We start from the raw sequence: 57,671 nt of genomic DNA, 5'->3' as shown, positions 1-57,671 counted from the left end.
ACGAGCTTTTCAAAGGGTAGGTCTTGGTGGGCATAGGCTCCTAAAGCGACCTCCCGCACTCGACCTAGCAGTTCTTGGAAACTTGGGTTGCCAGTGAGGTAGGTACGCAGGGCTAGGGTATTAACAAAAAATCCAATCAGACCCTCGGCTTCCACTTGGTTGCGACCGGCGATGGGAGTGCCTACGATAATGTCTTCTTGCCCGGTATAGCGGTAGAGTAATGTCTGGAAGGCTGCTAACAGGGTCATGAACAGAGTGCCCCGCTCCTGCTGGCTCAGGTCTTTGAGTGCCTGGGTTAGGTTTTTCGGTAGCTCCAGAGATTGGTACCCACCCTGATAGGTCTGAACTGGTGAGCGCGGGTAGTCGGTGGGCAGTTGTAGTATGGGCAGGCTGCCATTTAGCTGCTGTTTCCAGTAGTCCCGCTGAGACTCTAGGACTTCACCCTGTAGCCACTCGCGCTGCCAGTGGGCAAAATCAGCATATTGGATGGGCAGTTCGGGGAGGGGTGAGGGCTTGCCACTGGAGAAGGCTTCGTAGAGTGCTGCCAGTTCCCGTAAGAAAATATCGTAGGACCAGCCATCATAAACAATGTGGTGCATGGTCACGAGCAGCATATGTTCCGCTTCTTCCAGGCGCAGAAGTTGGACGCGAAATAATGGCCCAGTCGCTAGGTCGAAGAATTGTTGAGCCTCCTCGGTGGCAAGGCGTCGAGCTTCAGAAAGCCCTTGGTCTGGAGGAAGTTCCCTCAGGTCTATTACTGGCAGTTTTAAAGCTGTATGTAGGGAGATGACTTGCTTGGGTTGCCCATCCACAGAGGGGAAAGTGGTTCTGAGGACTTCATGGCGTCGGACAATTTCACTCAGGCTCTGCGAGAGTGCGGTTACGTTGAGTAGACCGGTTAAGCGAAAGGCAGCAGGTATGTTATAAGCAGGACTGTCTGGTTCCAATTGAGCGAGTAACCAGAGTCTAGCTTGAGCAAATGAGAGGGGGAGGTTTTCGTCCCTTGGGACAGGCGATATGGGCGAAAGATTGGAATTGCTGGCAGCATTAGCCTTGTGCAGAAATGCGAGGATTTCTGCTTTGCGCTCTTTTAGCTCTTGCAGCAGGGCGGGTGTCAGTGTTTCTTTGGGAGCTTTATAACGCAAGCGATCGCCTTCGTTCCATAGCTTCACATCTAGACAGCGAAGCTCAGACAAAAACTCATCAATCGTTTTCATAGTTCTCCCTCTTCATAATCGCCCATTGAGTCGCTCTCATCAGCCTGTAACTCTTGCACTGCCCAACGAACTGTCTCAAGGCGAGCGCCTAAGTCAGCCACAGTAGGTGCCTCAAATAAAGTACGCACGGGCAGTTCCACTCCGAAGGCTTGGCGCAAGCGAGAAATAACTTGGGTAGCCAGCAGGGAATGTCCTCCGAATTCAAAAAAGTTGTCATGGACGCCGACCTGCTCTAGTCTTAGGACTTCAGCCCAGATATCAGCTAGCTGCTGCTCGATCGGAGTGCGAGGAGCCACAAACGTAACTGACTGGTCGGGTCGTGACTGGTCGGGTGCTGGTAGAGCGCGGCGGTCTATCTTACCATTTGGTGTTAGGGGCAGGGCATCTAGCAGTACGAAGGCTCCAGGCACCATGTAGTCGGGCAGTTTCTGCTTGAGGAAGTGGCGTAGTTCATCGATGCTGGGTGTCTGCTCTGGGTTGGGTACGACGTAGGCTACTAGACGTTTGTCGCCGGGGATGTCTTCTCTAGCTATGACTGTGGTTTCTCGCACGCTGGGGTGTTGGAGGAGTGTTGACTCAACCTCGCCCTGTTCGATGCGGAAGCCGCGAATCTTTACCTGATGGTCGAGGCGACCGAGAAACTCAATGTTGCCATCGCTTAGGTAGCGGGCTAAGTCCCCAGTTTTGTAAAGGCGTTGCCCAGGTTCATCGCTAAAGGGGTTGGGGATGAACTTCTGGTTGGTTAACTCCGGGCGGTTGAGGTAGCCTCTGGCTAAGCCTGCACCACCGATGTGGATCTCGCCCGGTACACCGATGGGAACAGGATTCAAATAGTTGTCCAGCAGATAGATCTGCATATTGGCAATGGGACGACCAATCGGAACCTGGGTTCTGAGTCCTGAAGGCTGACAATGATATACACTGCTCCAAACCGTTCCTTCTGTGGGACCGTATTCGTTGAATAAAGATGTGTGAGCCAGCAGCTTACTAGGCCGTTCAATTAACTCTCTGGAACACGGTTCGCCTGCCACAATAACAGTACGAAGACAAGTGAGCTGTTGTGGTTCCGCTTGCTCCAAAATCAGGCTATAGAGAGATGGAAGACTCAATAAATGCGATATCTGATGTTGAGCGATGAACTTTGTAAGCTGTAACAGCTCTTGTTGGAACTTGTCTGCTGGTAGTACAAGGATGCCTCCCTGGCACAATGTCCAAAAGATGCCTGCGATCGAACTATCAAAGGCAAACGACGAAAGTAATAGGAAACTGGTGACGGGTTCGCTGTAATAAGAAATACGAGCACTGGTGGAGTGGACTAGGTTTTGATGAGTTACCAGCACTCCTTTGGGTTTCCCTGTAGAACCAGAGGTGTAAATCGTGTAGGCTAGGTTATCGGTTGCTACGTTGCTGACGGGTTTTTCTTCGCTTTCTTGGGCGAGTAATTCCCACTCGCTGTCCAAGCAGAAACGGTGCGCTTTGTACTCCGGAAGACCTGCGAGTAGCTTCTGTTGGGTTAACAGCACCGACACCTGGGCGTCTTCCAGCATGAAGGCTAGACGCTCCTGGGGATACGACGGGTCTAAGGGCAAATAAGCCCCACCAGCCTTGAGAATGCCTAGGAGTCCTACCACCATCTCTAGCGATCGCTCTACGCAAATTCCGACCAGCATTTCTGGTTGCACACCCAATTTTTGCAGGTGGTGTGCTAGCTGATTGGCACGGCGATTTAGCTCTCGGTAGGTTAGTTGCTCGTTTTCAAAAACTACTGCAATGGCATCGGGTGTGCGCTCCACCTGCGCCTCAAATAGCTGGTGGATGCACGCCTCCAAAGGATAATCCGCTTTTGTGTTATTCAACGCCATTAGTTGCTGCTGTTGGGCTACCGTCAAGATGGGTAATTCCCAAAGGCGCTTGTCCGGGTCAGCCACAATCCCTTCTAGTAAAGTCTGAAAGTTGCCTATCATCCGCGAGATAGTGCTGGTCTCAAACAAATCCGTGTTGTATTCAAAGCGACCAATAATCCCTTCCGGTCTTTCGTCTAGTTCAAGGGTCAGATCGAGCTTCGCCGTATCGGTTTGGATATCTAGCTGACTCATAGTCCAGCCACAATTCAAAGCTGGCATTGGAGGTTCCAAAACAAACGCCACTTGAAACAGAGGGTTATGGCTTAGATTGCGATCGGGTTGGAGCGTCTGTATTAGCTTCTCAAAAGGCAAGTCTTCATGGGCATAAGCGCCTAATGTTATTTCCCGCACTCGTCCCAGTAGCTGTCGAAAACTAGGGGAACCCGACAGATTAGTACGCAACACTAGGGTGTTGAGGAAAAACCCGATTAGCCCTTCAATCTCCGGTCTGTTGCGACCCGCGCTGACAGTGCCCACCACAATATCGTCCTGCTCCGTATAGCGATAGAGCAAGCTTTTGAATGCGGCCAGCAGCGTCATGAATAGGGTGACTCCCTCTTGTTGCGAGAGAGTTTTGAGCGACGAGGTCAGGTCTTTGGATAGTGTCAGACATTGCCTTGCACCTCGGAAAGTCTGAACTGCGGGTCGCGGACGGTCATAAGGCAGCTGTAGTACAGGCAGGTCGCCCCGTAGCTGCTGTTTCCAGTAGTCTAATTGACTTTCCAGAATCTCTCCAGCTAGCCATTGTCGTTGCCAGAGGGTAAAGTCAGCGTATTGTATGGGCAGTTCTGCAAGTGGCGTTAGCGTAGCGTGCCGTAGGCTGGGTTTGCCGGTAGAGAAAGCTTCGTAGAGTGCTGCGAGTTCTGGAACAAACACGCTGTAGATTGAAACACCATCAATAACGATGTGGTGAACGGTCAGGAATAACCTGTAGTCCTCCGAAGCCAGTTGCATCAACGTAGCTCGCAGCAGTGGCCCAGAAGTTAGGTCAAAGAGCTGCTTAGACTCCCTAGTTGCCAACCGCAAAGCTTCGGCTTCCCGTTGGTCTTCTGGAAATTGTCGGAGATCCACTACGGCTAGGTTGAAACTAGAGGGTGGATCGATCACCTGAACGGGTTGGCCATCTATCGTGATGAAGCGCTCGCGCAGGCTTTCGTGACGTTTGATGATTTCGTTGAGGGCTTTTGAGAGTGCATCTACGTCTATAGCACACCAAAAGCGAATGGTGAAGGGTTCATTATAAACAGGACTATTGGGTTCTAATTGTGCGAGGAACCACAGTCGCTGCTGGTTCCACGAGAGTGGCAAGTTTTGGTTCCTGGAAACGGGTCGGATGGGGGGAGCTTGCAAGAAAGGCTTTTCCTGATGACTTGCCTCGATGCGCTTGGCTAGTTCGGCTACAGTTGGAGATGCAAACAGGCTACTTATAGGTAACTCCACCTTTAAGGTGTCACGCAATCGACTTACAATCCTGATAGCGAGTAAGGAATGTCCGCCCAATTCCAAGAACTTGTTGTGGATGCCGACTCGCTCGATGCCGAGCACTTCAGCCCAGATTTCTGCCAGCATTTTTTCAACGGGCGTGTGAGGAGCCACAAAATCTTCTTCCAGATCGGCTCTGGTGGGGTCCGGCACTGGCAGAGCGCGGCGATCCACCTTACCGTTGGGTGTCAGCGGCAGCGCTTCCAGCAGCACAAATGCCGAGGGCACCATGTGGTCGGGCAGTTTCTGCTTTAGGTAGCGACGCAGTTCACTGGCTGGCAGGACTTGCTCCTGACTGGGAACCACATAGGCTACTAGGCGCTTGTCACCAGGGCCGTACTCCTGGTCTATAACTAAGGCATCCTGCACAGCCCGGTTTTGCCTCAGCACTGCCTCAATCTCGCCCAGCTCGATGCGGAAGCCACGAATTTTTACCTGATTATCGATGCGACCGAGAAACTCGATGTTACCGTCCGGTAAATAGCGGGCTAAGTCTCCAGTTTTGTACAGACGTGATCCGGGTTCATCACTAAAGGGGTTGGGGATGAACTTCTGGGTTGTCAACTCCGTTCGGTTGAGATAGCCCCGCGCTAAGCCATCGCCACCGATGTGCAGTTCACCCACGACCCCGATGGGGATGGGTTGGAGAGACTGATCCAATATATAAAGCTGAGTATTGGCAATAGGACGACCAATTGGAACCAGACCTGATAGGGAGGTCTGAGTCGGAACCTCATAGATACAGCATCCAACAACCGTTTCTGTTGGACCGTATTCGTTGACTAGTCTAGTTTCAGGTGCGTGAGTCTGCCAGAATGAAATGCTCTTTTTCGACAGAGCCTCGCCACCGATAATTAAGGCTCTTGTCTGACCCGCCGCCTGCTTACTGGGTAATAACTCACTGAGTAGGGCTAGATGGGCTGGGGTGATTTTGACGAGGCTAAAATTACTTTGAGAACACAAGACGGCACTAAGAGCCTCTATCTCCTGCTTCTCCGGGAGGAAGACTACACTCTGTCCCACCAATAGGGGAGAGAATAAGCTGGTAATGGTCGCGTCGAACCCAATCGAAGAATGAACCGGAGAACCAACCCCATCGGCTACTGCATACGCTTTTATGCACCAGCTAAGATAATTGACCAGTCCTTGGTGGACAATCATCGTTCCCTTTGGTTTCCCGGTTGACCCAGAGGTGTAAATTATATAGGCCAAGTTGGCGGGATTAACCTTGCTGTTGAGATTGTCCTCACTCTCCTGAGAAATTACGCCCCAGTCTGTATCCAAGCAGATCGCCTCCGCACCCTGCTCAGGCAATCCAGCTAGCAACTTTTCTTGGGTCAATAGCACTGACACCTGTGAGTCTGACAGCATGAACGCTAGACGTTCTTTCGGATATGCCGGATCTAGAGGTACGTAGGCTCCACCCGCTTTGAGAATACCGAGAAGCCCCACCATCATCTCAAGCGATCGCTCGACAAAAATCCCCACTAAAACTTCCGGTCCCACCCCCAGTTTTTGCAGGTAGTGCGCTAGCTGATTCGCTCTTGCATTCAGTTCCCGATAGGTCAACTGTTTGTCTTCATAAACTACCGACGGGGCATCAGGTGTCTGCTCCACCTGAGCCTCAAATAACTGATGGATACACTTATCCTTGGGGTAATCTGCCTGAGTATCATTCCACTCCACCAGAATTTTGTGACGCTCCGGCTCAGATAACAGAGGCAGAGCGGCAACGCGCCCTTTGGGGTCAGTTACAATACCTTGCAAAAAAGTAGCAAACTGATCCAACATCCTGGCAATGCTGTCACCATCCAATGCCTCAGTGTTATAGAGCCAACAGCATTCTTTCCCATCTGACGGAATGACCAGGGTCAACTCATTACCAGACCCAGCTTGGTGATCGTCTAGTTTTTCTATCCGTTCTACGACCACCGGAAACATCGGCTCACGACTCACCTCAGGCAATGAACGAAGAGCCGGATACCTAGCTACGACATCACGGGCATAAGTTTTGTGAAGTTTCGTCAACTCCACCTGCTTCCTAAAAGCTTCAAAAACTTCCTCAAAACTTTGCTCGTAGTTTATATCTACGCGACAAGGAACAATTGAGGCAAAAAAGTCTTCCAGTCCTATCAGCTCCCATTGCAGCTCAACATCTCTAAATCCGATATCGAAACATCCAGTTCCTCCAATACGGGCTAGATAAGTGGCAAAAGCAGCACACAGGAAGTCGCTCTGATTCCAATCGGGATGGCACTCCTCCAGGAAGGCTGTGACCTCATACGGTATGGACATCTTTACACTGGTGTACTGCTTCTGTTCCAAGTGTGATGCCGTCCGCTCTGCATAGGGAACCGTAATGGGCTGTAACGTCGTTAGCTTCTCTACCCAAAAAGCTTCGTGCTTTGCGATTAATCCATCAAGCCTTTCAATACGCCTCGCGCTATCTGGCTCGATGTCCTTAAACCGATACCCAACTTGCAGCCCAAATCTCTCGACCAAATCAGGAATCGATAGCACTTGACCATCTATGGTTAGCACCTGGGACAGCACTACCTCGTTACTTGCTGTAGAAACCGTAAGGAAGCCAGGTTCAATCGCTGTTATCGTTCCAGGAGGGGACTCAGACAGGTCGCCTTTGACTTCGAGTTTGGGGATAACGATCAAGTCGCTCCCTATTGCCAACTTCGCCAAACCAAAAGCATTGGGGTAGGAACCAACACGTATTAAGCAGTAAGCCATTAACTCTTATCCTTTAAAAAATACTGCTCCAGTAAATCCTCCCCGCGAGCGCCCATCTCCTTCACCATCACCTCAATCTGCTTGAGAACTATCGGCAAAGGCTTCGTCTTGCACCGTTCCCAGCGGTTCACTGACTGAAAGGACACCCCCAGTGTTTTGGCAAACTGCAATTGAGTCAGCCCCAGGCGCTTCCGGGTTTCCTTGATAAGCACAGCAGTGGATAGCGATTCAGTTGTCGGCATGGCGGGAATATCTCCCAGATGATCTTTATCGAGGCTAACCGAAAAGGCATCGAATCTCACCTGGTATATTCACCTAATCTTCTAAGCCAAATGGCGTGGACTGAGTATTTTCTAAGGGATAAAACTAAGCCGAGAGTTAGGTCTGTGTCATTAAAACGACCATTTTTTGATACTGTCTCCACCTGGCTCTCGACTACCCCTTTCCGGCTGAAAATCTGTACCAACAACTCGTAACTTTATCTATGTCCCTAAAACCCCATCTTTCTATCTTTTTGGGACGTTGTAGGCATCAGACCCTTATCAAAAATATTTCTTAAGACTCCGCTTAAAGAGCATTAGCGTAGTAACAAATTTGTTACTACAGTTGAGCAACTGATAATCTTTGTTTCCATAATCTATTCAATCAGACAACAGTCCTAGCTGGTCTAAAGTAGAGCGCTTTTTGCTTTGTGTCTATTTCAGGAAATAGATACATTACTCGCTGCGGCTCGCCAGTTGGGTCATCTGAGTTACCATTAGTCACCACAGACCCGTTGTTAGTCACCACAAAAGTTGGGTCATCTGAGTTACTATTAGTCACCACAGCCCAGTTTATTAGTCACCACAGATGAGCTTCATTCGCAGCAAGAAGGTTGGGGAACACATTTATTATCAGGAAGTTGAAAATTATCGGGATGAATCCGGCAAACATAAGCAGCGAGTTCTTAAGCATTTTGGGACTCAAGACCCCCGTTCCTTGAAGTACAGTGCCAGCGATAAAAGAGGGTTTCTAAAGCAATCTCTCCCGACAACAGGCTTAAAACCGTTTCCGCGTGGTCCCTACTCACTAGTGGGATGCTGTCACCTTTGTGATGACATTCGAGAGCAACTCCTCGAATAATGGCTCCCCAAAGCTCATCAACCGCAGCGAAGGCATTTCATCAAATACCTCTGGATAAAAAGTCAGCAATGGGATTGTTCTCATTGCTGGAGTAGCTGATTCGCCAGGAGTGATCGCGAAGATAGGGAAGCATTGCTGTTATTTCACCAGCTAATTTTGTCTTCTAGCATTCAGGCAAATCAAACATCCTCATCAACTAAACGCTTGCCGTACTCCAATTCCAGTCACTGTTTCCACATTGGAACCATTCCAATATGTCTTTGTACTTCTGCTCGAACTTATTTAATATCTCTGAAGAAGATACTGGTCTTCCTGTCTCGTATTCAGCTTTTTTACAGTCTTTGAGGGTTTCAATATAAGCAATAGCTGTTAGCCCTACCAATAAGGCTGTAGATATGTTAGTCACTGCTCCTATTATTGGCAACTGCCCAGGTATCGCTTCCGAGAAACTAAATACCATCTTTACCAAGTAATCCTCAAAAGGCGAATTTCCTGGTAAGAAAGATATTATCTGTGCTAGGTTAGCCAAAAGTTCAGTCACTGGCAAATTTTGGTTAGGAAGATTTTTTAAAATATTTTCTAGGAATAAACTAATTATGCCTGTTGCGCCTACTTCTGCTGTATAAACTTGTTGGAGCAGTTCTCGTTCAAGCTTAACCCCAAAAAGCTTAGAGATATCTTCAAGCATACGAGATTGCAGCAAAGATGAGACAAACGTGTTGGCTATTGGAATTGGTACGGCACGAACGCCTAGAGCAACCAAGCCATAACGAATACTTAAATTTACAGCTTGGCTTCCCTTATTATCAACAGCATAAATAGTCGCCTTTTTCGCAACTTCATCGAGTAGTCCTTCTGTCGCTGTTTTTAAAGAGACTAGACCATGTGCTGGAACCGAACCAACATCTGTAACTTCCTGTTCTGCCAAAATAGGTACAATTTTGCGAACGGGTAAGTTGATATCCTCTAATTCAGATTGAAAACGAGTATGTTGCTGACTTAAAGACCTAGTTATGACAAGGATAACAGGTAATTCTTTGGATAAATCGTTAATCCATTTTTTATCAATTTCAGAAATTCTGGGAAGCATTGCACTGACACAATACCACACCACATGAATATGGTCTTTTGGTTCTTTTTGCTTATTCTGTTTAATGAATTCAGCAATCTTTTGCTTCACCTGTCTTCGCTGTTTCTCATCCTTTTCAAGACCGCAAGTGTCATAAAGACTTATAGGCAATCCCGCTTTAGTGTAGGGTGTAATTTTATTGGTAATTGACTGGCTAACTTCACTCTGGGTAACAGATCTGATCAGTGTGCTTTTTCCTATCCCTGTATTACCAATAACTAAAACGTTGCAATTTTTGATTGGCTTAAGTGCTGCTTGATAAGCTTTACCAAATCCATCAAATGATTGGTTATTAATAGACATTGTAGATTGCTTTATCCCAAAGTAGTTAAACATTGCCATACTCATTAATCCCTTCAGTGAAACTGAACTAACAGCTAAATCATGAAATTTTGATAAAGATGATGAAGACTCAACGCACAATCGCTAGTGTTCATTTCGTGCAGGAATTAAAACAAGAGTAGAAAGCCACCAATCATTTGCAGCAAATGAATTAGTGCTTCAGCTGATATTCCCAACGTAGCAACCAACTCTACTAAAGCTGATGCTATTTCAGGTATTCCTGCTCCTGAGCTAATTAGAGCTAGCAACTGATTGACGACTTCCATAAGTACAGGTGATTTGGCAATCAAGGTGGCAATTGCTCCAAGTGAGGCAGCTCCTTGAGCAATCATTTGTAAGATTTCTATAAGCTGCTGTATGGCATCAGGACCTTGACTGAAAATGTAGTTCAAAATCTGCTCGATTGCTGCTTGAAGTTGTAATGCGTCCATTAGTTTTTCTCCTTTCAGTTTTTTGAGCCAGACAATGCAGTTGCTTTTAATCCTTGGGAGTTTAGATAATCTTCAATCAGTTCTCTTAAATAGATTCACAAGCTATTGGCAGTTTTTCGGATGGCTGAAGAAAAATAATTTGTGCAGATTTTTAGAAACACTTTTATCTAATTCTCCTCAGTATATGCGCCGCGAATTGGGGGAGGTACGACTTCACAGTGCTGTTGTCTATAAGGTTTAATGTTAGGCGAAGTAATTTACTTCTACTTTTAGATTAGACAGTTGATAGAGGCAATCGCGTATGCGTAATGTATATTTTCTGTATACTTCTATGTGATTTAAATCACGGATTAGTCTATAGCAACGAACCCTTATTCATCAGTTCTCAACTTCTATCGTTACCTTAATAGTTCCCGAAACGGAGGGAGTCATAACAGGCTTAAGTAAAGATTCTCTAAAGTTTAATTTTCGGTTCAGTCTGCCAATTAGTTTTCAGTATCAAGGTTTAAGTCTAGAGTCTGTTGTTCGTATGCCAAGGGTAGTTCCATCTGTTCTACCACCACTTTTGCCTTAATCTCAGTTTGTAGTAATTCATCTGTCCCACCAAAATCAGCCAAATCTCTAGGTTCAGCTAAAGCGCTGCATCAGGCTTAGGCGCTCGCGAACCGATTATTTCGCCAGTTGCTCGATTAGTTGCTGGATGTTGTACTCGATTTGCTGGAGTGCTGAATCGGGGAGAGTGTACTCGACATCGTGAACACGCCAGTATTCGATCGCATCTTTCCAGGTAGGGAAGCGCTCGACGATTAAAGGGAGGTGTTCTGACTCATCAACGGCAATAATCTTGGAGGCTGCCACCAAATCGGCTTCAGTTAGGGAAAGAGGATAGCGTAGATCGAGTGCCATGCTTACTCCGCGCTCGGTTAAACCCATGAGGGCGTGCTGGGAGATAGCTCCGACATTATTCACACCCCGTTCCAGCGCTAGTCCGCGAGAGGTAGCTATCCAATTTAACCCATGCTTGGGAGCCAATACATTGAATAAATGTTCGGCAAATCGGCTGCGGTAGTAATTGCCCGTGCAGAGAAACAACAGCGTTTTCATCCGTCCTCACCGATTTGAAAAAGCTAATAACGCTAGCCATTGTGCCCTTGAGTTTATCAGATAACTTAATCGAATCGACCGTGCGGCAAAAGATTTAACCCTCAAGAGAATTGTTCATTGGTTGGTGGTTAGTGTAACAGTTGTTCAGGCGCTCACTTTCGATTCGTAACGAGCAACATTATCTCTATGCAATTCGATTCTGATGATTTTCTCCAATTAGCGTTGGCTAGGGAACAATTATTGAATGAGTTTCCCAGGGTCAGCTAGCTCGGAAAACTTTTGGTAGTGCTTTTCGAGGGCTTTTCTATTCGGTCTTGCTGTTTTACTCCGAGGCAGCCTTAACGCTTGCTCCGCTAGCTTAGAGTAATAGGTCTCTTTCAAACAGGGGGCAATCTCAACCTGATTCGTTAAGGGATTGATACTCAGGTAGTGAGCATCGAAGAGTTTATGGATGTCCATACGCAGCAACAGTCCGTTGGCTGGATGGTCAGTTTTCGGACCGAGATAGGGAATGATGTGAGCCGCTTCTAAAACAGGTTCAAAAGAGCAACCTGTAATTGAGCAACACCCACCATAAGCTTCTATCAACAGGCGCTTAAACCTTTTTTGACCCGGACGAACAACAGTGGCTTTGGCGCTCTTTTGCCTTTCATCTTTTATATCGTCTGGGTTGAAATCTTGCTCATATCCCGACTCCGACTGTACTAGACCTTCCCAGATTTCTAGTAATTCTATCCCAAGTTTAGTAGATGGAATCTTGTATTCCAACAGGCGCGTCAAAGCGACGAAAAGGTCATCTTTGTTATCGTCGCTGGATACCCCGTGGCGTGACACATATTCTTGGTAAATTTGAGCAAACCTTCTAAAATCAAGGTTTTCCCCAAGAGATAGTTGCTTGTTGGGTCGAATAAAAAACTTGTCAGCTTGCTCCTGTTGTAAGAGTTTTAGTAATTCTACAGAGACAGAATCCTCCTGTTTTTCTCCTCCCACCAGCTTGATTAATCTCCTAACAACTTCTCGCTTTTGCGTGAGGGTTAGTTGATAGCTTTTGGTATATCTCGCAAAGACAGCGGCAATGTCTTCCCAAATCTGAATTTCCCGCTCTGGGTGAAAGTCATAAGTAAAATCTTTAAGCCAATCCGAAAGCTTTTCGTCAATGACATAGCCGACCTTGTGATAAATCCTGGTGAGGCGAGAGACTTGGACAGATGTCAGTTCACTGACGGGAGTACTCGGTTTCACCATTTGATGGCAAGGAATTTGCTCAATAGAAACTGTCGCTGTGTTTAGGTTGAAGACCTGTGCTCTCAGGCTAGGCTCGTTGAAGTTTGATGACATCATCATTTCTTAAGAGTAATAATCAGTCTTAAAGCAAGTGCTATAAAGCTTTGGTTGAAAATCTTTCAAGAGAATCTAGTCGCCGTTCCACTCCAAAAAGAATGAGGAGTCAGTGGTGGAGCCAGCGGCTTTTTGTTGGGAAAAGGCACTCAGTTTTTTAGACGAACGGTTTCATAGGCATAAATAAACACTTATAAAGCGGCAACAGGCTACGGCTTAGTCGGGAAATTCGATTGGCTTGGCGTTACCTTACATCCTGAAGCTTCTCCAAAAAAACGCCCTGATGACAGCTTATTTGAGCACTCACTGCCGTTCAGATTGCTCAAATTGTGCTACTCGGAGTAATGCCGGGAGCTTGTCATCAAGTGCTTGCGTAGCTTTAAAAGCCTGAGTGAGACTTGCCCTCCAACTCAGCTATATGGCTCAAGAGTCGGTGTTGCTTGGGCAGCTTGTTACGGGCGCATCAAAAACAACCTCAAAAGAAGCGGTTGGTATAAACCGTTGCAAAATTCTTTTGTGGTCTTGAGCATCTTGGCGATTAGCAAACCGGGCAACAGTGTAATGTTGAGCTTTGGGCAGGAGTCGGACAATCGCCCAGGGACGAGTGTAATCTCCCGGTTGCTCAATTCGTTGATGAGATATAGCTTTCCCGCCATCGGTCTTTAAGGTACTCTGCACAATTGCCCACATCTGTTCCCAGGCGGGGCTGTTATCTTTGGGACCCAGATTCCAATCACTCACTGGCGCTGGTAGCCAGGTCAGGACATAAGAGTTATCGCCAAAGGTGACTTTCCAGGACAGGCGACTCTTTAGCTTGTGGCATTGATAGCCTTTGAGCCGTAGGACAGCACAAACATTTTCGCCTTCACGCTTGAGGCGAAGCCAATCACGATGTTTCATCAGTGGCAGGTATTACTAGATGAGTTAATGGTTGTTTTTTGGAATGAGGAAAGGCGAAATACCTTCAGTTGCTCTGGCGCTATCGCTCTGTGACGGGCTGTCTACAGAGAGTGGTGAGAGCTGGGTTGGTAGGCATTCGCCAAGCTGTGCTTATGGTCAATTTGGAAGTTGATACGTTTTTCAGGCGGTTACTGCTTCAAGCGTCACCTTTGAACTCAACCAAAGTGCAACAAGTCTCCATCTCCTTGAGAGCTAGGAGATTAGACTGCCAATCGTCACCTTAAAGGTTGATGCCTTTTGAAAGAAACGCCTTCACGACAGCTTATTCAAGTGAGCGCTGACGCAAATATTGCTCAAATTGTGCTGAAAGCTGCCTGGGAGTGAAATTGAACGTTCTCAACCACCAATCTGTTAGCGCTAGAAGGCGTTGAGGTCTATCAGAAGGCTCTCGATGGGAAGTAGCGCTGGGGTCAGAAAACCAGTGCTGTACAGTTGAGGCAGAAACTCCGCACACTAGCCCAATCTCTCTATAACCTACGGGTGCCCAAACGATGGCAAAGTCGTTTGGGGACATGCGACCCCACATCCAGTTCTGGAACGCTGCTGTCTCTTCGTTTTCTCTACTCAAGGGACTTACCCTCCAGCTTGTTGAACTCGCCTAACAATTCGAGGTCTTGTTCGTAAGCCCAATCTTTTTGGCAGAAGGAATAGCTGAAGCTATTCGGATGCAAGCCTACTAGGTAATGCCAGCCTGTCACCTTATGGACAGTTCCAGTTGTCCACACGCAGTCTACTATCATCCCGTAGTCATGGGCTTTTACATAAGCCCAAATAACTTCATCCCCAATAGAAAACTTAGGGGGATGCTGTGGACTACCTTCTTCCTGATGAGCAATGCCTTCACTTACTCCAGCTAGCTCAATAACTTGCTGGTGTTGAACTGAATCGTTCATGATTGAATTCGTCTCCTTGGTTAACTTGGAGCCAGAAGCCAGCGCTCGGAAGCTTCCACACAACCCGCGCTGGCTTCTGCTTTAAGAGAAATTCAAGCAATGAAAACGCTGTTTTCATTGCTAACACAACAATAAGCTATAAGCTATTAGCCATGCAATCCCGTTGTTAACAACGTTATCTTTAGGTTGAGTCATGGCAGAAAACCCGATGATCGGGTGTCGCGTTTCACCGGAATATCTGGCAGAGATTGATACTATTTGCCAGTCAACGGGCCGTACCCGTTCCCAAGTGCTACTAGAGGCAATTGAGGTTTACTTAGGGAAAACTTCATCTGTTGGTATCAACTCAGAGTTGGAAGCCTTTAAGAAACGCTTGGAAATTGTTGAAAAAAAATTGACAGCCTGGACCACTTACAAAGCCAGTTAGCGGCAGTGAAAAAGCGGTTGAACATACTGGAGAGTGTTACTCCACCTTCTGGGGATATAGCAATAGTAGTCCAGGCTATAAATGATGCTATTGAACAAAAGACAATAGCACTGCAAGGCGAACAGCAGCGTTCCGCAAGTTTGCGTAACCAGAAGCTGATTGACCAATGGCAGGCAGAGATAGAGGCACTAGAACGGGCGCGGAAAAGACTGCCAGAAGATGGTGGTGTATAGGAAGTTATTCACTTACGGCTTGCCGAACTCAAGCAATGGGCACAAATCTGGAAGTCTCAAGGTTGACAAGCATCTTTGCCGTGCCAACTTTTCCGTAAATCCGGTTTTTGTCAACAATGAACTCAATCGTGTTGTCGTGGGAATTTTTGCTATAGTAAGCGTCGCGGTAGAGCATGATTACCGCATCTGCTACCTCTGCAATCTCCCCAGAGTCTCTCAAATCCGCCTTCGTTGGGCGTTTGTTGCTGCGCTTTTCAACCTCCCGATTAATCTGAGAGCCAAGGTAGAAAGCAACATCAAAGTCCTTAGCGATCGCCCTCAGCTCTCGTGTAATCTGCCCCAGTTCTAGATTTCGGTTCTGAGCTGCCGAACCCAGACTGAGCATCTGCACGTAGTCGAGAAACACTGCTCCTAGTTGTCCGCGCCTTAAAGTCGCCTGCTTGACAACGGAGCGAATGGTAGTAATCGACGGGTTAGGCTCGTCATAGATCATCCAGGGCAAATTGCTAAATATATGTATTGCTTGCGCTAGCAACTCCCACTCGTCCTCTTTTACGCCTTCAGGCAGTGATCCTTTAAACAGGCGGCTGTTATCGATGCTTGAAAGACGAGCGAGGAGTCGCTGGTTAATTGAGTCTTTATCCATCTCGCAGGAGAAGAACAAAACTGGCTGGTTGAGTATAGTCACAATGGCGTGTCCCAACCCCACCATAGCTTGGCTTTTTCCCATTGAGGTCGCACCCCCAATCACGGTCAGTGTCTTGCGGTGCTTCCCGCCGGTTAACGCTTCAAGGTCGTACCAGCCCATTAACTCACCTGCCCTTTTCCCAGTCTCGATGCTGGCAAACAGAGGGATGCCCATCTCTGAGGCGTCTTCTAGCTGGTAGCGTTCTGATGCCTTTTGGGTGCTGACACCGAAAACCTTTTGTTCTGCCTGGTCGAGGACAGTTTCTAACTCAATTGATGTCTCGTGACCTAGCTGAACAATCTCGTTTCCTGCCTGAATCATCTGACGGCGGAGGTACTTATCCATCACCAGCGCCGCGTAGCGATCAATATTGACCGCTGACACGGTACGCTCAACTAATTGGGCTAACTTGCTCTGACCGCCAACTTTCTCCAATAATTCATGGTCAGAAAGCCAGGTTGTGACGCTCATCAAATCCGTCGGCTTACCCTGGTTATGGAGAACTAAGGTAGCTTTGTAGATTTCTTTGTGGGCATTGATGTAAAAAGCTTCCGCACGAAGAAGCTCAGCCACCCTACCAATGGCTTCCGGGTCTAGCAGAATGCCTCCGAGAATCGATTCCTCAGCATCAACGTTTTGAGGCGGGAGGTTGTTGGCAAAGGAAAAATTAATCACCCTCTTGCCCCCTGACCCTGCTGTGTCCAACTCTGCTGTCGCTTTTGCAGTTCAGCTAGTTCTTTCCGGGCTGCATTTATCTGTTCTTGCTGCTCTCGTTCTGATTGGGCAGGGTCAACCTGGTTTGGTGTTTGAGACGATGTGGTAAAAAACTCTTCCCTTAGCTCTTGCCAATTTCGCTCGATCCACTTTTTGGGAAGTGCTGGCGGCTTAGGTAGTTCTGCTGCTTTTCTCAATCCAAACTCTAAAAACTTCTCTCTCTTGGTTTTACAGAGAGAGTCTATAAAGTCTTTATAAGTCTTATTAAGTCTTAGAGAGTTGGAATCATGATTTGGTGAGGCTTGTGGCTCTCGTTTGTTGCGTAGCGATCGCGCTTGTTGCGTAGTGATCACGCTTGTTGCGTCATGATCACGCTCGTTGTCTCTAGGCAACACTGTTGCGTCATGATCACGCTTGTTGTCTCTAGGCAACGCTGATGTCTCAGACGCTCCTTGCATCGCTCTAAGCGACGCATCCTGTACTCCGGAGGCGTTCCCGAAGGGTAGGGATAACGCTTCGCTATCCCAATAATGAATCCCTTTAGCCTTGATGTTGAGCCTAACCATTAACAACTCCAGATCAATAAAGCCATTGGCATCAAGTTCTTTGAGGGCACGGCTAACTGTCGAACGGTGAACTGTTCTCTTATCGGTTGATAACTGCCTCGCTATTTCAGCTATTGAGATGTCCAGACCGTCTCCGTAAGGATCTAAAGTCCTAACAAAGTACAGCACGTCTCGCTGTGCTGGGGTAAGTTCTCGGCAAGCTCTAAGCCATTCGTCATGCTTTAGCGGGTAAAACTTCCCCTGAATTTTTGTCTTTGTCATAATGGGATATCGATAATAAAAAATACCTCGTACCTCATTGACTCTGAAGTTGGGCTGATTTTTAAGCCCACTACGTGCAAGCTGATGGAGTAATGGGTTCCCAGCACTGGCGTAGTCCTTAGGGTCTACTGGTATCGAATGCCGTCACATTGCGGTTGGCTTGTCGTTGAAATAATTCGGTGTCAGCTCTTGCCTTAGCAAAGCGTCTTCAAAGAATGGTTGCACCTATGAAGAGCGACTCTTCTGCCTCCAGCTTTGTCAGCCTTTTTCATCCATTGGATGAAAAAGGCTGCCAATGGATGAAAAAAACAGCCAATGGATGAAAAAAACAGCCAATGGATGAAAAAAACAGCCAATGGATGAAAAAAACAGCCAATGGATGAAAAATGCAGCCAAGTGCTAGGATTGGTGTACATGCAGTGCCTCCCTCACTGTTAACATTCCTGACAATTGCTCTAAAGGGAATTATCACTTAAATCAAGACTACTATACCGAAATTACAATTTGCGTCAATCACGCTAGAATCTTTCCATGAAGCCTAGAAGCGCCTTATTTAAAGCTCTTGATGATTGCAAATTCACGGCTAAGCAGCTAAGCCAAGCTTCTGGTGTTACTGAGGCTCAAATCTCTCGCCTGCGGAACGGGGGTGAAGTGTCTCTGGAAAATTTTGAGAAGCTAATTGATGCGTTGCCGCCTGATGTGTATCACAGCTACTGGTGCAATCTGGCAGTACAGCGGATGTCTGATGAACAGCTCTACGACCTCATCGTAATGGCGGCTTCTCAGTTAAAGTCAGATTCACCAACAAAGGCTCTTGTTTTGAAATAATTGACTTCATGGCAGTTGCTCTGCGATGCTTAAGAAATCGCTTAAGAAGGGGAAAGGAGGCTTTGTAATTCCTGCTGATTCAGTCCTCGCAAGCCATCTACCTTCTGCTCAACCAGAGCTAAAAACTCCTTGAACTGTGGGCAGTCTTGACAATGAGGCTGTTGACCAGGAATCAAACAATGACACTCGATTTTTGGTCTTTCCTTGAAAGCACGGCGACAGCCATTGCAGAAATACCGTCGTGTACCTCCAGGGCTACCATCTTTAACAATCTTCCTTGATTGACATCTCGGACACTCAACTCCCTCAAATTGTGGTTTGGGTTGCCAGGATTTTAAAGCTTGCTGCATCGCCACTTCACAGCGAAGCTTATTGAGGTAGAAAATTTCTTGCGTATTCATAGAATTCAAGGTTGGTTCAAACTGAGATTTTAAGAATGACTGATTCAACTTCACCATTGCGGATAGTAATTCGTTGGACTAACTTGTGGTAAATCTTGACTTTGTCATCGTTCGAGAGCGTATGCCAGATAGCGAGATTGTTCCCAGCACGAATCAGTTCTTCGGCAGTTTTGTTCAAGAGTGAGTCGGAGACAAAAGGGTTGATTTCCTCCGCAATTTGTTGACGAGTCTTATCCTTGAGATTTTCCAGGTCTGGGTCGAAGTCCTGAATCTTTTCCAGTGCTGCCAACCGGGATTCCAACTTTTTCAGCTTCTCTGATTTCTCTTGTGAGACGGGTTTTTGAGGGTCTGATGACTGAGCGAGTGTTGCTGACCTCTGCACTAAGGTTTTAATCAAAGCTGACTCAATATTTTGTTTCCGAGTCGATTTGAGGTTCCCACATCCCATCCCGGCATATCTACAAGCAAAATAGTAATAATGTCCTTGTTTTTGTCTTGTCTTAGCACTCTTGGAGATGCATTTGGAACCACACTCAGCGCAGAAAACCAGTCCACTCTGATAGGTGTGTTCTCGATAAGAATCAAGACGATTGGGGTCATTATTAAAGCTAGGAGCTCCAATCCTGGTGTTAAACTTGATGATTTGCTTAATCTCTAATGCTTCTTCATCTGTAAGGAGCTGATGAGCAGGGTGGGTGTTCTGAATAATTTGCCAGTTAGCAGGGTCATTTAGCTTTCTCTTCCCCTTGCCCGTGGTAATCTTTTTGAAATAAACGGTGTGACCACACAGCACTGGGTTAGTTAACCAGCGATTAAAGCCACCAGGTGTCCAATGAAATATCCCATCAAGACCGTTTTTGTGGGCACTTGTCTTGGTGATGCCATATTTTTTGAAAATCGCTCGGACTGCCCGACTTACCCCTTTCTCCTGAAAAAAGATATCAACACAGTCTCTGGCAATTTGTTTAACTGTTAGACCCGGAAGCTTTTCGGGAGCTTCGTTGTAAAGGTCTAGATAGTTGGCGGGTCGGTTTTCGATGAGGCAGAGAAAGGGGCGATTATCTAGTTCATATTTGTCGTGAATGACTCGATAACCCCAGGGAGATGATTCACAAGCTTTTTTCTTACTTCTGCGGTGTTGCTTACCGTGTTGAATTCGTTCTGATAACAGGTCTGTTTCCCATTCAGCAAGGGAACCCAAGACATTAGCCATCAGCTTGCCTTGTGATGTATTTAAGTCAATTTGCTGGTCTAAAATTCTAAGGTTGATGCCAGATTCTTGGTAGATATCAATACAGGCTCGTAATTTAGTTAAAGACCTAGCAAGCCGATCAATTCTAGTAATGATAACCTCATCAACTTCTCGTTTATGAACTAAAGCCATTAGTTCATTAAGTTCAGGTCTGTCATCTCTGCTTCCCGATTGAATATCTTTAAAGATTTTCGTAGCGCCAGCCAATTCCAGTCTGGCTATCTGTTGCTCTAAAGCGTGAGAATCAACAGCTTGTTCGCGGGAAGACACTCGTGCATAACCAACAACTAGAGGCATTTTTTCCATCTCAAATCTCACGCTACATAGGAAAATTTTAACAGTTGTTTGTGCATATCCAGCAGGAGCTGGGTATGCACAAACCTATGTCATAAACTATCGAATAGAACTCGATAAAATCTATTTTTTCTAAGTTAATTAGTCTGATTTGTTGGCACTTTGCTTTAAGAAAGTAAGTTCTTAAAGGGTCTAAAGTGAATTGTCTTCTTGGTAGGAGGAAACTGGTCATAAGGTGGACTGGTGTGTATCAAGCCGTTGAAAGTTTGATCTAGACACTACCAGCCCGAACAGTTACGGCAGCAGTTTTTTTGAAGTTGTTAAGAAATATTACGTCCAGACCCAGTGAATATAGCCCAGTAAGTCTATAAATCCTTCAACTCGTTGCACCTTGCTGGTTGTCTTTGTCTTGTAGGGTTGTCCCCCACGCCAGTCGAACTCCGAGACAAATAACTCTTTCCCAGCTTTCAAAGCATTGATGTAATCCTGCCAGTGAGCGCTGAGAAGGTTTTTCTCCCAATGCTTGTTGTCAAAGTGGTCTCGCAGCACCAGGAGCCAGTAACCGTACCAGCTGACTTGCTGAAGAAAGTCAACATAGGCTTGTTTCATCTCTAAGTAAGGCTGTCTCACGGCAGCAGGCTCTAGCCAACGCTTCTGTTTTAGAAGTCGTATCCGAGCAGAAATGTTATCTCTTTGTTGTGCATTAGATAGCCAATCGAGTTCTGAGTCATCTGGACCCACTTTCCAACTCAGTAGAAAACTCTGCCTTTGAATTTTCAGGAATAGATCCATCGGGCTTTTGAAGGGGTAGCGAATCTTATTTGTTGCTGCCCAGTTTCTGATGTATCGCCCTCCCCTAACTAGAAGAAGGAAGCAAGCTAAGTCAATGTTTGTAATTAATTCCAGGTTTTTGATGCTCGTATCTGGTAAGTAACGGCTGAGAACTCCTTGTTCTTCTATCGGGTTGGGAATCACTCCCAAAAGCTTATGAGCGAAAAGTACTCCTCTTGCCTGCCAGAAGTAGCGCATAGTTAGAAGCCAGTAAGCCTGATTCTGGTTTTTAGGGACGATATTAAGGGTGGAGGGGATTTTTCCGATCACTTTAGCGATTTTTAAAAATCTTTTTCCCCTAAGAGTGTGAGGGATGTATATCTCTGCTGTGGGAATCCAAGGTCGCTCAATATTCAGTCGCAAGTCTTCTTCTTTTGCTCGTGTCATCCATCGATTTAAGACAGATATTACAACTGCCTTCTGCTGACGAAATTCTTCTGGGACATGAAGAAGATGCTCTGGGACGAGAATCAGAGGTAATTCTAGCAGAGCTGGTTGCCGCTGAAATATCCGTTCGGCACAAGTTCTTTTGTCTTGTTCGGTAGTTGGAATTAGGTCAGTCCGTACTTTGTAGGAGTACACCACGGGTTTCAAGTGAAGCGAATGGTTGAGAACCAGTTTACTGGCTTAGCATAAAACAGTACTAATGTTAGGTTCAATCCGCTCATTCGTTATGAGTGAGAACGTTTGGTTTTTGCCATCAGTCTCCTGACAAGTGGTTCGGACGGGTCGGCTAAGACTTTGACACGGAAAACCCTTTCGAGGAAATATCAAGAGATTGTGAACTTGGGTCTAGATGTGCGAAAAGCTGACTAACTTTGGGGAATTCTCTTTATACAAACGTTTGAGTCGTCTGAACAACTTTCCGCTCAGACCGACTTAACCAACAGCGCTCTAACCAACACGATTACTTCTATCGGTAAAGGTTTAACCAGAGCAACACCATTAACTAGCACTACCCTCATTATTCATCCCCATGACGACAAAAACTGGAATGAGTCAACTTGGTAAGTCGGTTGAGAGTTCACTGATTGCTGGAAGTGAAAGCTTCAACTTCGAGCTATGGGCAACACACGTCAAACGACAGATGATTACTTCACTCCAAAAAACCAGCAGAAATTCAATGAGTTAATTAGTTTGTGCTAAGGCAAAAAGCAAAAAGCGCCCCCTTAAAGGAGACGCTTTTCGTTCAGCTAGATTCTTAAAAATTAGCCATTGATAACCGGAGCCGTTAGAGCAACCGGAGTCGCCTCACCAGCAGCCAAGTCCAGAGGGAAGTTGTGAGCATTGCGCTCGTGCATCACTTCCATACCCAGGTTGGCGCGGTTCAACACATCAGCCCAGGTGCCAATCACACGACCCTGTGAATCGATGACCGACTGGTTGAAGTTGAAGCCGTTCAGGTTGAACGCCATCGTGCTGATACCCAGAGCGGTGAACCAGATACCGATGACAGGCCAAGCCGCGAGGAAGAAGTGCAGTGAACGGCTGTTGTTGAACGAAGCGTATTGGAAGATGAGACGACCGAAGTAGCCGTGAGCCGCAACGATATTATAGGTTTCTTCTTCTTGTCCGAACTTGTAACCGTAGTTCTGTGATTCAGTTTCAGTTGTCTCACGTACCAGTGAAGAAGTTACCAAGGAACCGTGCATTGCACTGAACAGTGAACCCCCGAATACACCTGCTACACCAAGTTGGTGGAACGGGTGCATCAGGATGTTGTGCTCCGCCTGGAACACGAACATGAAGTTGAATGTTCCACTGATACCCAAGGGCATTCCATCAGAGAAGGAACCTTGTCCGATTGGGTAGATGAGGAATACTGCTGTTGCTGCTGCTACTGGTGCACTGTACGCTACGGCAATCCAAGGACGCATTCCTAAGCGGTAGGAAAGTTCCCACTCACGTCCCATGTAGCAGAATACGCCGATGAGGAAGTGGAAGATTACGAGCTGGTAAGGACCACCGTTGTAGAGCCACTCGTCTAAAGAGGCGGCTTCCCAAATTGGGTAGAAGTGCAAGCCGATGGCGTTAGAAGAAGGAACTACTGCTCCACTGATGATGTTGTTTCCGTAGAGTAAGGAACCAGCAACAGGTTCGCGGATGCCATCAATATCTACTGGGGGAGCAGCGATGAAGGCGATGATGAAGCAGGTGGTAGCAGCTAAGAGGGTAGGAATCATCAACACGCCGAACCAGCCTACATACAGGCGGTTGTCAGTTGAGGTTACCCAGGAGCAAAAGCGTTCCCATACGGAAGCGCTGCGCTCTCTTTGTAGTGTGGTTGTCATTGTTTTATAAGTGCGGTTGACTGATGAAGTCGGAATTTGATGATGTCTTCAGAATAGTCGGTTAGTTTAAGTTTTGTAAAGATTGTTAACAATAGCGTTCCTTATCAGAGTGATAAGTCTGGCTGATAACAGAAGCGGTTTTTATGAGTTCAAGAAAACAAAAAGCCCTCACACTTAAGGTGAAGGCAATCATCAGGGTGCATCTACCTCTCTCCTATTCGCCATTACAGTGATTGCATCAGGAGAAATCAGTCGGTACCCCTAGAAGTACTCCTTAGAAAAGCTTTTTGGAATTGACTTCAAAAACAAACCCCAGTAACTATCTGGGGCAGGGAGATTGAAAATAATTTATCGAACAATGCCCTTTAGGCGGTTTCCTTGAACAGGAACTAGCCTAAAGAGCTAACGGAAAACGCAATCACAATCATTAAGCCAACGAACACAGTAGCGAACGCACCTTGTAGAGCATAGCGGCGCTGCTCCCAGACAGCCGGGTACTCGGCTGTGTAAACAGCGACTTGAGGAGCGTAGTTGTTGAGGATACCGTCTTCGTTAACTGTGGTGTACATGTCGTTTTCCTCGTTAGCCTGGTATGTTGCTTTATGTAAATAAATGTAACTTAACCTTTACAAAAAAGCAAGGGGTGAGCTAGAGATTTGGTTCTCTCTCCAATATGAAATCTCTCACTTACGCGGTAAACCTTCACGACAAATGTAATGAAGGTGTTCAGCAATTCAAGGAATACTCATCTCCCTTGGGGTATGCCGAGGAAATGAAACAGCCAACTGATTCATCCAGTCCAGTTTGTCGATTGTCCACTCTTAAGTGAGTCGGCACACCGACCTCTACTCATACTCCTAAAAATCGCTCAAGTCTTTTCACACTAAGCCTTCAAGAGCCGCCAACACTCCCAATCACCCCCATGAGCGATTAGCCGTTAAACAACCATAAAGGTTTGCCTGCACAAGCCAATCTCTCTTCCACTCACTTGCGCTTTACAGTCAAATTGTTGACGACTCTTCCTTTCGGTGAACCCAACACCAAACTTCGAGAACAGTCATCACCGCCGTCATTCGAGCCAGGAGCCGAGCTTTTACCGTGAACGCCACTACCACCAACTCCCTACATCAAACTTCTTTCTCAACCGACAACGCTCCGGAAAATCTTACGGTTACTGACACATTGGCGTTGAGTGAGCTATTAAAAGAAGAACTGATACTTCAGCTTGGTTCCCTACCCAGCAATGCTCTAACAGTAATCAACCGCATCGTAGTAGAAGTCGAACGGATTTGTACCAAGAGTGAGCGCATCCAAAACGGCGGTGACATCCATTCCTGGGAGTTAACCTTGGCACGTCATCGCCTCTCTAAGTGTATTGAGTACTATAAGTTGGGTTCAAAGCAAGGTCGTGTGGAACTACACAGCCACCTCAGCGTGATGATATATCGTCAGGTGGCACCCGAAAGAGCGCAGTTAAGCTTTGCCGCTCGACACCTCTTGATTGAAGACTTCTTGCAAGACTTTTACGCCGATTCCCTCAAAGCCTTTAGACGGGAAAATGACTTAGCGGACAACTACACCCCGCGTACAAGAATTGAACTCGCCGAATACATGGCATTCACTCTTGCATACGCCAAACGACGGGTGATGACCCGTTATGGTGCTGTGCAATTACTGGTACTCAGAGCCAAAAGCTTTGCCAAACGCCAACCGAGCGATACAGTCATGGACATTGAACAGGTGACCGAGTTTGCTAAAGGTGAAGAAGCCCAGATGCAAAACCGCTCACCTGTGATGCAGCAGGTACGAGAGCGTTTAGTTGCTGATACTATTGACCCTCATGACGCGGTTGTGCGTGAGCGCGTGATTGGTGAGCTGGTGCAATACCTAGAGTCTCAGGGTCATAATGATTGTGCGGATTACTTAATCTTAAAGCTGCAAGACTTGAGTGCCCCGGAAATCGACGACATTTTGGGTTTAACACCACGTTCGCGGGATTATCTGCAACAGCGTTTTAAATACCATGTGGAAAAGTTCGCTCGCTCTAGTCACTGGCAACTGGTACACCAATGGTTAGGTGCAGACCTTGACCAAAAGTTGGGACTTTCCGAACCGCAGTGGGAGGCATTTGTCGGTCAACTTGAACTGATGCAACAGCAGTTGTTATCACTCAAACGGGGGGACTTGAGCGATTTTGAGATTGCCCTCGCTCTGAAAATTACACCGAAACAAGTGCAAAAGCGCTGGAGTCATCTATTAGAGATGGCAAGTCTTGTCCGCAACAAGGCACCAGAGAGTTCCAATAATCGCATTAACCACTCAATCGCTGCCTAATTCCCCGATTTATAAAGTAATAGAGGTTAGCTGCAAGGAGAACGGCGACACAAATGTCGTGTCTGCCCAGATGCGATCGCTTTTTCTGTTCAACTCACACTACTGGCGTAAACCGCAGCGGGTGTCCGCGTCCCCCTGTGCCCTCCCCAGCCAAGTCCACACTACGCCGTCCGGGTCGGTTCAATGAGGTAAAGCGCGAGCGCATACAGAGGAAGCCCGACCGACTACCCTAGTTGATACAGTGAGGCTTTGTCGAACGCTGGAATCTCTATGTCCCAGGTATTGCTCCCCCCATCGCTCCATCCAGAGCTACCCCTCACCGCTCTTGCACCCATGCAGGATGTGACAAACCACTGGTTTATGAAGGTCATTGCTCATTACGGTAGTCCTGACTACTTCTTCACCGAGTACTTCCGCGTCAATGATACCTCTAGGCTCAATCGCAGCATTCTGGCAGCCATCACCGAAAACGAAACGGGTCGTCCCATTTTTGCTCAAATGATTGGCGAAAGCATTCCCGACTTAGTCAGAACAGCGATTGATCTATGCAACTATAATATCGCTGGAGTTGACTTGAACATGGGCTGTCCAGCACCGAGAATCTATCGCAAAAATGTTGGAGGTGGATTGCTACTCTCACCTTTTGGGAGAACTGCGGCAAGCTGTCAGTGATCGACCTTTGACGGTCAAGATGCGTGTAGGCTTTGAAAATACAGATACCTTTTACTCCATTCTCGATCTAATTAATCGCCACAGCATTGATTTGCTGAGTTTGCATGGTCGCACGGTGAAAGATATGTACCACGGGGCAGTGAAATATGATTTGATTGCCTCTGCGGTCAAACGGGTTGATTGTCCAGTGCTTGCCAATGGCAATATCCACTCGGCGACAACAGCCCTAGAAGTGCTTTCTCAAACGGGCGCGGCGGGAGTGATGGTGGGACGTTGGGTGATCGGGAATCCTTGGCTTTTTAATCAAATTCGGCAGGCTTTGCGAGGAGAACCGATCACGCCCGTTCCTTTAGTCGAGGTACGCCACTATATTGATCGTTTATGGCAAACCCCCACAGCCGCCACTATGCCAATGCGCTCGCGCGTCGGTTATCTCAAAATGTTCCTCAACTACATTGCCCTGAATGTTGACGCTGAAGGAGATTTCCGGCGGCGGATGCGACAGACGCAGACCGAGGTAGAACTGCTTAACCTCTGTGATCGCGTTTTCCTTGATGATCTGACGAAAAATTTCGCCCTCGCACCCTACGAGAGCCTCTAACTAGAGTTCAATTTCTCTTACTCTCATTTCACACTGTTTAAACATCTCAAGCACAATTTAGAGCGGCTTATCAATCCTTTTCAACAAGGTCGGGTTCATTCTCAATAAGCACCGAGTTTTGGCTTTCTCTATCCTGTCAATTTTCGGGATTAGCCAGATTTACGCTATACCTTCATTACAGCCATTCTTCTAATACCGCGAGTGTGAGATTATCGGAAGTAAATACGGTGAGCTACGCCACGATTGATAAGTCAGGGATATGACTGGCTAACTGTCGGAAGGAAACAAGCCAAGGGGACAACGGCTGTTATTTGCAAAGTGACCTTGACTCTTTCGTACTCTGACTCAATTTGTGCCACAATTTCTCCTGCCCCTGCCGTAGTTTGAGAGTCCCCTAGCCTTTCTAGTTGCTCACAAAGTTTTGAGAGGGTCATAGCACCCAGAGAACCACTGCTCGACTTCAGGGTGTGAGCCGCTGTTTGCATTGCCCCGGCATCGGTTTTAGCAACAGCCGTGTCCATCGCTTGTATTAGTAATGGTGTCTCTTCGAGGTAAACACCAATCAATTGAGCCAGGAATTCGTCGGCGTTTTCCCCTAGCGCCTGCTGCAAACCTTGCAAGACTTTAGTGTCAATCGCTTCGTCAGAACTCAAGTGGACAGATTCTTCCAGTACCCCAGACGGCAGAGTTTCATCAACCAATGGAAACGACTCTAGATTTTCAAAACTAGACCGACACGATTTTAGAGATTGGACTAACTCCTCGACACGGATCGGCTTGCTAATGTAGTCATCCATCCCCGCGCTCAGGCACTTTTCGCGATCGCCCTTCATTACATTCGCCGTCATTGCGATAATCCTAGGGCGTGGAACGGACAGAAATTCCTCACAGATGCGTTGCGTTGCTGTCAACCCATCCATTTCGGGCATGTGCATGTCCATAAACACAACATCATAGGACTGACGCCGTAGAGCTTGAATCGCTTCAAGTCCGTTACCCGCTACATCAGCTCGGTACCCCATTCGTGCTAACAGTTGTAGGGCTAACTGCTGGTTCACCTTATTGTCCTCAGCCACCAAAATCCGCAGTGGTAGCCGTTGTGCCATCGTGGTGTCAAGTTCCGGGCGTTGAGAGTGCGAAGGTGTGACTTTGATTGGCTGTCCACCTAGGATCTGGGTCAAAACATTGTAAAGCTGAGATTGCTTGACTGGCTTGCTCAAGAATGCCGCGAAACCAGCATCGATGGCTTGAGACTGTATGTCCGGCTTGCCTATTGAGGTCAACATCACCAAAGGCAAATCTTTGCCCTTGAACTGCTTGCGGATTTCTCCGGCCAGAGTCAGACCATCCATTCCTGGCATCTGCATATCCAGAATCGCCAGGTCAAATTGTTCTCCCCTAGCAAGCCAATTTAGAGCCTCAACAGCTGAGGGGGTTGCCAAAGAAGGCATACCCCAAGATTGGGTTTGCAGAGTGATAATTTGTCGGTTAGTGGCATTATCATCCACAATCAGCAGCCGCTTTCCAGTTAACGAAGGTGTCGGTACCAGTAGATTTTCTTGTAACGAACTGGGAAGCGACGCGACTACTACAGTGAAATAGAAGGTAGAGCCAACACCCTCAAGGCTTTCCACCCACATTCTGCCACCCATTATTTCCGAGAGGCGTTTGCTAATTGCTAGACCCAGACCTGTACCCCCATACTGGCGAGTTGTAGAAGAATCGACCTGACTGAACGACTTGAACAGGCGAGCTATTCGCTCGGCAGGAATACCGATACCCGTGTCTTTAACCGCGAATTGGATTTCATAAACAGAAGATTGGGAATTGGAAATGGGGAATTGGTTGACCTGTCCTTCATTCCCGATTTCCGATTCCCGATTCCCAATCTTCTGAGCTGTCACTGAAACCAAGATTTCCCCGTGATGAGTGAATTTCACGGCATTACTGAGCAAATTCACTAAGATTTGCCGCACTCTGGTAACATCCCCGATAACCCTATGGGGAGTAAGCGGATCGAAAAGGTAGGCTAATTCCAGTTTTTTCTCGGCTGCCCTTGTTGTCACCAAGTCGAGGGATTCCTCGATACAGGTTCGCAACTCGAGAGGCTGCTCCTCCAAATCCAGCTTGCCGGACTCAATTTTAGAGAAGTCCAAGATATCGTTGATGATCGTGAGCAGCGAATCGCTACTACTGCGAATGGTTTGGGCAAACTCTCGTTGCTCGGATGTCAAAGCGGTGTCGAGCAGCAGTCCGGTCATGCCAATCACGGCATTCATTGGGGTGCGAATCTCGTGGCTCATTGTTGCCAAAAATTCGCTTTTGGCTTGATTGGCTGCTTCTGCTGCTTCTTTAGCTGACTCTAAGTTAAAATTTTGTTCGCTCAATTGCTTGCGAGCTTCTTCTATTGCCGCTACTTGTGGCAGCGTCGTCAAGCAAGCAACAGCAAGCGCAACAAAGGCAAGGGTCACGAGCAGAACGACTAAGAGATTGTTGCTGGCATTAGGATTGATTTGCTCGAACTTGTCCCTAATCTCCCAGCTTATCGTGGCAGTGCTACAGACCAAGATAATCAGGACTACCACCTGAAGTCCCACAAAATCTTTGCCCTGACGATTAGCAGGTTTCTCAGCACCCCCAATCCACCAAATTTTACCCAATCGATTGAATGAAAGACGGCGGATAACGGCATCCACTGCCAAAAACGCCAGAGGAAGGAGAAGCCCCAACAGCATATCTTGCCAGCCCAAAATGTTGGCGCTGGCAACCAAAACAAGCATCTCTACCAGAAAGAAGCCAAGCGACCACCAGGGCCATCTCACCTCGGCTCGATTCCGGCACAGCCAAAGTGTTAGATGGAAGATCGCGAAGCAGACAAACCAACAAGTCCCCGTTATGTGTACGATTCGGTTGATATCCCCCCAAACCAAGCACAACAGGCTGATTGCAAAAGTACACAAGAGACTCGGTCCCAAAACACCCTGTCGGTTCACCCGTGCAAATACGGGAGCAAGATGCCCGTCCAGGGAGAGTTGGTACAAAATGCGGGGACAGACGGCTACAGTCGTGGCGCAAATTAGCAATGTGCTGGAAACAATTAGGAGCGTCACCAGAAATGAGGTGGAGGAACCCCAAAATGGTTGGGCTGCTGCTACCAAGCTCAGGAAGGTGTTGTCACCAAGTTTTGGGTCGTTGGCGAGTCGTATTAGTACCCAGGAACCGCCCAGAAACACGAGCGGCATCAGCCAAAGTGTAAAGTCCAGACACCGCAATGTTGCCTTGGGCTGTCGGCTATCGGCGACAAAAAAGGCAGCGGTTTCGCAGCCATAGGCTAGATAGCCTCCACCACTGAAGTACCACTGCGCCCATTCATTAAAGCTTAGATTCGGTCTGCTGCCTTGTCCTCCTATACAAATCGTAGGCAAAAGACCGGGGCTTTCTGGTGAGAAGGCTAACCATCCCAAACCTTGAAGGCAAAATAGAACTAGAAATCCCACCGCCGGAAGCACGAAAATTAAGTGCAAGATCGCTAGGGCGCGAGTACCACTAAATGCCACGATATAGGCTATGCAAGTGAAGCCAATTTTGAGTAGCGCTTCGGGACAAGCAATGCCAAATGGTTTGAGGTTTTGCTCGATTAGCTCCGTGAGGATGAGGGCGTTAATCGGCGGTAGAGCAGACCAGGCAATAAAATACGCGATCGCCCCGTAGCGTCCAAGAACTGGATAAGGTTTCAGCAGCCTTGCTATATAAGCAGGCGTTCCACCTGACATCTCAGGCCATTTCTCAGCCAAGCGTTTTACCTGCTGGTTCTCCAAGATGCCCACGAGCGTTGCTGGCAACAAAACAAAAATGGCTCGCAGCCCTAGCGCAGCATTCATCGCTGATGCCACACCTAGCCACACGAGAATTGTCATGAGACCGAAGCCCCAGGTTTCCAAAGCACTCAGGCTATGAGGAAGACGAATGGATGAAGACTGATTGTGTGCTGGACTGAGAATAGGTGGCTCTAGCATTATTCCTAAGTTAGGATTATGAGCTGCATAAGGGAATACCCTATCTCTACTTGATCGTTTGCTCAAACCGTGTAAATTCTGAAAAGTTGAAATTGTTGAAACAAAAAGTTGTGTTTTCTCCGTAATTACACGGTTTACAAGAATTCTTTATTTCCGTAAGTTAACTGATTTTGAATTACTTGATAGTTGCAACCAAACGTGAAGTTGGCAAACAGGTTCTTTGGAGTAGTGCTTTCCTCTATCGGCATTCTGAACAAAAGGAACGAGCCGTTTTTACTTGGGGTTTGTCTCGTGCTAAGGCAGCCAAAATCCAAAAGTGATAATTCGAGAGAATATAAGGCTTTGGCTAATTCCGACCTGCAAGTTAAAGGTGAAATAACTGGGTTCTCACGCGGCTGTGACTAGGTAAATTCCCGGAGATTGAAAAGAGCAAAGTTTAAAGCTTCAGTAATTTTACGGATTTTAGGAAAAAGTGTTTATGTGAATATGATCCTAATCAAAAAATGACAGTGCTAACCTATTTTACTTGCAGAAAATAATCTGAATTTTAGGTTTTTTGTAAGTACTTTAGAGCGCACGGCAATGGTCACTATTAACCAATAAATGAGGTCAGGATGCATTCTTTATTACCAACTACAGCAACACCGTCTCACAATTGCCAAAATGGCTTGAATAAGACGGATGTATCGGATTACGTCTGCACTCTCTACGGAGACATCCCCATCTCCCCATGTCCCTTTACAGAGGTGGAACTGGCAGAACTCGATTTACACAATGAGTTGCTCGTCTACCTACCTGCAAAACTCTCAATGAGTGAACTGTGCACACGATTTGGTATCAGGGCGAACGTTAACTTTGAGAATGAAACCATGATTAAGAATGTCATGGTGAACGAAGACCAGTGGTTTATTACCTCTGCACACAAAACTCCAGAACTGATTTATCAAACCGGACTATCAGCTAAGCGAACCTACGAAGACGAAGGTTTGCACGGTATGGACTTGAGGCGCTATATCGCCTTTGCTGCAACCTTTAAGTATAAGTTTGGTGAATTTCCAGATCGCACCTACTGGACGTTCCTTTTGTCGGGAAGTTACGACCGTAGTGGAGTGTCGATCGTTGGATTTGATTCACGGGGTGTTTTGAACCATCACGGTTGGATGAAAAACTTCAAAGCCAAGTTTCTCGGGTCGAGGTACCTGGTTATCGCTCCAAGAATTGAACTCACACCTGAAACAGAGACACTGCCAAGAGCGCATCGGGGAAGGCGAGGCACTCAGGGTAAAGAAGCAGATATGGAATAGGTCGTATATTTCAGGGAGTCATGGTTCCATGTTGAAAGAAACCGTAAAGTATGACCTACTCAGCCCCTCATTCTACGCGGCTCCCGATGCGACTTTGCATCGGATGCGGGCTGAAGACCCGGTCTATTGGCACCCCAAGCTTGAGGCGTGGATTCTGACACGTTACGACGACATTCAATGTGTCATCCGCAACCCGCGTTTCTCTGTAGATCGGGGTGGACAGATTGGAAGGGGCGGGTCGGCTCAGGTGCAGGACAAGCTTGATTTTTGCAATCACTTCTTTGCCCAGTGGATGGTTTTCTCCGATCCACCCAGGCACACCCATCTCCGTACCTTAGTTGCTAAGGCATTTACCCCACACCTAGCAGACAGCTTGCAACCTGCGATCGCACGCTTGGCTGACGAGTTGATCTCGGCGGTTCGAGGTGTTGGGCGGATGGAAGTCATTCATGACTTCACGAGTCCCCTGCCCTCCCTGGTTACAGCTCAAATGTTGGGCATCCCTAGGGAACACATCCCAGACCTGAAACGGTGGAGCCGCGATATGTTTGGGCTGTTCGGGGCGGGGAAGGCGACGGACGAGATTGTTGAAGCCACTTACCAGAGTCTCGTCGCGTGCCGGGAATACTTTGAAGCGCAGATTGCACAGCGTCGCAAAAACCCCAGCAACGACCTAATCGGCAAGCTGATTGCCGTCGAGGAGCAGGGGAGCAAGCTGAGTGAACAGGAACTTACAGGAGCGTGCATCACGCTGATGGCTGGTGCGTATGAGACTACAACCTATTTAATTAGCAACGGGCTTCTGGCTCTGCTTCGACATCCCGCTCAGCTCCAGAAGCTCCGGGAGAATCCGACGCTCATCGACAGTGCGGTGGAAGAATTCTTGCGGTATGAGGGTCCAGCTTTAAGCGTAGTTCGTCGAGCCATCGAGGACACCTTCATTGGTGGCAGGTGCCTTAGAAGTGGACAGAAGATCTACTGCATGTTACACGCGGGAAACCACGACCCAGCACGCTTTCCTGAGCCGGAGCGGCTCGATATCGGTCGTAAGGATAATCGCCACTTGGGACTGGGGCTGGGTATTCACTTCTGCCTGGGTGCAGTGCTTACACGTCTTGAAACCAAAATTGCCATCAACACGATTGTCCAGCGCTTGCCAGAACTGCACCTCGATACGGATGAGCTGACTTGGATGCCGAGCTTAGCGATGCGTGGTCTTCAGGCGTTACCTGTTGCCTTTTGACGTAGGGGCAAGGTAGTCAGTAGCGGGGCTAGGGGCTGAGGTTCTAGAGGATTGGATACTGTAATTGGTGACTCATCTGACAGCTCTGTTCCTTCTGTTAGTGCTGTACTAGATGCCTTACCTAGTAAGTTATCCATATCCATATCGACATCCCTAGAGCTAGTTAGTGCAGCACTAGGTACTGCTAATGATGCGGTACTAGCAGATTTCTCTAAAGCTGCTACCCTCTCATGAAGCTGAGTCAGTACGTCACCCAGTCGTGTACGGCTTTTCCCACGGGTAAACTGGTGCCATAAGTGTAGTTATGGAACGGGACGGCACTTTGGATATAGTGCGTCACTGGTACAGCACTAAGTACGTCACCCTTAGGTTGATCTGGCGAAAGGACGGCTCGCACATTCCGGTTTAAGAACGTTTAACCTGAAGTTCCCCCTTACAGATGTACTGAAACTTACCAGGTCTCTCCCCGACGCCACCCCTCCTTCATGCAACAATGCCTCGAACGCCAGAATTGTCACATACCTCGTCTTAAAAGCATTTTACTAAGGGAAAGTAATGATAAGCGCTATCAGTGCTCGATTGCACCGCTCTCGACCAATTTCTACCTCATCATCGACTGATCACTCATGTCTATTCAAGCTAAATTTTCTAACAGATTTATTCGATTAATGTCCCTCAGCCTGACCGTTGCAACACTAGCCTCACTAGTGGGACAGATTCCGGCTCAAGCGCAAACCACTTTTTCAGATGTGCCGTCAGATTATTGGGCAGCACAATACATTCAAGCACTCGTCGAGCGCGGTGTGATTCGCGGCTTTGCCGACGGCAGCTTTCGCCCCGACGAGCCGATTACTCGTGCCCAGTTTGCCGTCCTGGTGAACCAAGCATTCGAGCGACCGACTGTTCGCAGTGCCGTTCGTTTTCGTGATGTGGAGAGCAGCTATTGGGCTGCCAGCGCCATCCAAACCGCTTACACCGAAGGCTTTCTCAGTGGTTATCCTGGCAATGTCTTTAACCCAGCTCAGCCCATGCCCCGCGCTCAGGTTTTAGTCGCTCTGGCGAGCGGTCTAGAGTTAAAGCCGAGTGGAACCAATGCCAGCGTGATCGGTGGCTTCCGTGACTACAATTCAATTCCTTTTTATGCCCTTGATGGCGTGGCGGCGGCGACCTTCCGCGACCTCACCGTGAACTACCCCAACATTGATTTTCTCAATCCCAATCGCGCCGCGACCCGTGCTGAAGTCGCCGCTTCAATTTATCAGGGTCTGGTCGCGACTAGCCGTGCTCCCGCTCTAGAGTCTCCCTATATTCCCTAAGCTAGGGCAAGTTTAAGCGGTGCGGCGGGGTGAGCAATCTTGCCACCCACACTCCTCGTCGGGTGAACGAGCTGGAGAGCTTTTTAACAGTTATAGACCTGAAGCTTTAGCCTAACCTCAAAACATTCCGTTTTTGGACTCTTTTACGGAATGTTTTAGAGCTAGGCTGAGAAGTCTTGCCTGTTTACTGTTAATCCAAAGACCAGTACAACACTTTAAAATACGGAAAGTTTATTACGCTGTCCCCGTTTTTCAATCAACCAATTCTGTTGAATAGCTTCAGTACCGTGATTTTCGTGTCCCAGATAAACATCTCTCTAAACGAGACAGGCACATTGCTTCTTGGAACACAGAAACTTGGGTTTGAGAAAAAAAATTTTTAGGGTTTAAATGGGACATTAGTTAAAAGCCGTTGCCAATAAGAATAAAGGGTGCCCAATAGTAAGGACGTTTCTCTTCACTGTGGATTAAGGCAATTTGCGCTTGCCGCAAGGCTTCAGCTTTTGTACTCCCCTGCCGTAGCGCTTCGTAGAACACATTCATCAGCATCTGCGTTCCTTCATCATCAACAACCCACAAAGACGCAATCGTTGCTAAGGCTCCAGCTTGTTGCATCTGGTAACCCAAGCCGAGAATTTCTTCACCATTACCCAGAGTTCCACCGACACCCGTTTGACAGGCGGAAAGTACTACTAAATCTACATTTGTTAGGCTCCAAGTTTCGATGTCTCGCAGAGTGGCGCGCTCACCATTGCCAAACAAGATAAACGACTCATCCGGCTGACCGGGCACAAAAGCCGCATGAGTAGCGAAATGCACAATAGTATAGTCGTTTAACTGAGGGATAGTAGCATCACGACTAAAGGCGTGGTTCAACAGTTTCGTCGTATTGGGAATGAGTGCGGCAATATTCTCCACTTCACGACCAGCAAATCTTAAGCCAACAAAGTCAAACGATTGTCTCCCTACCTGGAATTCAAAGCTTCCCTCACTAAAGGCAGCCGCTAAGACCTGGAGTTGAACAGAGCCTTGCGGTTTGAACTCAATAAGACTTGCTGCTGTAATGTTGTTGATGCCAAAGCGCTCCACTAACCATCTTCTGCCATCGTGTAGGGCAGCTAGGGGAATATATCTCAATTGCCCATCAGGAGCGTAAATAATCGTTTGCGCCTTTGCCTCGGTGAGGTCGTTTTCAATGGGTTTAATCAGTACGTTATAGAGCTGTTGTGCCGGTTCCCTCACTCGGTTAGCAGAACCAATTTGATTGGTGAGTGCGCGACGGAACTCCACAATTGCTTTGTTGAGGTCTTCTCGTTTGACTGGCACCGTGCGACGGATTGGGGGAGAATAAGGCGTAACGAGTACTAGTTCTAGTCGGTCTTCCAGAATCAAGGGATATAAAACCACAGCGTCGGACTTCACCTGTTGCAACTGCCGCTGTAGACGGTTGAGGTTGGGCAAATCGAGATTTTGACCTCCAGCTGTTTGATTGAGCTGTTGCACTAGTGTCACAACTTCAGGACTACGGATGAAGTCGTTAAATTCTTGGCGAATCTGTTGCTGAATTCGCTCTAACTGGGTAATACGCTGCGTTTGAGCTGGTGAGCGAGAAGTCGGTGGAATTTGTCGCAGTTGAGCGAGTTCTCTGCCCAGTTTGGTGGCTTCGTCTTGACGAGCCGTATAATTCTCTAGAATTTGCTGTTCTTGAGGCTGCAACTCAATACCTAAACCGCTGTCATTATTGCCTCTGATGTTGCGGAGGTAATCGTCCAATTCTTGAATTTTCAGTAAATCTAGGACTTGTTGAGCTTCCAAGACTCGGTCTTGTTTCAACAGCAGGTCAGCCAGACGGCGATAGGTATTGGCAACCGTTGTGGTATAGGATTGCTGCTGCTTTGATGAGAGTGTCTGTAAATCTCGGCGAATTGCCTCAGTAACGTTGACAGATTGCTTGTAGAAAATGATGGCTAACTCTGTTTGATTCTGTTGCTCTAACAGGGAACCGATGTTACTAAGGGCGCTGCGTTCTCCCGGACGATTACCGATTTCCTGGAAAGTTACCAATGCCTGTTGATAAGCTTCCAAAGCTTGGGAAGAATCGCCCAATTTTTTGTGAACGAGTCCAATGTTGTTGAGGGTTGTTGCCTCTCCCGCCTGATCGCCAATCTCTTGACGAATGGCTAAAGCTTGCCCGAAAACGACAAGTGCTTGGCGCTCCCGCTCTTGTCCGTCGTAAATTAGAGCAATATTATTGAGCGTACTTGCTTCCCCAGCTTGATCTCCAATCTCGCGACGAATTGCTAAGGCTTGCTGGTAAACCTTCAATGCCTCAGCCGACTGACCGAGTAGGTTATAAGCCAAGCCAATGTTGTTGAGAGTGATTCCTTCACCTGCTTTATCTCTAATCTCGCGGCGAATCGCTAAGGCTTGCTGGTAAACCTTCAATGCCTCAGTAGACTGACCCAGACTATAGTAAATCCCACCAATGCTATTGAGCGTGCGTCCTTCCCCAGCTCGATCGCCGATTTCTTTCACAATCGCTAAGGATTGCTGATAGAACTCCAATGCCCGCGCATATTGACCCCAACTGGAATAGACACCTCCTATGTTATTAAGGATGTATCCTTTTCCCGGATGATCGCCAATTTCGTTTGCGATCACCAACGATTGTTGATAAAACTCCAGCGCTTTTGTGTACTGACCTAAAGTCCAGTAAACTGCACCGATGTTACTCAACGCTATTCCTTCGCCGATGCGATCGCTAATTTCCTGCCGAATCGCCAAGGCTTGCTGGTAAAACTTTAAGGCTTGAGAATACTGACCTAACCTGTTGTAAACCGTTCCGATGTTGTTGAGCGTAAATCCTTCACCGGCTTTGTCGCCGATGTCTTGGCGGATGGCAAGTGCCTGTTGATAAAATTCCAGCGCTCGGTCATACTGACCCAGATTCCCGTAAGTAACACCAATGTTGTTGAGGATGCGTGATTCTATAAAGCGATCACCAACGTTGCGAGTAATGGCTAACCCTTGGTGAGCAAACATCTGTGCTTGGGAATAGTCGCCCAAGCTATCATAAACAACACCAATATTGCTGAGAATCAACCCTTCGGCAGCTCGGTCGCCAACTTCCCGGCTCAAAGTTAGGGCGTGCTGGTGGAGCTTTAAAGCTCGGTCATACTTACCTTGCCTGTAGTGAATAACAGCTAAATTGTCGAGGATGTAGGCTTCAAGGGTCTGATCGCTAATTTCTCTGGCGATTGCTAAAGCTTGTTGGTAAAACTCCAAGGCTTTTGGATATTGGCTCAGCCTGTAGTGAATAAAACCAATCTCGTTGAGCGTGCGTCCTGTGAGTCCGCTATCGCCAACAGAACGAGCAATGGTCAACGCCTGCTCGACGGCTTCCAGCGCTTGGGGATACCGAGCTAAATGGCGGTAGGTAATACCTATTCTGTAAAGGGCTTGCCCCTCGCCTGCCTTGTCACCAATCGCTTGACGCAGCTTGAGAAGTTGTTGATACGTTGAGAGAGCGTCTTGAAACTGGCTTTGGTGAAACTGCTGATTGCCTCTTTGAAATAGACTATCTGCAAAAGCTTTCTGCTCTTGAATCCTGTTCTCCTGTGCTAGAGAAACAGCTGTTGGAAAAGATGCCGCGCTGGGTTGTTCATACAGGAAGCAACTAAGGCAAACGAGTACAGCCGTAGTTAGAGGGTAAAAGTCCTGATAGCGACCCGACTTGGAAGCGACATCGTTACTCTTCACTGCGTTCCTCCACCTGTTGTGGTTCTCGTACCACGTTCCAACTCCGGAGGACTGAATTGACCTTCCCCTATACCCGGTTCCCGTGCTTCTGAGCGCGAGCGCTCATTTTCTGTCTCTAGAGGTAGCGTGGGAATCTGATCCAAGGCAGACAAACTTCCTAGCAGAGGTTCTTGTGCAATTTCGTCGAGTTCTACTGCCTCTAACTTCAGTAGCTCTGCCCATTGCTGAGCTAAAGTTGCATCATTAGGAGTGTCGCGACGTAGTTCAGCTAGACTAGCAAGGGTCTCGTGCCAAACTCCAGCGGCGGCGTAGAGGGCTGGACGATTTTTGGGAGCTGCTTGCTCTAATTTTTTGATTAGGTCTAGGCTGGGTTCAACTCGCTGTATCCATCCTTGTACGGAAATATCTTCAGAATGATCATTAAAGTCGTAAACTATCGTGAAATACCACTGATATGGCTTGCCAACTTCTAAAGGCGCTAAGGTTCCTGTATTTGGGAGGCTGAAACTAACAACTCCAGCACGGCTGGGGAGTGTCAGTCGTGTTTCGTAGACAATCTTGTCATCTTCATCCAAGAGGGTGAATTCCCCTGTCTGTTCAGAAGCTTGAGGAACATTGATAAAAAATGTCGGGTACTCAGCAACAGTCAAACCTAGCTGAGTTTTCGGTATTAAAGCAGTTAGTGGCTTCCCTTGTTGGACAAATGAACGACCTGATGCCCCTCCTTGTACCCCAACCGTTGGTGGGTTATCGGGCGGGTTTAAGTTTGGCGGAGTGAATATTATTTGAGCCTCTACAGGAGTAGCTAACCATAGAGGAGCCAGGATTGCAGCAGTAACTAAGATTATTTGTTTCATTGCATCTGCACCATCCACCCTTTACCTAGTTAGCTAAGTGTGCGCTAATTCTGACTCAAGCTTAACTAGGGAGTAAGTAGCAGCCGAATAAAAATGTACGCCAAGACCTAATTGCTGTAATAACTTGAAAAACTCTACCTTCGGCAAGGCTCCATTTCCATTGTTTAGTCAGACAGTGAGAGCATCAACTGTGTTTTCTTTCACGAGCACTCTCTAATTCTCCTATTGGTGAATATAACGATAATAAGTCGCGGGGGAAATTTTAAGTGTCTGGCAAATATCAGAGATGCTGCGGCTTTTGTCTGCTGCCAAGGACTTTCCAATGCTGATTTGCTTATCTGTCAAGGCTCTTTTGCGACCTCCCTTCTTTCCCCTAGCCCTGGCAGCTTCTAGTCCGGCGTTGGTGCGTTCACGAATTAAGTCTCGTTCAAATTCTGCGATCGCTCCGAACACATGAAAAATTAGTCTCCCGCCGCTAGTGGTGGTATCCAGGCTCTCCTGGATGCTTTTGAACCCAATGCCCCTGTCGCTCAATCCCTTCACGACTTCAATGAGATGCCCCAATGAGCGACCCAGGCGGTCTAATTTCCATACCACCAAGATGTCACCTTCTCTGGCGTAGTCGAGGGCTTTATCCAGTCCGGGTCTAGCGGTTTTCGAGCCACTGGCGATATCAGTAAAAATCTTCTTTTTATCACAACCTGCTTGGACTAAAGCATCAACTTGTAAATCTAGTGACTGTGCAGGAGTACTAACCCTGGCATACCCAATAAGCATTATTATCTTGTAACTACAAAGTTATTCTGATGATTCTATCAAAACTTATCTTATCAGGAGTTTTGATAATTTGATTGTGAGAATGAATTGTGAGAACGGAGTTGGGGTGTTGTGGTGCACTAGTAAGGGATTGGGAGGGGTTTCTCAGAAACGACCGTTTTTGAGAGGATGAGGGGAAATAAGTTTTGTGATACTACTATTTACATTTTTTACCAAACCCTATTTACATGTAGTGCTTTTGTAAAAAGGGAAGTTTCTGTAAAAGTGCTATCGAGTGACAGGAGGGTTGGCGTATTAGAAAACCCCCCATTTCTGGTTTAGCTTCGCACCTCGCCTTCAAAACGGCACTACAGCCTCTATCTCTGTACCAAAAACTCGTCACTCTCATCTCTGTCATGAAACTGCCCTCACTCCAAGTTTTTGGGGCGCACACTAGCGCTGTAGTGTACTCGATATACACTACAGAGACCTGTTAGGCATTGATGGCTTGGCAGCAAATCGGCAATAATTACCGATTGCCCTCTTCCTCGTCATCGGTTACGCAGATGACACGACATCGGTGTCGCCTAGGGCAAGAGATTAAGTATGGGTATTGTGCAATCCCTGACAAAACAACAACTGATAACACTGTTTCAGTTGAGTGTAGCGCAGCGGCTTTGAGGTCGAATCTACAGAAATTGTGAGCGTACTCTATGACATAATAACTTTTTAGAATTGCTGTTCTGATAACTTTATGGGTCTCCCCCTCGGCGCTAAATCTTTAGCGCTCTCTAATCCGCTGCCGCTTACTCAGCACCCAGCGGCGGTTTACCTTGCCCTAATAGCTCCTGGCTCTCGCTCGACGATGCGGCAGGCTCTTGATGCGATCGCTTCTCTTCTTACTGATGGTCAGTGTGAGGCGATGAGCTTGGACTGGGCAGCACTACGGTATCAGCATACGGCGGCAGTTCAGACGGCACTTTCAGAGCAACACTCGCCGGCGACGGCGAGAAAGATGATGTGTGCCTTGAGGCGGGTACTCTCCGAAGCGGTGAGACTGGATTTGATGGAGGCGACTGACTATGCCAAGGCTGTGGACTTACCGAAAATAAAGACGACGACTAAACTTAGAGGTCGTGCTTTGAGTGCTGCCGAGATTACGGCTTTGTTTGAGGTTTGCCTTAAAGACCCAACTCCGGCGGGAAAGAGAGATGCTGCCTTGATGGCGATTTTAAGGGGAGCGGGGTTGCGGCGAGCAGAGGTGGTTCACTTGGAGTTACGGGACTTCAACGCTGATGCTAGGGCTTTGGAAGTTCGGGGCGGCAAAGGGGGTAAAGACAGGACGGTGTATCTTCCTTCTTCGGCGTGTGAGTTGGTGAGTGATTGGCTGCCGCTCCGGGGCAATGAACCCGGAGCGTTATTGTATCCCGTCACCAAGGGGCGACGGCTACTCAAGCGACACATGACTCCCCAGGCGGTGCTGATGATTGTTCGCAAACGCGCTCTAGAAGCTGGAGTGACTTCGTTCTCTCCTCATGATTTCAGGAGAACGTTTTGCTCGGATTTGCTTGATGCTGGAATTGATATTGTTACGGTAGCGAAACTGGTGGGGCATTCCAGTCCGGTAACAACGGCTAAATATGACCGTCGAGGAGAGGAGACTAAGCGAATGGCGGTGGAGCGGTTAGAGATTCATATTAATAGGAGTAGAGAGGCTCAAGGAGAATGAACAGCACTCATCTGAAATTTTGTGATGTACAAACGGATCAAGAGTCGGGGCAAATAAGTAACCAAACAAAATTAATTACACACTGATTCTTTACTAGGCAAAAATTTTAGCCCAAATCTTGTGTAATTAATTCTGTGCAACTACTTAAAGAGTGCGTGGCTCGTCAGCTCACTAACTCTCTTGCCAAGACGCGATCGCACAAGACACAATTCATTGCATCTCTACAACGTCGCCATCTTCTACCGCCCCTAAAGCTTTGAGCGTGGCTTTCTCTGCTTCCGTTAAACCCGTAACGCTCATAATATTCATGCTCTCATAAGGTCTGTCTGTCAGTGTTTTTAGGCATTCACCTGTTTTGACATCCCAAAGCTCAATTGTTTCATCCGCACTACCACTGGCAAGGGTCATACCATCCACACTAAAGACAACTGACAAAACTTGATTGGTATGTCTCTGCAAGGTGTTTAGGCATTCACCGTTGCGGATACCCCATAGCTTCACTGTGTTGTCAGAACTACCACTGGCAAGCATCTCACCCGAAGGACTGAAAGCGACTGAACGTACCCAATTCCTATGCCCCTGCAAAGTGTAAAGGCATTCACCGCTGCGAATATCCCATAACCTCACTGTTTGGTCAGAACTACTACTGGCAAGCATCTCACCCGAAGGACTGAAAGCGACTGAACGTACCCAATCCCTATGCCCCTGCAAAGTGTAAAGGCATTCACCGCTGCGACTATTCCATAACCTCACTGTTTGGTCAGCACTACTACTGGCAAGCACCTCACCAGAAGGACTGAAAGCGACTGAACGTACCGCATCCTTATGCTCCTGCAAAGTGTAAAGGCATTCACCGCTGCGAATATCCCATAACCTCACTGTTTGGTCAGCACTACCACTGGCAAGCACCTCACCAGAAGGACTGAAGGCGACTGAATGTACCGCATCCTTATGCCCCTGCAAAGTGTAAAAGCATTCACCGCTACGGATATCCCATAACCTCACCGTATGGTCATCACTACCACTAGCAAGCATCTCACCAGAAGGGCTGAAGGCAACTGAGTTTACCCAATTGCGATGACCCTGCAAAGTTTTCAAGCGCTCACCGTTGCGGATATTCCATAGCCTTACAGCATGGTCAGAACTACTACTGGCAAGCGTCTCACTAGAAGGATTGAAAGCGACTGAAGATACCCAATTAGACTGACCCTGTAAAGTCTTGAGGCATTGACCACTGTTGACATCCCATAGCCTTACAGTATGGTCAGAACTACTACTGGCAAGCATTTCACCCGAAGGACTGAAAGCGACTGAAAATACCCAATTAATATGACCCTGTAAAGTCTTGAGGCATTGACCGCTGCTGACATCCCATAGCTTCACTGTTTGGTCTGCGCTACCACTGGCAAGTTTCTCACCAGAAAGACTGAAGGTTACTGAGTTGATCCGCTTACTATGACCCTGTAAAGTCTTGAGGCATTGACCGCTGCTGACATCCCATAGCTTCACTGTTTGGTCTGCGCTACTGGCAAGTTTCTCACCAGAAAGACTGAAGGCGATTGAATTTATCTCAGCCATGTGTCCCTGCAAAATGTTCAAGCATTTACCTTTGTGGATATCCCATAACCTCACCTTTGTATCATCGCTACCGCTGGCAAGCATCTTGCCAGAAGGATTGAAGGCAACTGAACGTACCCAATCGGTGTGTCCCTGCAAGCTGTTCAGGCATTCACTGTTGCGGATATCCCATAACCTCACCGTATGGTCAGAACTGCCACTAGCAACCATCTCACCACAAGGACTGAAGGCGACTGACAAAACCTGATTGGTATGTCCCTGCAAGATGTTTAGGCATTCACCGTTGCGAATATTCCATAGCCTGACAGTATGGTCAGAACTGCCACTAGCAACCATCTCACCACAAGGACTGAAGGCGACTGAACGTATCCAATTGCTATGCCCTTTACAGGACAAAACTTCTCTTCCACTGGCAGCTTCCCATAGCTGAACTAAGCCATTACTATCACCTATAGCTAAAAGCTTGCCATCTGGACTAAATGCCACTGACCAGACACTTTCCAAGACTCTAGTAAAAACAGAATCAGCTAGATTCGCCTCAATAAAATTGACACGGCGCAGGCTGGCCTTAGTAAAATCAGCGCCGATAATTACACTACGGCTGAGATCTTTCCCTTCAAGCGTACCCTTATCAACCTTCACTAGCAGTGTCGCCGCATTCCCCCCAACATAACCTACCTCCTCTTCACTTTTGCCTCGTGTTGCTTCTAGAATTTCGAGGAGAGCAGGGGGAGCAGGGGGAGAGGAGGATTGAATATCAAGCATTGGGATGATTAAATCCATAACCGCCTTGGTCAACGGCGCTTGTCCAAACGTATTGCGAACCTGCGCTAGAGATTCACTTGCAAATGCCCTAAGAGGCGCAATAGGCACAATCCTCCCTGCCTCATCCATTTGACGCCGAAAATAGGAAGACCAAGTGTAACTTAAGGACGCAGTGCCTTCATCTAAATGCGACTGTGCTATTGCCAAGTCCGTAAAATCTGAAGCCAACGCCCCCAGTTCAGCCGCAAACTTATAGGCAACAAAGAACTCCAACAGTGATCGATGAGCCGGAGTATAATCCCCCTCAGAATTGCGGATGAGCATCGTCTGACCCATCATGTCAAAATGCCAGTGGTCTAAGTCCTTTTCCTCTCGAACAAACGAACCGAATAATCGACGAATGCGTTCAGGGAAAAGGCGATAATTGATACTCATCTGGTCATTTGACAGCATCTCCCACGACAGCTCACACAAAAAGTAGAGCTTGTCTGCCAACGAAGTAAACGTGCGTTCCGCTCTAATATCTCTTTCCATCTTGCGTCGCACCGCATACAGGTAAATCCGCGACATATCGACAGGTTTACCCGCTTCAATATCCGGCAGCGCTTCCAGAATTAACTCCGTCATCACCGGACGGCGAGCTAAATCCAACAGTTGGGAACTTCCCATCACATCCTCGACTGTTGCGGCTGGGGCTTGGAACGACAACACCTGACGGATTTGCTCATCGTTGAACTTCTCCAGTTCCAGCACCTCAAACTGAGGTGTTTCGCCAGTTAGAGCAGCCGTCGAAGCTTGCAATTCAGCATTGAGCAGCACCCGTCCTTCTTGCGCCTCTGGAAAATGCTCTGTGCGACAAGTCAGGATGACCTTAGCCCCCGGCACCACTACCTTCGCTAACTCCCAAAAGTTGTTAATCATTGCTTGGCGATCGACCTTAGCTGCCATCTCATCGAAACCATCGAAAATCAGTAGCAGCTTACCCATGCGGTTGAGTTGCTCAAAGGCTTCGTAGTGAGGTATGGGTAGCTTATGCTTGCGAAAGAAGAATTCTGAAAATAGAGACTCAACACTTACTGCCTTGGCATAGTCACGCAAGGGGATAACTAAGGGTAGGCGAGGGCGTTCAACGCCACGTTTTTGGGCATCGCGATAGCGTTGCAGTGCTGTCCAAGCATAATGGAAGGCGAACCACGTCTTGCCCGTGCCGAATTCTCCCAGAATCGAGATATGCTCTTTAGCTGGGTCATCAAGCCAGAGGTCGATGTAACCGTTAATCCAACCGTCACGCTCATCGTAGCGACTGACGGCTAACCTGCGCTTGGTAACGGGGTCAAACTCTTCTTTCGTGCAGGCAAGCGGAACATACTTTGTCTCAATGTCTCGGCGTTTGACCTCTTCTTCCAACCAGTCGAGATAGCCACTGAACTCAGCATCCTGATCGAGGAGTTCATCGAAGGTGTAGCAGCCCAGGTGATGATTTTCCTCCTTATCCACTTCATCACGCGCTGCCCGTGAAATGCGCCGTGCCGTCACTAACCATCCTTCATCGGTTCGTTGCTCCTCCACCGAATCTCGCAACGCCGCTACATCCCTGATTCCTGCCTCACCCTCAATACCCCGCACGAGAATGCGATCGTACCGATTCCGCCGTACTGGGATGTTGATAATCCACTCAAAATAGGTATCTTCCCAAACCTCATACCGCTCAAAGCGATAGCCTAAGGTTTCAAACCAGCCTCTCATCTGCTGAGCTAATACAAATGCCCTGCAATTTATATCAGTTGAGGGGGAAGCCGCTTGCAGTGCTGGATAATCCTGTGCCGCTAACCGAGCAATTTCTGTGCGAATTCCCTCTAGTGTAGGTAGTCTATCTAACCGTTCTTGGATATTTCTTAAGTTTTTATGTAAGGAGCCTATCTGCTGATTGGTGAGAACTTCAGCGGGTGTCCGGGTGCGCTTCGCCACCTCGATAAACACTGCCGCCAAAGCCGCAAATTCTCGACGAGGGTCAATTCCCAAGTCTCGGATTTCATCCCCCAAGGCATATGTATCAAGAAATGCTTCGCCTTCTTTGAGAAGAATTGAAGGATTATTTTGGTCTAACGCCTTGCGAAAAATCTTTTGAATCTCGTTTTGCCGAAAAAGTTCAAGAATTGGCTTAGGTTTGCCAACACCGTACTCAACAAGAGCGTAGGCGTAGACTCCGCTGAAATCAGCGGGTGGATGCTCTGGGTCGAGGTTAAACTTCTTGAGTAATTTGATGACTGTCTCATTGCGCTGAAGCTTGTCCTTTATCAAAGCGGTTGGACTGGCAACTCCGGTAATGGCGCTAATTAATGAGTCAAGACTAATGGGTATCACAGGGCGTTCCTTGGTAAAAGGACTTTCGGCGATATGAAGGCTTAACCGCTATTATGCAAACCTCTGGGTCGAGTTGGCGAGTCAGTCATCCCTCCTAATCGCTTGTATTAAGGGGACATTGGCAAGATTCTGGCGATTGCTGCTATTCGGCTCTAAATTCTTCTTAGGCTGGATTCATAATTCTCCTGAACTCCTGAACACAGCCACTTCTGTATTCTTTTTGTTCACTAATAGAGGTATAGTCTGAGCAGGAACACTCGGTACGGCGATCGTTGACTGTTGTTATTTCACTGTTCAATCAAGCGGGAGGCGTTGGCAAGTCAACGCTCACCCAAAACCTTGGCTATCACCTTTCCCAACGCGGTCATAAGGTTTTATTGGTAGACATGGACCCGCAAGCTTCCTTGACGACATTCATGGGGTTGGAGCCTGCGGATTTAGAGAAAACGCTATACGATGCCCTAGTGTCTCTTGAAGAGGAGCCGATAGCGCTCCACTCCAACTTGCAGGGTATGGATTTAGCTCCGGCTAATATTGACCTGGCGAATGCGGAACAAGAACTAATCTTTGCTGAACTCCGAGAGTTTCGGCTGAAAGAAGTGCTGGCTCCCCTGTTGCCTAACTACGACTTCATCTTGATTGATTGTCCCCCCAGCTTAGGGATATTGAGTCAAATTAGCCTCGTGGCCTCGACTCATGTCTTAGTCCCGATTCAGTGTCAGTTCAAAGCTTTGAAGGGGACTGACTCGCTGTTGAAGACGGTGGCGCGAGTACAGCGCAAGCTCAACCGAACCCTCAAGTTCGCGGGGTTTTTCCCGACGATGTACAGTGCGAGTAACTCTCTCGACCAGCGCACCTTACAGTCGATTTCAGAACAACTCTCAAGCCTTGCACCGATATTTCCCCCACTGCCCCGTGCGACAGCGGTGGCGGAAGCAGCTGAGTATGGAAAGCCTTTAGCGCTTTGCCCTAACAAAAATCAAGTTATCTTACGCCTTTTTGATGAGATTGCCCAGCAATTGGAGTGTTTACTATGAGTCCCCGACAACGTACCCAACCGCCAGCTGACCGCTCAAAGCTTAAGAATGTGGCTCTATTTAGTGAAGAGGAAGACCCAACAGTTCCTTCCACCGTTGACCTCGACAAAATTATCTTGCCTCCAAATCAGCCTCGCCGCTACTTTGACCCCCAAGCGATGCAGTCTTTGGTGGAGTCGGTGAAGAGCGAAGGGATTCTCCAACCCCTACTTGTTCGACCTGTAGATGAGAAGTATGAGGTGGTGGCGGGAGAGCGACGCTATCGGGCGGCTCTTGAGTCTGGATTAACCGAAGTGCCGGTGACGGTTCGGGTAATGACGGATGACCAGGCGGTTCAGTATGCTCTCGTGGAAAATTTGCAGCGGGAAGACCTCAATCCGGTTGAGGAGACGGAAGGGATACTTAGCCTTTTGGCTTTCCGATTGGAGTGTGAGTTAGAGGATGTCACCTCGAAGCTTTACCGGCTGGAAAATGAAGCGAAAGGGAAAGTTACCCGAAATGTTTCGGGTAAGGAGGAAACCGAAGCGATCGAGCAGGTGTTTGCTTCCTTGGGGCGAATGAACTGGCAGTCGTTTGTCCGAACTCGCCTCCCACTGCTCAAACTGCCGGCTGACATTCTGGAAGCTCTACGGGCTGGTCGCCTTGAGTACACTAAGGCGAAAGCCATAGCACAAGTTAAAGACGAAGCTGAACGTCATCGTCTGTTAGACGATGCGATTTATGATTTCCTGTCCTTGAGTCGAATTCGAGAGCGGGTCAAAGAAGCTCAAGTGCCGACAAGCGAACCTCCCACTCTAGCTGAGCGGATGGGAGCCACTTATAAATTGGCTAAGAAGCAGAAAGTCTGGGATGACCCGAAAAAGCGTAAGAAACTGGAATCTTTGCTGGGTCAGATTGAAGCGTTGCTCTCTAAGGCGTAAAGGTAGATCTCTTTTTTTCCTTGAATCGTTTTGGTCTTACGAGGTGCGATTGCTTCCTTGGGAACGTGGCTAGATTCTAGAGTTTATTTGTTATATCTGTTATATTTCCGTTGCAGTTAGTTTGGCTTTAGGTCATCTAACCGCAATTAACCGATACTCACAATATTACAAGACTACAAAATAGTTCGGACTCGCCTCGCTCACACTAACCAGCGACGGCAAGTGATCGTGATCACTCTGAATGGATGAAGGGTTCAGCTATGTTGGGCAATGAAGCTGGACGCACGTTTAGCGAAGCTGAGGTTAAACAGTTAGCCAAAGCTTTGCTAGAAATCCTGATGTACCTGCACACTCGGCAACCACCTGTTATTCACCGAGACATCAAGCCCAGCAATATTTTATTGGGAAGGATGAGAGACGGCATTTCTTTTAACAATATTCATGACACGGAGCTACTTTCTCATTAAATGGAAACCCTAGACTTGCTTCGCTCTGGAGAGTTAGCCGGGAGCAAACGACTCAATATATCTTGCGGACTCACTCAATTTCCCTCAGAGATTTATGCTCTTGCCGATTCCTTAGAAATCTTGGATCTATCGAATAACCATTTAAAAACCTTACCCGATGAGTTTGAACGATTAAAGAACCTCAAAATTGTTTTCTTGACCAACAATGATTTTGAGGAAATTCCCTCCGTTCTTTCACACTGCCTTGACCTCAAGATAGTGAGTTTTAAATCCAACCAGATTGCGAGTGTTGGCGAGCAAGCCCTACCGTACTCGCTCCGCTGGCTGATTCTCACCAACAATAAAATTGAGAAGCTACCCGCTTCCCTTGGTAGCTTGAGCCATTTGCAAAAGCTGATGCTGGCTGGCAATCGGCTCCAGTCGCTCCCCGAGTCAATGGCTTCTTGCAAGAAATTGGAACTCATACGGCTTTCGGCGAATCAGCTCACGGCGCTGCCCCCCTGGTTGTTCACCCTGCCTCGCCTGTCTTGGCTGGCTTATGCTGGCAACCCCTTGTGTAATAGAGACGCTATGACAAAGCCAGTGCTTCCAGACATTGATTGGACCGAGCTGACGCTGGGGGAAATCCTTGGGCAAGGGGCGAGTGGGGTGATTTATCAGGGGCTTTGGACAACCCAGCTTGCCCAACAAGAGGTGGCAATCAAGATCTTCAAGGGTGAGATCACCAGTGACGGGTTACCGGCTGATGAAATGGCGGCAAGTTTGGCGGCTGGGTACCATGACAATCAAGTTAACGTGCTAGGCAAGCTCAGCAACGAACCCCAGGAGAAACTTGGGCTTGTGTTTTCGCTCATCCCTCCCCATTACAAAAACTTAGGGCAGCCGCCAGACTTTGACACCTGCACAAGAGATACCTACAGTGCTTCCACCTCGTTCTCTTTGCCTGTCATTTTACGCATTGCTCAGGGCATTGCCTCGGCGGCGGCACACCTTCATGCCAAAGGCCTCATGCATGGTGATCTCTATGCTCATAATATTCTGGTGGATGAAACGGGTCAGAGTTTGCTGGGAGACTTTGGAGCCGCCTCTAAATATGACAAGAGTGATGGGGTGATAGCGCAAGCGCTAGAACGATTAGAGGTGAGGGCGTTTGGGTGCTTACTTGAGGATATGTTAGACCGTTGCACACTCCAGGAGTCGTCTTTGCACTATAAAGCAGTGGAGAGTCTTCGTTGCTTACAGCAAGAGTGTCTCAAGCCAGTTTTATCACAGCGTCCTCAGTTTACAGAAATCAGCGAGCGTTTGACTAGTGTTGAGCGACAGGTTTATGGCACAGCCTAACAATTTGACAATGACTAATTAAATGACTAGGTGACAAGTTAGTGTTATTGCAGCCTTACTGAGATCGGCATTCTTCAAGTCAGCTCCATCACTTAGGCAGGTAACTTTAGCGCTCGCACGCTCGATTGACACAGAGCGTTTGTCACTCTCGAAGTTTTTGTGACACAACCATAAAGTTTAGACTATTAAGAACCCTTAGACGAATCGGAGGCACCATGCCGACCTATCGCTCCAAAACCTCCACCCAGGGACGCAATATGGCGGGTGCCCGTGCGCTCTGGCGTGCCACCGGAATGCACACCGAGGATTTCGAGAAGCCCATCATTGCCGTCGCCAACTCCTTTACCCAATTCGTACCTGGCCACGTTCACCTCAAGGATCTGGGTCAATTGGTATGCCGTGAGATTGAATCCGCCGGTGGTGTCGCCAAGGAATTCAACACCATCGCTGTGGACGATGGCATCGCCATGGGCCATGACGGGATGCTCTACAGTCTGCCCTCGCGCGAAATTATCGCCGATTCGGTCGAGTATATGGTCAACGCCCATTGTGCCGATGCCCTGGTCTGCATTTCCAACTGTGACAAAATCACCCCCGGTATGTTGATGGCCGCCTTGCGTCTCAACATTCCTACAGTATTTGTCTCCGGCGGTCCCATGGAAGCGGGCAAGACGAAGCTCGCAGACCACAAACTGGACTTGGTGGATGCTATGGTGGTTGCCGCGAACGACAGTATCAGCGACGAGGTTGTCGAAGAGTATGAGCGTTCCGCCTGCCCGACCTGTGGCTCTTGCTCCGGTATGTTCACCGCCAACTCTATGAACTGTCTCACCGAGGCGATTGGTCTCTCCTTACCGGGCAACGGCACTGTACTCGCGACCCATTTCGACCGTAAGGATCTGTTCCTCAACGCGGCGCGAACCATTGTCAGCATTACCCGTCGCTACTACGAGCAGGATGATGACTCGGTACTGCCGCGCTCCATAGCCAGTGTCAAAGCGTTTGAAAATGCCGTGATGCTGGACATCGCTATGGGCGGCTCGACCAACACGATTCTCCACTTGCTAGCCGCTGTTCATGAAGCCGGTGTCGATTTCACCTTGTCCGATATCGATCGCCTCTCACGCCAGGTTCCCCAACTTTGCAAGGTGGCACCGAACACCCCCAATTACCATATCGAGGATGTCCACCGTGCTGGCGGCATTCCCGGCCTTCTCGGCGAGTTGGAGCGTGCCGGATTGCTCCACACGGACGTGCCAACGGTTCACAGTAAGACGCTCAAAGAAGCACTCGCTCGCTGGGATGTCATGCGTACTGATGACGAAGCCGTCCACACCTTCTTCAAGGCGGGTCCTGCGGGGATTCCAACTCAGCAGGCGTTCAGTCAATCGACCCGTTGGCCCTCACTCGACCTGGATCGGGAAAACGGCTGTATCCGCAATATCGAACACGCCTTCAGCATCGAGGGTGGACTGGCTGTGCTATACGGCAACCTGGCTGAGCGCGGTTGTATTGTGAAGACGGCCGGCGTAGATGAAAGTATTCATGTGTTTGAAGGCAAAGCCCGCATTTATGAAAGTCAGGATGCCGCTGTCAAAGGAATTCTCAACGATGAGGTGGAACCGGGCGAGGTGGTGATTATTCGCTATGAAGGTCCGCGCGGTGGGCCTGGGATGCAAGAAATGCTCTATCCGACCAGTTACCTTAAATCCAAAGGTCTGGGCAAGGTTTGTGCCTTGTTGACCGATGGTCGCTTCTCAGGCGGGACTTCGGGTCTCTCGATTGGTCATGCCTCTCCGGAAGCAGCGGCGGGTGGCAACATTGCTCTGGTCAAGGGTGGCGATCGCATCCTAATCGACATCCCCAATCGCCGCATCAATGTGGAGCTATCGGCAGAGGAATTAGCCAACCGTCGTGTGGCAATGGAAGCGTTGGGCAAAGATGCCTGGAAGCCGACACAGCCCCGTCAGCGTCGGGTGAGTGCGGCGCTCAAGGCTTATGCACTGCTGGCGACTAGTGCGGATCAAGGCGCGGTACGAAACCTGGAAATGCTCGAATAGAAAAATACGCAGAAGACTTGGGATGAAAATGAGCCGAGCTTCAGCCAACACACAAGTCAAAAGTCCTCGTAGGTAAGTTCTTCGTTTGCCCAGTTGGTTTCTTCTAGAAATTCTCTAAAGGTAGTCAGGAGTCTGGGAAACTCCTCTTCGCGCAGGTGCTTAACATCGGCTTGATAGCCCTGATGGCGATACCACTGAATGAGATCGAACAGTTGCTTGCGAAATAGAAGTAAAAATATCCAGGGAGGAATTTCTTTGTGGACGACTGGTCTTCCCTGGACTCTTGAAAATTCCTCCGCCATCTGTTTTGGGGTCAACACATCTCCGGCTAACTCAATCTCTCGACTAATATACTTCGAGGGATGCTGCATCACGTAGGCAGCAACGCGCCCCATATCCTTTGTTGTGATCAGGTGTAAAGGCTTGTCAGGCTGAACAGAGAAGGGAAAGGAACCCTTTATAATGGACGGTCGCGTATAGGGCTTCCAAAACTCTTCCATGAAAAGGCTTGCTCGCAGCATCGTGGTTGGCAAGCCAGTCTGTTTGAGGATTTGCTCTACTTTGTACTTCTGCTCAATGTGGCTGATGCCAGAATTCCGCTCTACCCCACCGGAGGAGTTATAAACGAAGTGGCTAATGTTAGCTTGCTTCGCCGCTTGTGCAACTCGCTTCGCCCGTTCAATTTCTCGTGGATCGGGCGAAGCATAGTCCCCAGAGGTAGCATGACAGTAAACGGCTTTAATCCCGGAAAAAGCGGCTGAGAGTGAATTCTCATCATCTAGGTCAGCTTCAACCAGTTCAACGCCTGCATGAGTCAACCTGGATAGAGAAGGACGCTCAAGGTCAATTTGGCGAGTAATGGCACGTAGGTTACTCACATTTTGTTCGAGAAATCCTTTAACTACATTTGCGCCTGTACCTCCCGTCACACCAATCAGCAGAACTTTGCCAACTTTTATCTTTGTCTCACTAGAGGAATCTGACGAGTGGTTCATACTAAAATTGCACCAATCAACAGTTGGGTCAGGTTTTCATAGGGCTACGCCTACGCGCTTGAAGTAGTCCACATTGAGAAATTGAGAGTACAATTCTTTGATGCGCTCTGGCGACAGGCGCGTTTGTCTGTATGTCTCTCGGTTTGACATTGCCTCCAGCCAAGTGTTGAGGTGTACTCGCGCCGAATTTTCAATTTCAAAGTCCTTCCAGGCAGACAGCGCCACGTTCATCCGCTCAAAGAAGGGCATGAAGGCAATGTCCACAAGGCTTACGGTTTCTCCCAAAAAGTATGGACCACCCGAAGCTTCAATAGCCGCATCGAGAAGGAGGAGTTCCTCCTCTAAGTGTGCCCGTAGCTGGTCATCTTTAGCCGCGTCTTCTGTACGTTTGTGAGAAAGGTAGCTGTAGGAGAGCTTGACCAACTTGGAGTCACAGCGTGTCATGAGTATCCTTGCTCGCGCTCGTGCGGCTAGCTGTGATGGCATCAGAGTCACCCCTTTGCCGCCAAACACTTCGCACAAGTACTCGTTGACCACCAACGATTCGTAGACTACCGTCTCCCCATGCTTGATTACGGGTACGGTTCCATTGGGATTTAGGGCGCAAAACCACTCGGTTTTGTTGTCTTTGCCTAGCGAAATTTCCTGATACTCAAAATCGACCGAGAGTTCAAGCAGTGTAATCCAACTGCGCTGGGCATACGGGCAGTTGCGGTTGGCGTAAAAAACTAACGGTGTCGTCTCGTCCATCGGTCAATCTCCATTCACTCGCTTTTTGTCAAGGTCAGTAGACCGAAAACTTTGGCGTTCGCTCCATCAACACTCAAGGGTATTGACGTAAGTATATAACTGGCGCATCCGGGCAGAAACGACATTAATGTCGCCGTTCCCCCGCAACTAACCCCACACTATAGATAACCTCACTTATCCATTATTCAAGGGCGAGGCAAAGTAAGGAAAAATAAAACACGTATCCTTCTTGAAGGCTAGCAATTAGCGCTCACATTCCGGTATTTTTGCTCTCATTGGGATGTACCCCTTTTAATTCGATTTACCATCGCTGCCAAAGTATTCCCGATAGGCACAAATTTGGTTTCCACGAACATCAAAAGAAACGGCAATTCGGTTTTTATAGGGTTCTCCCCTCAGCCATCCCTCGTCCCTGAACTCGAAAACAACAGTCGTCTCACTACTGGTAACGCGCTCAAGCGTGACTGATAGCCCTGGCTTAAAAGCCTCAGAAGCATACTCGAAGAATTCACGAGCTCTGTGTTTTCCGACATTCAAACCGTGGTAGGAACCGACGGGAAACCAAAAGGTGAAATCTTCGCTAAGCATATCCAAGAATGGGTTCCACTCGCCTGTTGCTAGACCGTGAGTGAAGTGCGAAAAGGCTTGATGAGCAACTTCCACTGTCGTTTGTTGCATTTGTCCCTTCTTAACTATCTCCTGAGCACCGCTTTTATGGCTTTTCAATCAGGTTCTGTAACTAGAGCTTTTGGAAGACGTACAGATCCTGTGTGTCGAGAATATACTGACAATTGCTCATCTTGCCAGAGTTTTGCTAGAGTACCTATACTTCGTCGCCAAATCAAGCTAAGTCCTCGAAGCACCAACTATCCCTAGAGGAGTTTGTTGAAGGCGATAAGTAGCTGAACACTAGGAATTTTTGGGCGCTTCTTTTTAGCCCGTTTCAGATGTGCCGACAGCGTTTTGAACTGTATGCAGACAGCTACCGCCCGTCTCACTTTTACCTGCCAATACTAGGAAGAGAAGGTAAGATAGAGCGCAAACACTTATCCTTTCCTCAGCGAGAAACTATTGAGCGTTTAGCCAAGTTGGGCATCAGTTGAACTATGGGTGCAAAGATTGAAGTTCGCAACCCGCGAACGGGAAACATTGATTATTGGATTGCGCCGCCGACATGCGAGCAGCTTACTGAGCAGTGTACCCGATTGCGCGAGGCTCAAATCGATTGGCAGCAGGGAGGTTTAGAGCCGCGAATTGAGACGTTGCAACAGTGGAAACAAGTGATACTCTCAAAAAAAGATGAGATTACTAAAGCTTTAGTAAGCGACACAGGCAGATTATCTGTATCCATCCTTGAAATTGACTCGTTCATCTCCAGCATTGATCGCTGGTGTTGCTTAGCACCAGACTTGTTGGCAAAAGAGGATGAAAAAGCAACAGCAATTCCCTTTATCCAACTGCAACAGGAATTTGTTCCTTATCCCTTAGTTGGTGTCATCAGCCCCTGGAATTTTCCGCTGTTGCTTTCTACGATTGATATGATTCCCGCCTTACTAGCAGGTTGTGCAGTTGTTGTAAAACCTAGCGAAATTGCGCCTCGTTTCATTCAACCCCTGGTAGAAACAATTGCCTCCGTTCCCAATTTACGAGATGTTTTAGCCTATGTTGAAGGGGCTGGCGAGATAGGGGAAGCGTTAATTGAATGTGTGGATTTAGTCTGCTTTACTGGCAGTGTGGCTACGGGTCGAAAAGTAGCACAGACAGCAGCTAAGCGGTTCGTTCCGGCTTTTTTAGAATTGGGAGGCAAAGACCCGGCTATTGTTTTATCGTCAGCCGATTTAGACAAGGCAACCTCGGCAATCTTATGGGGTTCAGTCGTCAACACTGGGCAATCTTGCCTCTCAATCGAGCGCATTTACGTGGCAGAATCTATTTTTGAGTCATTTGCTCAGAAGCTGGTAGAAAAAGCACAACGCCTGCAACTGGCTTATCCGTCTGTTGAAAGTGGAGAAATTGGTCCCATTATTGCCGAACGACAAGCGGATATTATTGCCGAACACCTACTTGATGCACTTGAAAAGGGGGCGGTTGTTCACTGCGGAGGCAAGCTTGAAGACTTAGATGGGGGGTTATGGTGCCGTCCTACAGTCCTTAGCCAAGTTAACCATTCCATGAAGGTGATGGCGGAAGAAACCTTCGGACCGATTATGCCCATGATGCCATTTTCTACGATTGAGGAGGTGATCGCATTAGCCAACGATACCATCTACGGACTCAGTGCGGCTGTGTTTGCCGGTTCGCAAGCCGATGCCTTAAAAGTAGCACAATGTATTGATGCTGGTGCTATCAACATCAACGACGCTGGATTAACGGCATTAATACATGAAGGAGAAAAAAACGCCTTCAAATTTTCTGGCATGGGAGGTTCGAGAATGGGGGCGGCTGCACTCAAACGATTTATGCGTAAAAAAGCTTTTTTGGTTAAAACTGAGTCGGTTCCTGACCCTTGGTGGTTTAATACTCAATAATTTAGAGTAATTGTTTTTAATCGGGTCTATGGCTGAATTAAAAGTGCTGTTCAGCACTACTGATTCTTCTTGACAAATGAAGTCGTCGAGTAAATGAGCAGAGCCAACCAGATTGATCCAAAAGTCACGGCATGGGTACGAGAAAATGATTCGTGATACAAGAAAATTCCCAGCAACAATTGCAAACTAGGGGCAATGTATTGGAAGAACCCCAAGGTCGATAGACGCAACCGTTTTGCCGCATTGTTGAACCACAACAGCGGAATTGAAGTGACAATTCCCGCTCCCATCAATAACAGCATGAGCCACAGGTTGGCAAAAAAATGCCCGGTTCCTGTCGCACTTTGGTATCCAATGAAAGCCAATGCCACTGGCATAGCTAGCAGCGTTTCCACTGCCAGTCCTACCATCGGTGAAACGGAAACAAGCTTCCGTACCAGTCCATAGAAGGCAAAGGAAAACGCTAACCCCAGAGCAATCCAGGGCACTGTTCCCAGTTGCCAGACAAAATTTACTACCCCAAGACTTGCCAATAACACGGCAAATTGTTGCCCCCACTGCAAGCGTTCATGAAGCACCACATATCCCAGTAAAACATTGGCTAGAGGATTGATGAAATAACCGAGGCTCGTTTCTACCACTCGCTGGGTGTTGACTCCGTAGATGTAAAGCCCCCAGTTAAATGTCAGCAGCAAGGCTGTTATCAGTAGGAAGCTCACTTTTCTCTTAAAACGCCAGACTTCCCAGAACTCGGAAGTGCGTCGTTGCCAAACCAAAAGTCCGATGAGAAATACCATCGACCAGAGAATCCGGTGGCTCAACACCTCGA

Annotated in this window: 47 protein-coding genes and 1 pseudogene (1 of these 48 running past the window's edge); 18 read left to right on the top strand and 30 right to left on the bottom strand. The window is 47.9% G+C overall.

What is annotated here, in order from left to right; genetic code table 11:
* The 4 genes from H6F98_RS24310 to H6F98_RS24295 form a co-directional block, all read right to left on the bottom strand.
* A protein-coding gene (locus H6F98_RS24310; protein WP_192221302.1) for a non-ribosomal peptide synthetase crosses the window boundary here: on the bottom strand, positions 1-1,217 show its beginning. The gene continues 3,058 nt to the left of window position 1, outside the view; 1,217 of the gene's 4,275 nt are visible here — the first part of the coding sequence; the start codon lies at positions 1,215-1,217; its stop codon lies off the left edge, out of view.
* The gene (locus tag H6F98_RS24305; RefSeq protein ID WP_192221301.1) at positions 1,214-7,345 is read right to left on the bottom strand and encodes a non-ribosomal peptide synthetase; all 6,132 of its coding nucleotides are present in this window, start codon (positions 7,343-7,345) and stop codon (positions 1,214-1,216) included. The genes H6F98_RS24310 and H6F98_RS24305 overlap by 4 nt, the downstream gene beginning before the upstream one ends.
* Positions 7,345-7,647 carry a helix-turn-helix domain-containing protein gene (locus H6F98_RS24300; RefSeq protein ID WP_313929937.1) on the bottom strand — a complete coding sequence of 101 codons (303 nt, stop codon included), beginning with the start codon at positions 7,645-7,647 and terminating at the stop codon, positions 7,345-7,347. The genes H6F98_RS24305 and H6F98_RS24300 overlap by 1 nt, the downstream gene beginning before the upstream one ends.
* 343 nt (positions 7,648-7,990) lie before the next feature.
* A complete protein-coding gene (locus H6F98_RS24295) occupies positions 7,991-8,167 on the bottom strand; it encodes a hypothetical protein (protein ID WP_192221300.1) in 177 nt (58 codons plus the stop codon).
* Positions 8,168-8,194: 27 nt separating this feature from the next.
* Between H6F98_RS24295 and H6F98_RS24290 the strand changes: the two genes are divergently transcribed.
* The gene (locus H6F98_RS24290; protein WP_192221299.1) at positions 8,195-8,467 is read left to right on the top strand and encodes a hypothetical protein; all 273 of its coding nucleotides are present in this window, start codon (positions 8,195-8,197) and stop codon (positions 8,465-8,467) included.
* Positions 8,468-8,663: 196 nt separating this feature from the next.
* Here H6F98_RS24290 and H6F98_RS24285 read toward each other — a convergent pair whose 3' ends face one another.
* From H6F98_RS24285 to H6F98_RS24255, 8 genes are all read right to left on the bottom strand, one after another.
* The gene (locus tag H6F98_RS24285) at positions 8,664-9,938 is read right to left on the bottom strand and encodes a GTPase domain-containing protein (RefSeq protein WP_192221298.1); all 1,275 of its coding nucleotides are present in this window, start codon (positions 9,936-9,938) and stop codon (positions 8,664-8,666) included.
* Between the two features lie 107 nt (positions 9,939-10,045).
* The gene (locus tag H6F98_RS24280; RefSeq protein ID WP_192221297.1) at positions 10,046-10,369 is read right to left on the bottom strand and encodes a hypothetical protein; all 324 of its coding nucleotides are present in this window, start codon (positions 10,367-10,369) and stop codon (positions 10,046-10,048) included.
* Positions 10,370-10,854: 485 nt separating this feature from the next.
* Complete coding sequence (locus H6F98_RS34215) at positions 10,855-10,986, bottom strand: hypothetical protein (RefSeq protein WP_277927611.1); 132 nt, start codon at positions 10,984-10,986, stop codon at positions 10,855-10,857.
* Between the two features lie 52 nt (positions 10,987-11,038).
* The gene (locus H6F98_RS24275; protein WP_192221296.1) at positions 11,039-11,473 is read right to left on the bottom strand and encodes a low molecular weight phosphatase family protein; all 435 of its coding nucleotides are present in this window, start codon (positions 11,471-11,473) and stop codon (positions 11,039-11,041) included.
* 237 nt (positions 11,474-11,710) lie between these two features.
* Positions 11,711-12,817: an HNH endonuclease gene (locus H6F98_RS24270; RefSeq protein WP_192221295.1), complete on the bottom strand. Its 1,107-nt coding sequence runs from the start codon at positions 12,815-12,817 to the stop codon at positions 11,711-11,713.
* A gap of 417 nt (positions 12,818-13,234) precedes the next feature.
* On the bottom strand, positions 13,235-13,711 hold the full coding sequence (locus H6F98_RS24265) for a hypothetical protein (protein ID WP_192221294.1): 477 nt from the start codon (positions 13,709-13,711) through the stop codon (positions 13,235-13,237).
* Between the two features lie 322 nt (positions 13,712-14,033).
* Complete coding sequence (locus H6F98_RS24260) at positions 14,034-14,339, bottom strand: hypothetical protein (protein ID WP_192221293.1); 306 nt, start codon at positions 14,337-14,339, stop codon at positions 14,034-14,036.
* Positions 14,332-14,664 carry a hypothetical protein gene (locus H6F98_RS24255; RefSeq protein ID WP_192221292.1) on the bottom strand — a complete coding sequence of 111 codons (333 nt, stop codon included), beginning with the start codon at positions 14,662-14,664 and terminating at the stop codon, positions 14,332-14,334. Before H6F98_RS24255 ends, H6F98_RS24260 begins: the two co-directional genes overlap by 8 nt.
* 193 nt (positions 14,665-14,857) lie before the next feature.
* Here H6F98_RS24255 and H6F98_RS24250 point away from each other — a divergent pair, with 193 nt between their 5' ends.
* Together H6F98_RS24250 and H6F98_RS24245 are read left to right on the top strand one after the other, a co-directional pair.
* Entirely contained in the window at positions 14,858-15,091 is a 234-nt protein-coding gene (locus H6F98_RS24250; RefSeq protein WP_192221291.1) for a ribbon-helix-helix protein, CopG family, read from the top strand.
* Between the two features lie 5 nt (positions 15,092-15,096).
* Positions 15,097-15,324: a hypothetical protein gene (locus tag H6F98_RS24245; protein WP_192221290.1), complete on the top strand. Its 228-nt coding sequence runs from the start codon at positions 15,097-15,099 to the stop codon at positions 15,322-15,324.
* Positions 15,325-15,352: 28 nt separating this feature from the next.
* Here the strand turns inward: H6F98_RS24245 and dnaB are convergent, their stop codons facing one another.
* Together dnaB and H6F98_RS24235 are read right to left on the bottom strand one after the other, a co-directional pair.
* Positions 15,353-16,687 (bottom strand): replicative DNA helicase, encoded by a 1,335-nt coding sequence (dnaB, locus tag H6F98_RS24240; RefSeq protein ID WP_192221289.1) that lies wholly within the window; start codon positions 16,685-16,687, stop codon positions 15,353-15,355.
* Positions 16,684-17,553, bottom strand: coding sequence for a helix-turn-helix domain-containing protein (locus H6F98_RS24235; RefSeq protein ID WP_192221288.1), 870 nt, complete (start codon positions 17,551-17,553; stop codon positions 16,684-16,686). Before H6F98_RS24235 ends, dnaB begins: the two co-directional genes overlap by 4 nt.
* A gap of 531 nt (positions 17,554-18,084) precedes the next feature.
* Between H6F98_RS24235 and H6F98_RS24230 the strand changes: the two genes are divergently transcribed.
* Positions 18,085-18,381, top strand: a complete 297-nt coding sequence (locus H6F98_RS24230; RefSeq protein WP_192221287.1) for a helix-turn-helix transcriptional regulator — start codon at positions 18,085-18,087, stop codon at positions 18,379-18,381.
* 41 nt (positions 18,382-18,422) lie between these two features.
* Here the strand turns inward: H6F98_RS24230 and H6F98_RS24225 are convergent, their stop codons facing one another.
* From H6F98_RS24225 to H6F98_RS24215, 3 genes are all read right to left on the bottom strand, one after another.
* Positions 18,423-18,782, bottom strand: coding sequence for a hypothetical protein (locus H6F98_RS24225; RefSeq protein ID WP_192221286.1), 360 nt, complete (start codon positions 18,780-18,782; stop codon positions 18,423-18,425).
* Between the two features lie 16 nt (positions 18,783-18,798).
* The gene (xisF, locus tag H6F98_RS24220) at positions 18,799-20,331 is read right to left on the bottom strand and encodes a fdxN element excision recombinase XisF (RefSeq protein ID WP_192221285.1); all 1,533 of its coding nucleotides are present in this window, start codon (positions 20,329-20,331) and stop codon (positions 18,799-18,801) included.
* 327 nt (positions 20,332-20,658) lie between these two features.
* Complete coding sequence (locus H6F98_RS24215; RefSeq protein ID WP_199348875.1) at positions 20,659-21,744, bottom strand: hypothetical protein; 1,086 nt, start codon at positions 21,742-21,744, stop codon at positions 20,659-20,661.
* A gap of 391 nt (positions 21,745-22,135) precedes the next feature.
* On the opposite strand from H6F98_RS24215, the gene H6F98_RS24210 reads away from it, so the two are divergent.
* Positions 22,136-22,291, top strand: coding sequence for a hypothetical protein (locus H6F98_RS24210; RefSeq protein WP_192221284.1), 156 nt, complete (start codon positions 22,136-22,138; stop codon positions 22,289-22,291).
* A 76-nt stretch (positions 22,292-22,367) separates the two neighbouring features.
* On the opposite strand, the gene psbA is transcribed toward H6F98_RS24210, so the two are convergent.
* Both psbA and psb34 read right to left on the bottom strand, forming a co-directional pair.
* A complete protein-coding gene (gene psbA / locus H6F98_RS24205; RefSeq protein ID WP_192218698.1) occupies positions 22,368-23,450 on the bottom strand; it encodes a photosystem II q(b) protein in 1,083 nt (360 codons plus the stop codon).
* Positions 23,451-23,839: 389 nt separating this feature from the next.
* Positions 23,840-24,019 (bottom strand): photosystem II assembly protein Psb34, encoded by a 180-nt coding sequence (gene psb34 / locus H6F98_RS24200; protein ID WP_192221283.1) that lies wholly within the window; start codon positions 24,017-24,019, stop codon positions 23,840-23,842.
* Positions 24,020-24,548: 529 nt separating this feature from the next.
* Between psb34 and H6F98_RS24195 the strand changes: the two genes are divergently transcribed.
* Together H6F98_RS24195 and H6F98_RS32900 are read left to right on the top strand one after the other, a co-directional pair.
* Positions 24,549-25,784 (top strand): hypothetical protein, encoded by a 1,236-nt coding sequence (locus H6F98_RS24195; RefSeq protein ID WP_192221282.1) that lies wholly within the window; start codon positions 24,549-24,551, stop codon positions 25,782-25,784.
* Between the two features lie 270 nt (positions 25,785-26,054).
* A pseudogene (locus tag H6F98_RS32900) lies at positions 26,055-27,057 on the top strand (tRNA dihydrouridine synthase).
* A 251-nt stretch (positions 27,058-27,308) separates the two neighbouring features.
* Here H6F98_RS32900 and H6F98_RS24185 read toward each other — a convergent pair.
* Positions 27,309-31,073, bottom strand: coding sequence for a response regulator (locus H6F98_RS24185; RefSeq protein ID WP_192221281.1), 3,765 nt, complete (start codon positions 31,071-31,073; stop codon positions 27,309-27,311).
* A 170-nt stretch (positions 31,074-31,243) separates the two neighbouring features.
* Between H6F98_RS24185 and H6F98_RS24180 the strand changes: the two genes are divergently transcribed.
* The 3 genes from H6F98_RS24180 (at position 31,244) to H6F98_RS24170 (ending at position 33,620) form a co-directional block, all read left to right on the top strand.
* On the top strand, positions 31,244-31,393 hold the full coding sequence (locus H6F98_RS24180) for a hypothetical protein (protein ID WP_192221280.1): 150 nt from the start codon (positions 31,244-31,246) through the stop codon (positions 31,391-31,393).
* Between the two features lie 294 nt (positions 31,394-31,687).
* The gene (locus H6F98_RS24175; RefSeq protein ID WP_192221279.1) at positions 31,688-32,377 is read left to right on the top strand and encodes a hypothetical protein; all 690 of its coding nucleotides are present in this window, start codon (positions 31,688-31,690) and stop codon (positions 32,375-32,377) included.
* A gap of 28 nt (positions 32,378-32,405) precedes the next feature.
* Complete coding sequence (locus H6F98_RS24170) at positions 32,406-33,620, top strand: cytochrome P450 (RefSeq protein ID WP_192221278.1); 1,215 nt, start codon at positions 32,406-32,408, stop codon at positions 33,618-33,620.
* Here the strand turns inward: H6F98_RS24170 and H6F98_RS24165 are convergent.
* Positions 33,596-33,763, bottom strand: coding sequence for a hypothetical protein (locus tag H6F98_RS24165; RefSeq protein WP_206759672.1), 168 nt, complete (start codon positions 33,761-33,763; stop codon positions 33,596-33,598). The two genes, H6F98_RS24170 and H6F98_RS24165, sit on opposite strands and share 25 nt — an antisense overlap.
* A 98-nt stretch (positions 33,764-33,861) precedes the next feature.
* A complete protein-coding gene (locus H6F98_RS24160) occupies positions 33,862-34,017 on the bottom strand; it encodes a hypothetical protein (protein ID WP_192221276.1) in 156 nt (51 codons plus the stop codon).
* A gap of 271 nt (positions 34,018-34,288) precedes the next feature.
* Between H6F98_RS24160 and H6F98_RS24155 the strand changes: the two genes are divergently transcribed.
* The gene (locus H6F98_RS24155; RefSeq protein ID WP_192221275.1) at positions 34,289-34,936 is read left to right on the top strand and encodes an S-layer homology domain-containing protein; all 648 of its coding nucleotides are present in this window, start codon (positions 34,289-34,291) and stop codon (positions 34,934-34,936) included.
* Positions 34,937-35,338: 402 nt separating this feature from the next.
* On the opposite strand, the gene H6F98_RS24150 is transcribed toward H6F98_RS24155, so the two are convergent.
* The 3 genes from H6F98_RS24150 to H6F98_RS24140 all read right to left on the bottom strand — a co-directional run bounded on the left by H6F98_RS24150 (position 35,339) and on the right by H6F98_RS24140 (position 40,329).
* The gene (locus H6F98_RS24150) at positions 35,339-38,695 is read right to left on the bottom strand and encodes a tetratricopeptide repeat protein (RefSeq protein WP_192221274.1); all 3,357 of its coding nucleotides are present in this window, start codon (positions 38,693-38,695) and stop codon (positions 35,339-35,341) included.
* The gene (locus H6F98_RS24145; protein WP_192221273.1) at positions 38,692-39,552 is read right to left on the bottom strand and encodes a DUF928 domain-containing protein; all 861 of its coding nucleotides are present in this window, start codon (positions 39,550-39,552) and stop codon (positions 38,692-38,694) included. Before H6F98_RS24145 ends, H6F98_RS24150 begins: the two co-directional genes overlap by 4 nt.
* 222 nt (positions 39,553-39,774) lie before the next feature.
* Positions 39,775-40,329 (bottom strand): recombinase family protein, encoded by a 555-nt coding sequence (locus H6F98_RS24140; RefSeq protein ID WP_192221272.1) that lies wholly within the window; start codon positions 40,327-40,329, stop codon positions 39,775-39,777.
* 733 nt (positions 40,330-41,062) lie between these two features.
* Here H6F98_RS24140 and H6F98_RS24135 point away from each other — a divergent pair.
* Positions 41,063-42,037 (top strand): tyrosine-type recombinase/integrase, encoded by a 975-nt coding sequence (locus H6F98_RS24135; protein ID WP_192221271.1) that lies wholly within the window; start codon positions 41,063-41,065, stop codon positions 42,035-42,037.
* A gap of 210 nt (positions 42,038-42,247) precedes the next feature.
* Here the strand turns inward: H6F98_RS24135 and H6F98_RS24130 are convergent, their stop codons facing one another.
* On the bottom strand, positions 42,248-46,744 hold the full coding sequence (locus H6F98_RS24130; protein WP_192221270.1) for an NACHT domain-containing protein: 4,497 nt from the start codon (positions 46,742-46,744) through the stop codon (positions 42,248-42,250).
* Positions 46,745-47,016: 272 nt separating this feature from the next.
* On the opposite strand from H6F98_RS24130, the gene H6F98_RS24125 reads away from it, so the two are divergent.
* The 5 genes from H6F98_RS24125 (at position 47,017) to ilvD (ending at position 52,569) form a co-directional block, all read left to right on the top strand.
* Positions 47,017-47,781, top strand: a complete 765-nt coding sequence (locus H6F98_RS24125) for a ParA family protein (RefSeq protein WP_192221269.1) — start codon at positions 47,017-47,019, stop codon at positions 47,779-47,781.
* Positions 47,778-48,701 (top strand): ParB/RepB/Spo0J family partition protein, encoded by a 924-nt coding sequence (locus H6F98_RS24120; RefSeq protein ID WP_192221268.1) that lies wholly within the window; start codon positions 47,778-47,780, stop codon positions 48,699-48,701. The genes H6F98_RS24125 and H6F98_RS24120 overlap by 4 nt, the downstream gene beginning before the upstream one ends.
* A 245-nt stretch (positions 48,702-48,946) precedes the next feature.
* A complete protein-coding gene (locus tag H6F98_RS24115) occupies positions 48,947-49,168 on the top strand; it encodes a protein kinase domain-containing protein (protein WP_313929936.1) in 222 nt (73 codons plus the stop codon).
* The gene (locus H6F98_RS24110; RefSeq protein WP_192221267.1) at positions 49,169-50,509 is read left to right on the top strand and encodes a leucine-rich repeat-containing protein kinase family protein; all 1,341 of its coding nucleotides are present in this window, start codon (positions 49,169-49,171) and stop codon (positions 50,507-50,509) included.
* A 215-nt stretch (positions 50,510-50,724) separates the two neighbouring features.
* The gene (ilvD, locus tag H6F98_RS24105; protein WP_192221266.1) at positions 50,725-52,569 is read left to right on the top strand and encodes a dihydroxy-acid dehydratase; all 1,845 of its coding nucleotides are present in this window, start codon (positions 50,725-50,727) and stop codon (positions 52,567-52,569) included.
* A 56-nt stretch (positions 52,570-52,625) separates the two neighbouring features.
* On the opposite strand, the gene H6F98_RS24100 is transcribed toward ilvD, so the two are convergent.
* The 3 genes from H6F98_RS24100 to H6F98_RS24090 form a co-directional block, all read right to left on the bottom strand.
* A complete protein-coding gene (locus H6F98_RS24100; RefSeq protein WP_192221265.1) occupies positions 52,626-53,564 on the bottom strand; it encodes an NmrA/HSCARG family protein in 939 nt (312 codons plus the stop codon).
* Positions 53,565-53,600: 36 nt separating this feature from the next.
* A complete protein-coding gene (locus tag H6F98_RS24095) occupies positions 53,601-54,314 on the bottom strand; it encodes a glutathione S-transferase family protein (protein WP_192221264.1) in 714 nt (237 codons plus the stop codon).
* A gap of 291 nt (positions 54,315-54,605) precedes the next feature.
* Positions 54,606-54,992: a nuclear transport factor 2 family protein gene (locus tag H6F98_RS24090; RefSeq protein ID WP_192221263.1), complete on the bottom strand. Its 387-nt coding sequence runs from the start codon at positions 54,990-54,992 to the stop codon at positions 54,606-54,608.
* Between the two features lie 428 nt (positions 54,993-55,420).
* Here H6F98_RS24090 and H6F98_RS24085 point away from each other — a divergent pair, with 428 nt between their 5' ends.
* Positions 55,421-56,842, top strand: a complete 1,422-nt coding sequence (locus H6F98_RS24085) for an aldehyde dehydrogenase family protein (RefSeq protein ID WP_192221262.1) — start codon at positions 55,421-55,423, stop codon at positions 56,840-56,842.
* A 56-nt stretch (positions 56,843-56,898) separates the two neighbouring features.
* Here the strand turns inward: H6F98_RS24085 and rarD are convergent.
* Positions 56,899-57,671, bottom strand: a 773-nt coding sequence (gene rarD, locus H6F98_RS24080; RefSeq protein WP_192221261.1) for an EamA family transporter RarD, incomplete at its 5' end; no start/stop codon positions are given.

Origin of the sequence: Microcoleus sp. FACHB-SPT15 (assembly GCF_014849525.1) — a bacterium.
GTDB lineage: Bacteria > Cyanobacteriota > Cyanobacteriia > Cyanobacteriales > Coleofasciculaceae > Symplocastrum > Symplocastrum torsivum.
Note: the sequence above shows the minus strand (reverse complement) of the source record. Positions and strands in the feature narration are given on the sequence as shown.

Excerpts from the sequence above, each read along its gene's own strand:
- H6F98_RS24305 (WP_192221301.1), bottom strand. The coding sequence starts at position 7,345 with ATGGCTTACTGCTTAATACGTGTTGGTTCCTACCCCAATGCTTTTGGT.
- H6F98_RS24290 (WP_192221299.1), top strand. The coding sequence starts at position 8,195 with ATGAGCTTCATTCGCAGCAAGAAGGTTGGGGAACACATTTATTATCAG.
- H6F98_RS24285 (WP_192221298.1), bottom strand. The coding sequence starts at position 9,938 with ATGGCAATGTTTAACTACTTTGGGATAAAGCAATCTACAATGTCTATT.
- H6F98_RS24280 (WP_192221297.1), bottom strand. The coding sequence starts at position 10,369 with ATGGACGCATTACAACTTCAAGCAGCAATCGAGCAGATTTTGAACTAC.
- H6F98_RS24275 (WP_192221296.1), bottom strand. The coding sequence starts at position 11,473 with ATGAAAACGCTGTTGTTTCTCTGCACGGGCAATTACTACCGCAGCCGA.
- H6F98_RS24270 (WP_192221295.1), bottom strand. The coding sequence starts at position 12,817 with ATGATGATGTCATCAAACTTCAACGAGCCTAGCCTGAGAGCACAGGTC.
- H6F98_RS24265 (WP_192221294.1), bottom strand. The coding sequence starts at position 13,711 with ATGAAACATCGTGATTGGCTTCGCCTCAAGCGTGAAGGCGAAAATGTT.
- H6F98_RS24255 (WP_192221292.1), bottom strand. The coding sequence starts at position 14,664 with ATGAACGATTCAGTTCAACACCAGCAAGTTATTGAGCTAGCTGGAGTA.
- H6F98_RS24250 (WP_192221291.1), top strand. The coding sequence starts at position 14,858 with ATGGCAGAAAACCCGATGATCGGGTGTCGCGTTTCACCGGAATATCTG.
- H6F98_RS24235 (WP_192221288.1), bottom strand. The coding sequence starts at position 17,553 with ATGACAAAGACAAAAATTCAGGGGAAGTTTTACCCGCTAAAGCATGAC.
- H6F98_RS24230 (WP_192221287.1), top strand. The coding sequence starts at position 18,085 with ATGAAGCCTAGAAGCGCCTTATTTAAAGCTCTTGATGATTGCAAATTC.
- H6F98_RS24225 (WP_192221286.1), bottom strand. The coding sequence starts at position 18,782 with ATGAATACGCAAGAAATTTTCTACCTCAATAAGCTTCGCTGTGAAGTG.
- xisF (WP_192221285.1), bottom strand. The coding sequence starts at position 20,331 with ATGCCTCTAGTTGTTGGTTATGCACGAGTGTCTTCCCGCGAACAAGCT.
- H6F98_RS24210 (WP_192221284.1), top strand. The coding sequence starts at position 22,136 with ATGACGACAAAAACTGGAATGAGTCAACTTGGTAAGTCGGTTGAGAGT.
- psbA (WP_192218698.1), bottom strand. The coding sequence starts at position 23,450 with ATGACAACCACACTACAAAGAGAGCGCAGCGCTTCCGTATGGGAACGC.
- psb34 (WP_192221283.1), bottom strand. The coding sequence starts at position 24,019 with ATGTACACCACAGTTAACGAAGACGGTATCCTCAACAACTACGCTCCT.
- H6F98_RS24185 (WP_192221281.1), bottom strand. The coding sequence starts at position 31,073 with ATGCTAGAGCCACCTATTCTCAGTCCAGCACACAATCAGTCTTCATCC.
- H6F98_RS24175 (WP_192221279.1), top strand. The coding sequence starts at position 31,688 with ATGCATTCTTTATTACCAACTACAGCAACACCGTCTCACAATTGCCAA.
- H6F98_RS24170 (WP_192221278.1), top strand. The coding sequence starts at position 32,406 with ATGTTGAAAGAAACCGTAAAGTATGACCTACTCAGCCCCTCATTCTAC.
- H6F98_RS24165 (WP_206759672.1), bottom strand. The coding sequence starts at position 33,763 with ATGGATATGGATAACTTACTAGGTAAGGCATCTAGTACAGCACTAACA.
- H6F98_RS24155 (WP_192221275.1), top strand. The coding sequence starts at position 34,289 with ATGTCCCTCAGCCTGACCGTTGCAACACTAGCCTCACTAGTGGGACAG.
- H6F98_RS24145 (WP_192221273.1), bottom strand. The coding sequence starts at position 39,552 with ATGAAACAAATAATCTTAGTTACTGCTGCAATCCTGGCTCCTCTATGG.
- H6F98_RS24140 (WP_192221272.1), bottom strand. The coding sequence starts at position 40,329 with ATGCTTATTGGGTATGCCAGGGTTAGTACTCCTGCACAGTCACTAGAT.
- H6F98_RS24135 (WP_192221271.1), top strand. The coding sequence starts at position 41,063 with ATGGGTCTCCCCCTCGGCGCTAAATCTTTAGCGCTCTCTAATCCGCTG.
- H6F98_RS24120 (WP_192221268.1), top strand. The coding sequence starts at position 47,778 with ATGAGTCCCCGACAACGTACCCAACCGCCAGCTGACCGCTCAAAGCTT.
- H6F98_RS24115 (WP_313929936.1), top strand. The coding sequence starts at position 48,947 with ATGAAGGGTTCAGCTATGTTGGGCAATGAAGCTGGACGCACGTTTAGC.
- H6F98_RS24110 (WP_192221267.1), top strand. The coding sequence starts at position 49,169 with ATGGAAACCCTAGACTTGCTTCGCTCTGGAGAGTTAGCCGGGAGCAAA.
- ilvD (WP_192221266.1), top strand. The coding sequence starts at position 50,725 with ATGCCGACCTATCGCTCCAAAACCTCCACCCAGGGACGCAATATGGCG.
- H6F98_RS24100 (WP_192221265.1), bottom strand. The coding sequence starts at position 53,564 with ATGAACCACTCGTCAGATTCCTCTAGTGAGACAAAGATAAAAGTTGGC.
- H6F98_RS24095 (WP_192221264.1), bottom strand. The coding sequence starts at position 54,314 with ATGGACGAGACGACACCGTTAGTTTTTTACGCCAACCGCAACTGCCCG.
- H6F98_RS24090 (WP_192221263.1), bottom strand. The coding sequence starts at position 54,992 with ATGCAACAAACGACAGTGGAAGTTGCTCATCAAGCCTTTTCGCACTTC.
- H6F98_RS24085 (WP_192221262.1), top strand. The coding sequence starts at position 55,421 with ATGGGTGCAAAGATTGAAGTTCGCAACCCGCGAACGGGAAACATTGAT.